Annotated in this window: 52 protein-coding genes and 1 tRNA gene (1 of these 53 running past the window's edge); 17 read left to right on the plus strand and 36 right to left on the minus strand. The window is 72.3% G+C overall.

Going from position 1 to position 57,671, the window contains the following annotated elements:
• Positions 1–477: 477 nt before the first annotated feature.
• The 13 genes from M3677_RS00005 to otsA form a co-directional block, all read right to left on the minus strand.
• Positions 478–1,248, minus strand: coding sequence for a fumarylacetoacetate hydrolase family protein (locus M3677_RS00005; protein ID WP_066654901.1), 771 nt, complete (start codon positions 1,246–1,248; stop codon positions 478–480).
• A gap of 24 nt (positions 1,249–1,272) precedes the next feature.
• Positions 1,273–2,397, minus strand: coding sequence for a branched-chain amino acid aminotransferase (locus M3677_RS00010; protein ID WP_251159486.1), 1,125 nt, complete (start codon positions 2,395–2,397; stop codon positions 1,273–1,275).
• A 14-nt stretch (positions 2,398–2,411) separates the two neighbouring features.
• Positions 2,412–3,479 (minus strand): 3-isopropylmalate dehydrogenase, encoded by a 1,068-nt coding sequence (locus M3677_RS00015; protein ID WP_251155580.1) that lies wholly within the window; start codon positions 3,477–3,479, stop codon positions 2,412–2,414.
• An 11-nt stretch (positions 3,480–3,490) separates the two neighbouring features.
• Positions 3,491–5,080, minus strand: coding sequence for a phosphoglycerate dehydrogenase (gene serA, locus M3677_RS00020; protein ID WP_251155579.1), 1,590 nt, complete (start codon positions 5,078–5,080; stop codon positions 3,491–3,493).
• A gap of 163 nt (positions 5,081–5,243) precedes the next feature.
• Positions 5,244–5,624, minus strand: a complete 381-nt coding sequence (locus M3677_RS00025; protein WP_066654913.1) for a hypothetical protein — start codon at positions 5,622–5,624, stop codon at positions 5,244–5,246.
• Entirely contained in the window at positions 5,621–6,061 is a 441-nt protein-coding gene (locus M3677_RS00030; RefSeq protein WP_066654915.1) for a hypothetical protein, read from the minus strand. Before M3677_RS00030 ends, M3677_RS00025 begins: the two co-directional genes overlap by 4 nt.
• A 50-nt stretch (positions 6,062–6,111) precedes the next feature.
• Entirely contained in the window at positions 6,112–7,302 is a 1,191-nt protein-coding gene (locus M3677_RS00035) for a mannitol-1-phosphate 5-dehydrogenase (RefSeq protein WP_066654917.1), read from the minus strand.
• A gap of 240 nt (positions 7,303–7,542) precedes the next feature.
• Positions 7,543–8,568 carry a ketol-acid reductoisomerase gene (gene ilvC / locus M3677_RS00040; protein WP_111226977.1) on the minus strand — a complete coding sequence of 342 codons (1,026 nt, stop codon included), beginning with the start codon at positions 8,566–8,568 and terminating at the stop codon, positions 7,543–7,545.
• A gap of 96 nt (positions 8,569–8,664) precedes the next feature.
• Positions 8,665–9,165: an acetolactate synthase small subunit gene (gene ilvN, locus M3677_RS00045; RefSeq protein WP_066654921.1), complete on the minus strand. Its 501-nt coding sequence runs from the start codon at positions 9,163–9,165 to the stop codon at positions 8,665–8,667.
• Entirely contained in the window at positions 9,162–10,982 is a 1,821-nt protein-coding gene (locus tag M3677_RS00050; RefSeq protein WP_251159487.1) for an acetolactate synthase large subunit, read from the minus strand. Before M3677_RS00050 ends, ilvN begins: the two co-directional genes overlap by 4 nt.
• 45 nt (positions 10,983–11,027) lie before the next feature.
• A complete protein-coding gene (ilvD, locus tag M3677_RS00055; protein ID WP_066654925.1) occupies positions 11,028–12,722 on the minus strand; it encodes a dihydroxy-acid dehydratase in 1,695 nt (564 codons plus the stop codon).
• A 72-nt stretch (positions 12,723–12,794) separates the two neighbouring features.
• Positions 12,795–13,577, minus strand: coding sequence for a trehalose-phosphatase (gene otsB / locus M3677_RS00060; protein ID WP_066654927.1), 783 nt, complete (start codon positions 13,575–13,577; stop codon positions 12,795–12,797).
• Positions 13,570–15,156, minus strand: a complete 1,587-nt coding sequence (otsA, locus tag M3677_RS00065) for an alpha,alpha-trehalose-phosphate synthase (UDP-forming) (RefSeq protein ID WP_066654929.1) — start codon at positions 15,154–15,156, stop codon at positions 13,570–13,572. The genes otsB and otsA overlap by 8 nt, the downstream gene beginning before the upstream one ends.
• A 107-nt stretch (positions 15,157–15,263) precedes the next feature.
• Between otsA and M3677_RS00070 the strand changes: the two genes are divergently transcribed.
• Entirely contained in the window at positions 15,264–16,238 is a 975-nt protein-coding gene (locus tag M3677_RS00070) for a magnesium transporter CorA family protein (RefSeq protein WP_066654931.1), read from the plus strand.
• A gap of 9 nt (positions 16,239–16,247) precedes the next feature.
• Here M3677_RS00070 and M3677_RS00075 read toward each other — a convergent pair whose 3' ends face one another.
• Positions 16,248–17,399 carry an SLC13 family permease gene (locus tag M3677_RS00075; protein WP_251159488.1) on the minus strand — a complete coding sequence of 384 codons (1,152 nt, stop codon included), beginning with the start codon at positions 17,397–17,399 and terminating at the stop codon, positions 16,248–16,250.
• A 93-nt stretch (positions 17,400–17,492) separates the two neighbouring features.
• Between M3677_RS00075 and M3677_RS00080 the strand changes: the two genes are divergently transcribed.
• Positions 17,493–17,684, plus strand: a complete 192-nt coding sequence (locus M3677_RS00080) for a hypothetical protein (RefSeq protein WP_058728987.1) — start codon at positions 17,493–17,495, stop codon at positions 17,682–17,684.
• A 142-nt stretch (positions 17,685–17,826) separates the two neighbouring features.
• Here the strand turns inward: M3677_RS00080 and M3677_RS00085 are convergent, their stop codons facing one another.
• Complete coding sequence (locus M3677_RS00085) at positions 17,827–19,005, minus strand: mechanosensitive ion channel family protein (RefSeq protein WP_066654941.1); 1,179 nt, start codon at positions 19,003–19,005, stop codon at positions 17,827–17,829.
• Between the two features lie 115 nt (positions 19,006–19,120).
• Here M3677_RS00085 and M3677_RS00090 point away from each other — a divergent pair, with 115 nt between their 5' ends.
• Both M3677_RS00090 and M3677_RS00095 read left to right on the plus strand, forming a co-directional pair.
• Positions 19,121–20,668, plus strand: coding sequence for an amino acid permease (locus M3677_RS00090; protein WP_066654943.1), 1,548 nt, complete (start codon positions 19,121–19,123; stop codon positions 20,666–20,668).
• A 46-nt stretch (positions 20,669–20,714) separates the two neighbouring features.
• Positions 20,715–21,020, plus strand: a complete 306-nt coding sequence (locus M3677_RS00095) for a hypothetical protein (RefSeq protein ID WP_251155576.1) — start codon at positions 20,715–20,717, stop codon at positions 21,018–21,020.
• 369 nt (positions 21,021–21,389) lie between these two features.
• On the opposite strand, the gene M3677_RS00100 is transcribed toward M3677_RS00095, so the two are convergent.
• The 4 genes from M3677_RS00100 to M3677_RS00115 form a co-directional block, all read right to left on the minus strand.
• Positions 21,390–21,602, minus strand: coding sequence for an SCO4848 family membrane protein (locus M3677_RS00100; RefSeq protein ID WP_066654946.1), 213 nt, complete (start codon positions 21,600–21,602; stop codon positions 21,390–21,392).
• 212 nt (positions 21,603–21,814) lie between these two features.
• The gene (locus M3677_RS00105) at positions 21,815–22,765 is read right to left on the minus strand and encodes a hypothetical protein (RefSeq protein ID WP_066654950.1); all 951 of its coding nucleotides are present in this window, start codon (positions 22,763–22,765) and stop codon (positions 21,815–21,817) included.
• The gene (locus M3677_RS00110) at positions 22,762–23,223 is read right to left on the minus strand and encodes an ImmA/IrrE family metallo-endopeptidase (protein WP_066654952.1); all 462 of its coding nucleotides are present in this window, start codon (positions 23,221–23,223) and stop codon (positions 22,762–22,764) included. The genes M3677_RS00105 and M3677_RS00110 overlap by 4 nt, the downstream gene beginning before the upstream one ends.
• The gene (locus M3677_RS00115; protein ID WP_066654954.1) at positions 23,220–23,660 is read right to left on the minus strand and encodes a hypothetical protein; all 441 of its coding nucleotides are present in this window, start codon (positions 23,658–23,660) and stop codon (positions 23,220–23,222) included. The genes M3677_RS00110 and M3677_RS00115 overlap by 4 nt, the downstream gene beginning before the upstream one ends.
• Positions 23,661–23,743: 83 nt before the next feature.
• Between M3677_RS00115 and M3677_RS00120 the strand changes: the two genes are divergently transcribed.
• Entirely contained in the window at positions 23,744–24,394 is a 651-nt protein-coding gene (locus tag M3677_RS00120; RefSeq protein ID WP_209685232.1) for a YigZ family protein, read from the plus strand.
• A 156-nt stretch (positions 24,395–24,550) separates the two neighbouring features.
• Here M3677_RS00120 and M3677_RS00125 read toward each other — a convergent pair.
• Positions 24,551–24,623: transfer RNA gene (locus M3677_RS00125), tRNA-Lys, on the minus strand.
• Between the two features lie 113 nt (positions 24,624–24,736).
• Between M3677_RS00125 and bcp the strand changes: the two genes are divergently transcribed.
• Entirely contained in the window at positions 24,737–25,207 is a 471-nt protein-coding gene (gene bcp / locus M3677_RS00130; RefSeq protein ID WP_251159489.1) for a thioredoxin-dependent thiol peroxidase, read from the plus strand.
• 110 nt (positions 25,208–25,317) lie between these two features.
• Here bcp and M3677_RS00135 read toward each other — a convergent pair whose 3' ends face one another.
• A complete protein-coding gene (locus M3677_RS00135) occupies positions 25,318–25,749 on the minus strand; it encodes a hypothetical protein (protein WP_251159490.1) in 432 nt (143 codons plus the stop codon).
• 258 nt (positions 25,750–26,007) lie between these two features.
• On the opposite strand from M3677_RS00135, the gene M3677_RS00140 reads away from it, so the two are divergent.
• A complete protein-coding gene (locus M3677_RS00140; RefSeq protein ID WP_022904217.1) occupies positions 26,008–26,256 on the plus strand; it encodes a WhiB family transcriptional regulator in 249 nt (82 codons plus the stop codon).
• Between the two features lie 245 nt (positions 26,257–26,501).
• Here M3677_RS00140 and M3677_RS00145 read toward each other — a convergent pair whose 3' ends face one another.
• A complete protein-coding gene (locus M3677_RS00145; protein ID WP_209685230.1) occupies positions 26,502–28,007 on the minus strand; it encodes a sensor histidine kinase in 1,506 nt (501 codons plus the stop codon).
• A 182-nt stretch (positions 28,008–28,189) separates the two neighbouring features.
• Here M3677_RS00145 and M3677_RS00150 point away from each other — a divergent pair, with 182 nt between their 5' ends.
• The gene (locus M3677_RS00150; RefSeq protein ID WP_251159491.1) at positions 28,190–28,654 is read left to right on the plus strand and encodes an Rv3235 family protein; all 465 of its coding nucleotides are present in this window, start codon (positions 28,190–28,192) and stop codon (positions 28,652–28,654) included.
• Between the two features lie 22 nt (positions 28,655–28,676).
• On the opposite strand, the gene secA is transcribed toward M3677_RS00150, so the two are convergent.
• The 6 genes from secA to mtrA all read right to left on the minus strand — a co-directional run bounded on the left by secA (position 28,677) and on the right by mtrA (position 37,616).
• Complete coding sequence (secA, locus tag M3677_RS00155) at positions 28,677–31,460, minus strand: preprotein translocase subunit SecA (RefSeq protein WP_209685226.1); 2,784 nt, start codon at positions 31,458–31,460, stop codon at positions 28,677–28,679.
• 182 nt (positions 31,461–31,642) lie between these two features.
• Positions 31,643–32,344: a ribosome-associated translation inhibitor RaiA gene (gene raiA / locus M3677_RS00160; protein WP_209685224.1), complete on the minus strand. Its 702-nt coding sequence runs from the start codon at positions 32,342–32,344 to the stop codon at positions 31,643–31,645.
• Positions 32,345–32,574: 230 nt separating this feature from the next.
• Positions 32,575–33,336: a phosphoribosyltransferase family protein gene (locus M3677_RS18260; protein WP_251159492.1), complete on the minus strand. Its 762-nt coding sequence runs from the start codon at positions 33,334–33,336 to the stop codon at positions 32,575–32,577.
• Between the two features lie 211 nt (positions 33,337–33,547).
• Positions 33,548–35,227, minus strand: coding sequence for an LpqB family beta-propeller domain-containing protein (locus tag M3677_RS00170; protein WP_066654971.1), 1,680 nt, complete (start codon positions 35,225–35,227; stop codon positions 33,548–33,550).
• On the minus strand, positions 35,227–36,936 hold the full coding sequence (gene mtrB / locus M3677_RS00175) for an MtrAB system histidine kinase MtrB (protein ID WP_251159493.1): 1,710 nt from the start codon (positions 36,934–36,936) through the stop codon (positions 35,227–35,229). Before mtrB ends, M3677_RS00170 begins: the two co-directional genes overlap by 1 nt.
• Before the next feature lie 5 nt (positions 36,937–36,941).
• Positions 36,942–37,616 (minus strand): MtrAB system response regulator MtrA, encoded by a 675-nt coding sequence (mtrA, locus tag M3677_RS00180; protein ID WP_066658387.1) that lies wholly within the window; start codon positions 37,614–37,616, stop codon positions 36,942–36,944.
• A 150-nt stretch (positions 37,617–37,766) separates the two neighbouring features.
• Between mtrA and M3677_RS00185 the strand changes: the two genes are divergently transcribed.
• The 5 genes from M3677_RS00185 (at position 37,767) to M3677_RS00205 (ending at position 43,435) form a co-directional block, all read left to right on the plus strand.
• Complete coding sequence (locus tag M3677_RS00185) at positions 37,767–39,143, plus strand: glycerophosphoryl diester phosphodiesterase membrane domain-containing protein (protein ID WP_251159494.1); 1,377 nt, start codon at positions 37,767–37,769, stop codon at positions 39,141–39,143.
• Complete coding sequence (locus M3677_RS00190; RefSeq protein WP_144411323.1) at positions 39,140–39,775, plus strand: DUF4129 domain-containing protein; 636 nt, start codon at positions 39,140–39,142, stop codon at positions 39,773–39,775. Before M3677_RS00185 ends, M3677_RS00190 begins: the two co-directional genes overlap by 4 nt.
• Positions 39,772–41,013 carry a DUF4350 domain-containing protein gene (locus M3677_RS00195; protein ID WP_251159495.1) on the plus strand — a complete coding sequence of 414 codons (1,242 nt, stop codon included), beginning with the start codon at positions 39,772–39,774 and terminating at the stop codon, positions 41,011–41,013. The genes M3677_RS00190 and M3677_RS00195 overlap by 4 nt, the downstream gene beginning before the upstream one ends.
• Positions 41,014–41,168: 155 nt before the next feature.
• Positions 41,169–42,077 (plus strand): MoxR family ATPase, encoded by a 909-nt coding sequence (locus tag M3677_RS00200; protein ID WP_066658390.1) that lies wholly within the window; start codon positions 41,169–41,171, stop codon positions 42,075–42,077.
• The gene (locus M3677_RS00205) at positions 42,077–43,435 is read left to right on the plus strand and encodes a DUF58 domain-containing protein (RefSeq protein ID WP_251155567.1); all 1,359 of its coding nucleotides are present in this window, start codon (positions 42,077–42,079) and stop codon (positions 43,433–43,435) included. The genes M3677_RS00200 and M3677_RS00205 overlap by 1 nt, the downstream gene beginning before the upstream one ends.
• Before the next feature lie 49 nt (positions 43,436–43,484).
• Here M3677_RS00205 and M3677_RS00210 read toward each other — a convergent pair whose 3' ends face one another.
• Entirely contained in the window at positions 43,485–44,480 is a 996-nt protein-coding gene (locus M3677_RS00210) for a stage II sporulation protein M (RefSeq protein WP_251159496.1), read from the minus strand.
• Between the two features lie 62 nt (positions 44,481–44,542).
• Between M3677_RS00210 and M3677_RS00215 the strand changes: the two genes are divergently transcribed.
• The gene (locus M3677_RS00215; protein WP_251155565.1) at positions 44,543–45,412 is read left to right on the plus strand and encodes an RDD family protein; all 870 of its coding nucleotides are present in this window, start codon (positions 44,543–44,545) and stop codon (positions 45,410–45,412) included.
• Between the two features lie 59 nt (positions 45,413–45,471).
• Here M3677_RS00215 and ahcY read toward each other — a convergent pair whose 3' ends face one another.
• Together ahcY and M3677_RS00225 are read right to left on the minus strand one after the other, a co-directional pair.
• Positions 45,472–46,950, minus strand: coding sequence for an adenosylhomocysteinase (ahcY, locus tag M3677_RS00220; protein WP_209685210.1), 1,479 nt, complete (start codon positions 46,948–46,950; stop codon positions 45,472–45,474).
• 186 nt (positions 46,951–47,136) lie between these two features.
• On the minus strand, positions 47,137–47,361 hold the full coding sequence (locus M3677_RS00225; protein ID WP_066654995.1) for a DUF3499 family protein: 225 nt from the start codon (positions 47,359–47,361) through the stop codon (positions 47,137–47,139).
• A 92-nt stretch (positions 47,362–47,453) separates the two neighbouring features.
• Between M3677_RS00225 and M3677_RS00230 the strand changes: the two genes are divergently transcribed.
• On the plus strand, positions 47,454–47,894 hold the full coding sequence (locus tag M3677_RS00230) for a metallopeptidase family protein (RefSeq protein ID WP_066654996.1): 441 nt from the start codon (positions 47,454–47,456) through the stop codon (positions 47,892–47,894).
• 116 nt (positions 47,895–48,010) lie between these two features.
• On the opposite strand, the gene M3677_RS00235 is transcribed toward M3677_RS00230, so the two are convergent.
• The 5 genes from M3677_RS00235 to manA all read right to left on the minus strand — a co-directional run bounded on the left by M3677_RS00235 (position 48,011) and on the right by manA (position 55,198).
• The gene (locus M3677_RS00235; protein WP_251159497.1) at positions 48,011–49,414 is read right to left on the minus strand and encodes a DUF5719 family protein; all 1,404 of its coding nucleotides are present in this window, start codon (positions 49,412–49,414) and stop codon (positions 48,011–48,013) included.
• Positions 49,411–52,290, minus strand: a complete 2,880-nt coding sequence (locus M3677_RS00240) for a glycosyltransferase family 2 protein (RefSeq protein ID WP_251159498.1) — start codon at positions 52,288–52,290, stop codon at positions 49,411–49,413. The genes M3677_RS00235 and M3677_RS00240 overlap by 4 nt, the downstream gene beginning before the upstream one ends.
• A 153-nt stretch (positions 52,291–52,443) precedes the next feature.
• Positions 52,444–52,764 (minus strand): WhiB family transcriptional regulator, encoded by a 321-nt coding sequence (locus tag M3677_RS00245; protein ID WP_144411444.1) that lies wholly within the window; start codon positions 52,762–52,764, stop codon positions 52,444–52,446.
• 208 nt (positions 52,765–52,972) lie between these two features.
• Positions 52,973–53,935: a UDP-glucose 4-epimerase GalE gene (galE, locus tag M3677_RS00250; protein WP_066658396.1), complete on the minus strand. Its 963-nt coding sequence runs from the start codon at positions 53,933–53,935 to the stop codon at positions 52,973–52,975.
• A gap of 54 nt (positions 53,936–53,989) precedes the next feature.
• Positions 53,990–55,198: a mannose-6-phosphate isomerase, class I gene (gene manA / locus M3677_RS00255; RefSeq protein WP_251159499.1), complete on the minus strand. Its 1,209-nt coding sequence runs from the start codon at positions 55,196–55,198 to the stop codon at positions 53,990–53,992.
• 102 nt (positions 55,199–55,300) lie between these two features.
• Between manA and M3677_RS00260 the strand changes: the two genes are divergently transcribed.
• Together M3677_RS00260 and M3677_RS18265 are read left to right on the plus strand one after the other, a co-directional pair.
• Complete coding sequence (locus tag M3677_RS00260; protein WP_251159500.1) at positions 55,301–57,385, plus strand: acyltransferase family protein; 2,085 nt, start codon at positions 55,301–55,303, stop codon at positions 57,383–57,385.
• A gap of 24 nt (positions 57,386–57,409) precedes the next feature.
• Positions 57,410–57,671: the start of an O-antigen ligase family protein gene (locus M3677_RS18265; protein ID WP_251159501.1), read on the plus strand. It continues 1,115 nt past the right edge of the window; only the first 262 of its 1,377 coding nucleotides appear in the window; its start codon is at positions 57,410–57,412; its stop codon lies off the right edge, out of view.

A 57,671-nucleotide genomic window follows, 5' to 3' on the forward strand; every position in this document is an offset into this window, starting at 1 on the left:
CTCTCCGTAAAAAATTACAGATCCGACACCCGAAAGCGCCGAACCGAGTTGATTCTGACTGTTGACTGTCTACTGACAATCTTCAATCCAAAAGGAATTGTCTCCGACGACCACAACCAAAGCTGCAATCGCACGGGGTCAAAATAATTGGCATTGACAATGTGCACGCTGTTGAGTTCTCAAGGACCAGACGCACCCCCCACTCAGCACCACCACAGTGGTACCTCATCAGAGGGGCTGGAAGTTCGTTGCCGGGGAAGAACCGTGGCGGACAAGATCCCCAGGTGAACCCGGTGACCGTCTCGGCCGTTCCGTTCTCCGCCTCAGCGGCAACGAGTGATTACTCTACGCACGGCCCGACCACACCACCAACACCACCCACATCCCGGGCGTGTCGCACCGTCGGCACCTCGTGGCCCCGGTACGGCGAACGGCCCGCTCCCCTGTGGGAACGGGCCGTTCGGGTGTCGCGAGCGCTCAGTGGCGAGCGATGACCGGGTTCTTCAGCGAACCGATCCCCTCGATGAGGACCTCCACCACCTCGCCGTCGCGGATGGCCCCGACCCCGGCCGGGGTACCGGTGAGTATGACGTCGCCGGGCAGGAGGGTCCAGATCGACGACACGAACTCGACCAGGGACGGGATGTCGTGCACCATCTCGCTGGTCGACGCCGCCTGGCGCAGCTCGCCGTCCACGCGGGTCTCGAGTCGGATGTCCGACGGGTCGATCTCGGTCTCGATGACCGGACCGAGCGGACAGAAGGTGTCGAAGCCCTTGGCTCGCGTCCACTGTCCGTCACGGGCCTGCAGGTCGCGCGCAGTCACGTCGTTCGCGATCGTGTACCCGAGCACGACGCTCGCGAAGTCCTCGCGCCGGACGTTCTTGGCGAGCGAGCCGATCACGATGGCGAGCTCGCCCTCGTGGTCGACACGGCCGACCTCGGCCGGCAGACGGATGGGGTCGTCCGGACCGATGACCGCGGTGTTCGGCTTGAGGAAGACCACGGGGTCGTCGCCCGAACGCTCGTCCATCTCCGACGCGTGCTCGGCGTAGTTCAGGCCGACGCCGATCACCTTCGACCGAGGGATCACCGGTGCGAGGAGCTTGGCGTCGGCGAGCGGCACCCGCTCCCCCGTCGTCTCGAACCCCTGGTACATCGGGTCCCCCGCAAGGACGACCAGGTCACGCTCGTCGAGGATGCCGTACCGCGGGTCTTCACCCGTGCTGCTGAACCGTGCGATCTTCACTGTTCGACCCTACCGATCCGCGGCTCAGGCCGGGTCCGCCAGGCGCGTCATCCACCCGTGGGGGTCGGGACGACGGCCGTACTGGATGTCGGTCAGCTCCTGGCGGAGCGACATCGTCAGCTCGCCGGCACCGACGGTGGGCGACCCGATCGTGAAGCCCTCGCCGCGGAGCTCCGCGATCGGCGTGACCACCGCGGCCGTCCCGCAGGCGAACGCCTCGGTGATCGAGCCGTCGGCCACCCCGTCCCGCCACTCGTCGAGCGTCACCCGACGACGCTCCACCCGGAGCCCGCGGTCCTCGGCGAGCTGCAGGATCGAGTCGCGGGTGATGCCCTCGAGGATCGACTCCGAGTCCGGCGTGACGAGCGTGCCGTCCGACCGCACGAGCACGACGTTCATGCCGCCGAGCTCCTCGAGGTACCTGCCCTCCTCCGAGTCGAGGAACATCACCTGCTGGCAGCCCTGCTCGTAGGCCTCCTGCTGCGGGAGCAGGGACGCGGCGTAGTTCCCGCCGGTCTTCGCAGCCCCGGTCCCGCCACGTGCGGCACGGGCGTACTTCGTCGACAGCCAGATGCTCACGGGCTTCGGTCCGGACGTGAAGTACGCCCCGGCCGGGCTGGCGATGCAGTGGTACGCGACCTCCTGCGCGGCACGGACCCCGAGGAAGGACTCGGTCGCGATCATGAACGGACGCAGGTACAGGCTGGTCTCCGGCGCCGACGGCACCCAGTCCACGTCGGCGCGGACGAGCTGCCGGACCGACTCGACGAAGACCTCGAGCGGCAGCTCCGGGAGCGCGAGCCGACGGGCCGAGCGCTGGAAGCGGCGCGCGTTCGCGTCCGGCCGGAAGGACCACACCGACCCGTCCGCGTGGCGATAGGCCTTCATGCCCTCGAAGATCTCCTGCGCGTAGTGGAACACGCTGGCGCTGGGGTCGAGGGTCAGCGGTCCGTACGGGTGGATCGATGCGCTGTGCCAGCCGGCTTCGAGCGACCACGCGACGGTGGCCATGTGGTCGGTGAAGTACTTGCCGAAGCCCGGGTCGGCGAGGATCTCCTCGCGCTCGGCCGCGGCCCGACGCTCGGGCGACGGCGTGTTCGCGAACTCGAGGGCGAAGTCGCCGTCGGTCTCGGTGTCGGTGCTGCTCATCGGGGTGACTCCTGTCAGGCGGTGGTGGTGCGTGCTGCGACCGCGGCGGCGATGGCGTCGCCGACCTCGGCCGTGCTGCGCGGCGTGGTGCCCCGGCTCGCGAGGTCGGCCTCGACCGCCTGTGTCACGGCCGCCGCCAGGTCTGCACGACCGAGGTGGTCGAGCAGCAGGGCGACGGACAGGACGGCGGCGGTCGGGTCGGCGACCTGCTGGCCTGCGATGTCCGGCGCGGAACCGTGGACCGGCTCGAACATGCTGGGGAAGGTGCCGTCCGGGTTGATGTTCCCCGAGGCCGCCAGACCGATGCCGCCGCTGATCGCGCCGGCCAGGTCGGTGATGATGTCCCCGAACAGGTTGTCGGTGACGATGACGTCGAACCGCCCGGGCTCGCGGACCATGTGGATCGTCACCGCGTCGACGTGCTGGTAGTCGACGGTCACGTCCGGGTGCTCCTCGGCGACCGCCGCGACCGTCCGCTGCCAGAGGGAACCCGCGTGCACGAGCACGTTGCTCTTGTGCACGAGGGTCAGGTGCTTCCGCGGGCGGCGGGAGGCGAGGTCGAAGGCGTACCGGACGACGCGCTCGACACCGTGTGCCGTGTTGAGGGACACCTCGGTGGCGATCTCGTGCGGCGTGCCGACGCGGATCGCGCCGCCGTTGCCGACGTACGGGCCCTCGGTGCCCTCGCGCACGACGACGAAGTCGACCGCACCCGGGTCGGCGAGCGGGCTCGCGACCGAGGAGTACACCGTCGTGGGGCGGAGGTTGACGTAGTGGTCGAACGCGAAGCGCAGCTTCAGCAGGAGTCCACGCTCGATGATCCCGCCCGCGAGTCGCGGGTCGCGCGGGTCACCGCCGACGGCGCCGAGCAGGATCGCGTCGTGCTCGGCGATGGCGGACATGTCGTCCTCGGTGAGGATGTCGCCCGTCTCGAGGTACCGGGCGGCACCGAGCGAGAAGGCGGTCTCCTGCACGTCGAGGTCGTCCGGCACCACCGCGTGCAGGACCTTCAGCGCTTCGTCCACCACCTCGGGCCCGATGCCGTCGCCGCGGACGACCGCCAGCTTGAGCGTCTGTGCCATGTCCCGGACCCCTACAGCGTGATGTCGATCTCGCGGAGCGAGGTCGCGTCGATGGTGGAGCGCACGTGCTCGAGGATCTCCGCGGGCACCGGCGAGTCGACCGTCAGGACGCTCAGCGCCTGCCCGCCGGCGGCCTCGCGCGAGATCTGCATCGCGGCGATGTTGATGCCGGCGTCGCCGAACTCCTTGCCGTAGACCGCGACGATGCCGGGGCGGTCGGTGTAGACCATCACGACGTGGTGCGCGTCGAGGGCGACCTCGACGTCGTGGCCGTTGATCTCCACGAGCTTCTCGACCTGCTTGGCACCGGTCAGCGTGCCGGACACGCTGATCGCGGGCCCGTCGGACTGGGCACCGCGGATGGTGAGGACGTTGCGGTACTCCGGGCTGTCGGCGTCGGTGATGAGCCGGACGCTCACGCCGCGCTGCTCCGCGATGAGCGGGGCGTTGACGTACGAGACCTGGTCGCTGACGACGTCGGTGAAGACGCCCTTGAGGGCTGCGAGCTTCAGCACGCTGACGTCGTACTGCGCGAGCTCGCCGTGCACCTCGACGTCGATGCTCGTCACCGGCGAGGTGGCCAGGCCGGTGAAGACCTGACCGAGCTTCTCCATGAGCGGGATCCCCGGGCGGACGTACGGGTCGATGACGCCGCCGGCGACGTTGACCGCGTCCGGCACGAGTTCGCCGCCGAGCGCGAGGCGCACGGACTTCGCGACGGAGACGCCGGCCTTCTCCTGGGCCTCGTCCGTCGAGGCGCCGAGGTGCGGCGTGACGACGACGTTCGGCAGCGCGAGCAGCGGCGAGTCCTTCGGCGGCTCGGACACGAAGACGTCGAGGCCGGCGCCGGCGATCTCCCCGGACGTGAGCGCCCGGTGCAGGGCGTCCTCGTCGATCAGGCCGCCGCGGGCGACGTTCACGACGAACGCGGTCGGCTTCATGAGCGCGAACTGCTCGTCCGAGATCATGCCCACCGTCTCCGGCGTCTTCGGCATGTGGATCGTGGTGAAGTCCGCACGACGGAGGAGGTCCTCGAGCGACACCAGCTCGACCCCGAGCTGCTGGGCCCTGGCCGTCGTGACGTAGGGGTCGTACGCGATGACCGAGACGCCGAACGCCTGCAGGCGCTGCGTGATGAGCGCGCCGATGCGGCCGAGGCCGATGATGCCGACGGTCTTCTCGTAGAGCTCGACGCCCGTGTACGACGAACGCTTCCACGCGCCGGCGGCGAGCGACGCGTGGGCCGCGGGGATGTGGCGCGCGAGCGACAGGATGTGGCCGACCGTGAGCTCGGCGGCCGAGATGATGTTCGACGTCGGCGCGTTGACGACCATCACGCCGGCGGTGGTCGCCGCCTTGATGTCGACGTTGTCCAGGCCGACGCCCGCGCGGGCGACCACCTTGAGCTGCGGCGCCGCGGCGATGGCCTCGGCGTCGATCTTCGTGGCGGACCGCACCAGCACGGCGTGCGCGTCGGCGAGGGAGGACAGGAGCGCGGCACGGTCGGTACCGTCCACGTTCCGGATCTCGAAGTCGGGCCCGAGGGCGTCGACGGTGGCGGGCGAGAGTTCTTCGGCGATCAGGACGACCGGCTTCGGCACAGCTGCAGTTCCTCACACGAGACGGGCGGTATCCCACCATCGTATCGACGCGGGGACCCGGTTACGACCGCACCGTCGGTCCCCGACGGAACCACGCGCCGGTCCGGAGGCGCGGAGCCAGCGGGCACCGTGCCTCCCGTCCGTGGGACGGTCGCGACGTGCGTCAGAAGTCGAGCAGGCGCGGCACGAACAGCTGGAGGTCGAGCCAGAGCGCGCCCGCCGCCGCGAACGCGACGACGAAGACACCGACCGTCACCGACAGCCGAGCCCGGCGCGTCGTCCAGAGGGCGACCACGAACGCGACGGGCGCGATCGCGATGTCGAGGACGAGCCAGCCCCAGGGGGTGCTGCGCTGCAGCGACGAACCACCGGAGGTCGTCTCGAGGAACGTGTTGAACGCGCGAACCGACTGCGAGACGGTGACGAGGTTCCCGACACTCTGGACGGTCATGTAGGCGAACAGCGCGCCGAAGACCACCCAGACGACGATGCGGCCGACGAGCGGGGACGAGGTCCGGCGGGCTGCCGGTGTCGTGGCGGTCACCCGAAGCTCCTGGTCATGAGGAACGGCCAGGGGAAGAGCACGGCGGCTCCGAGCAGCATCCACAGCAGCCGCGTGCGGGTCCGACGACCACGACCGGCCCAGAGCACCACGGTGAACCACAGCGCGGGCGCGACGATCGACAGGAAGCGGAGGACCTCGACGAAGACGGTCAGCAGCGTGTCGACGTTCGCGACGTACGCGGTCGAGGCGGTGAGCAGCCACGCCACCGTGTAGAGCAGGTAGAGCCCGCCGAAGACCCCGAAGCCGACCAGGGCGCCGGAGGTCTCCGGGCGCTCCGGGTCGCGTCCGCCGTGGCCCTTCACCGTGACCGGGTTGTGGGCCGCGTCGACGTGGGTCGCGTCGTCCGCGTCGCCCCAGCTGAGGGCGTCGTCGTCGTGGTCGACCGAGCCGTCGGGCGGGGATGCTGCCGTGGTCATGGGGACGATTCTACGAGGGACCCGCGACGGCGGACACCACGAGGGACCGCTCAGACGTCGGCGGGCTGGGTCGCGAGGACCCCGGCGACGACGTCGCGCACCGCGGGGAACAGCGGGTGGCTCTCCACGAGCCCGGTCAGGATCTCGGTGAGTGCGTGCGCCGTCGCGCCGGAGCGGAGCAGGGCGTGCAGCTCGATCGACTCGGGGTCGTTCTCGTCGTCGAACGCCAGGGCGACCCGGACCGCTCCGAGCAGGTGCTCGACCGGGAGCCCGCGTTCGGCCAGCTGCGACGCCGGGCCGATGAAGCGCTCACGTCGTCCGAGCTTCCGCAGCGGGTTGCGCCCCACACGCGCCGTGGTGTCCGGCAGGAGCGGGTTCGCGATGCGGGTGAGGTTCGCAGCGACGTAGCGGGCGTGCTCGGCCGGGTCGAACCCGTGCTTGGCGACCAGCAGCGCGGTCGTCTCGGCGAGGACCCCGTCGACCTCGGCGCGGACCTCGCGGTCCTCGAGGGCCTCGCGGATGAGTCGGATCCCGCGGACGAAGCCGTGGTACGCCGCGGTCGCGTGGGCGGTGTTCACCGTGTAGAGCTTCCGCTCGACGAACGGCTGCAGGTCGTCGACCCAGGTGACGCCGTCGATCTGCGGCGGCTCGGCGTCGGACGGAGCGAAGGGGGTGCGCTCGATGACCCACTCGTAGAACGGCTCGAGCACGACGTCGAGACCACCGGACTGTCCGAGCACCCCGGACTGGTCCGGGACGATGCGGTCGATCGCGCAGTTCGCGAAGACCGCCGCGACGTGACGGTCCTCGAGGATCGGGGCGCGTCGGATGCTGGCGTGCAGCGAGTCCGTCGCGTTGAAGGCGTTCTCGCAGGCCACGACCGTGACGTCGCCGCGCTCGGGCGCCCGTGCCGCGAGGCCCTCGGCGATGACGGGGGCGACGAGCGGCAGCGTGCGTGCACCGACGGCGGTCGTGACGACGTCGGCCTCGGCGATCGCCTGGACGACGCGCTCACGGTCGGTCTTGCTGCTGAGTGCACGGAAGCCGTACACGAGGTGTTCGACGGGCTGCTCGCCGACCTCGTGGACCACGAAGCGGCCGGCGTCGTTGAGCGCGGAGACCACGCGGTCGTCCACGTCGACGAAGGTGAGCTCGTAACCGCTCGCGACCAGGAACTGACCCACGAACCCGCGCCCGATCTTGCCGGCGCCGATGTGGACCGCTCGCTTCGTCACCGCCATCCGATGATCCTCCCACGTCGGAGGACCCGGTCGTGACCACTCCTCGCGACGCCGCGGAGCGGCATCGGCAGCACTGCAGGACGGGTCACGGAAGCGGAGCGCCCGGGTACGGGGACGCCACGGGGGCGCCAGGTGCTGGCGCTGGAGCTGGAGGGGTACAGGTGCATGTCGTTCGGGTCACGTCGCGAGGCGGCGGTGCGAACGCACCGCCGCCTCGGGAGTCGGGTGGTCGACCGCAGACTACCGCGCGGCCGAGCCGTCCACGTAGTCGGCGTCGTTCGACTTCCACGCGAACAGCGCGCGGAGCTCGCGGCCGGTGGCCTCGATCGGGTGGCCCTCGCCCTTCGCGCGGAGCTCCTTGAACTCCGGCGCGCCGGCGTCCTGGTCCTCGATGAAGCGCTTGGCGAAGGTGCCGTCCTGGATGTCGGAGAGCACGGCCTTCATGTTCTCCTTGACCTCGGGCGAGATCACGCGGGGGCCGGAGACGTAGTCACCGAACTCGGCGGTGTCGGAGATCGACCAGCGCTGCTTGGTGAGGCCGCCCTCCCAGATGAGGTCGACGATGAGCTTGAGCTCGTGCAGGACCTCGAAGTAGGCGATCTGCGGCTGGTAGCCCGCCTCGACCAGGGTCTCGAAGCCGTACTGGATGAGCTGCGACGTGCCACCGCAGAGGACGGCCTGCTCACCGAACAGGTCGGTCTCGGTCTCCTCGGTGAAGGTCGTCTTGATGCCGCCGGAACGCAGGCCGCCGATGGCCTTGGCGTACGACCAGGCGAGGTCCCAGGCGCTGCCGGAGGCGTCGACCTCGACCGCGACGATCACGGGCACGCCGCGGCCGGCCTCGTACTCGCGACGGACGGTGTGCCCCGGGCCCTTCGGCGCGACGAGCGCGACGTCGACGCCCTCGGGGGCCTCGATGTAGCCGTAGCGGATGTTGAAGCCGTGGCCGAAGACGAGCGTCGCGCCGTCCTTCAGGTTCGGCTCGATGTCCTCGGCGTAGACGATGCGCTGCACCTGGTCCGGCGCGAGGATCACGACGACGTCGGCGTTCTTCGTCGCCTCGGCCGGGGTGAGGACCTCGAAGCCCGCCTCGGTCGCCTTGTCGCGGCTCTTCGAGCCCTCCTTGAGGCCGATGACGACCTCGACGCCGGAGTCACGGAGGTTGAGCGCGTGGGCGTGGCCCTGCGAGCCGTAGCCGATGACGGCGACCTTCTTGCCCTGGATGAGCGTCAGGTCGGCGTCGGCGTCGTACACGATGTCAGTCACGAGGGTGTGTCTCCTTGGTTCTGGTGGCTTGTGGTGTGCGGACGGGAGGCGCGTGGCGGGACCGCCCCGCGCCTCCCGCCCGGAAGCGGGGTGTGCTCAGCGCACGCGGTCGGTGATGCTCTTCGGCCCACGGCCCATGCCGAGCAGACCGGCGCGGGCGAGTTCCTTGACGCCGTAGGGCTCGAGGACGCGGAGGATCGCCTGGATCTTGCCCGGGTCGCCGGTCACCTCGACGATGAGCGAGTCGGTCGCCACGTCGACGACCTGCGCGCGGAAGAGGTTCACGGCCTCGAGCACGGCCGAGCGGGTCTGGTTGTCGACGCGGACCTTCACGAGCATGTGCTCGCGCTGCACCGACTGCGAGAAGTCGAGCTCGACGATCTTGATGACGTTGACGAGCTTGTTGAGCTGCTTCGTCACCTGCTCCAGCGGCAGGTCCTCGACGTCGACGACGACCGTGATCCGGGACAGGCCCTCGACCTCGGTGCCGCCCACGGCGAGCGACTCGATGTTGAAGCCGCGCCGGGCGAACAGCCCCGCGACGCGCGTCAGCAGACCCGGCTTGTCCTCGACGAGGAGGGAGAGGACGTGGCTCATGCGGTTTCTCCCGTCATGTCGGCGTCCTCGTCGTCCCAGGTCGGGGCGAGGGCCTGGGCGTACTCGATGGACGAGTTGCTGACCCCCTGCGGGACCATGGGCCAGACCATCGAGTCGCGGCTGACCACGAAGTCGATCACCACGGGGCGGTCGTTCGTCTCGAGGGCGAGCTGGATGGCGGCGTCGACCTCGTCCGCCTTCTCGACGCGGATGCCGAGGGCACCGTAGGCGTCGGCGAGCTTCACGAAGTCCGGGACGCGGCGCGTGCCGTGACCGGTCTGCAGGTCGGTGAAGGAGTGTCGCCCGTCGTAGAACAGCGTCTGCCACTGCCGCACCATGCCGAGCGAGGAGTTGTTGATGACCGCGACCTTGATCGGGATGTCGTTGATGACGCAGGTCGCGAGCTCCTGGTTCGTCATCTGGAAGCACCCGTCGCCGTCGATCGCCCAGACCACGCGGTCCGGCTGGGCGACCTTCGCGCCCATCGCCGCGGGGACCGAGTAGCCCATGGTGCCGGCGCCACCCGAGTTCAGCCAGGCGTTCGGCCGCTCGTACCGGATGAACTGCGCGGACCACATCTGGTGCTGCCCGACCCCGGAGGCGAACACGCCCTCGGGGCCGGTGAGCTCACCGATGCGCTTGATGATCGCCTGCGGCGCGAGCAGCCCGTCGGTCGGCTCCGCGTACCCGAGCGGGAAGTCCTGCCGGAGCTGGTCGAGCTTCGCCCACCAGGCGCTCGTGTCCGCCCGGTCGGCGGAGACGTCGTCCCACGCGTCGAGGAGGTCGACGAGGACCTCGCGGGCGTCCCCGACGATCGGCACGTCGGCGAAGCGGATCTTCGAGATCTCCGCGGGGTCGATGTCGACGTGCACGACCTTGGCGTGCGGCGCGAACTCGTCCGCCTTGCCCGTCACACGGTCGTCGAAGCGCGCACCGAGGGCGACGATGAGGTCGCTCTCCTGCAGACCGAGCACCGCGGGCACCGTGCCGTGCATGCCCGGCATGCCGAGGTGCTGCTGGTGCGAGTCCGGGAAGGCGCCACGGGCCATGAGGGTCGTGACGACCGGCGCACCGGTGGCCTCGGCGAAGCGCAGGAGCTCGGCCGACGCACCGGAGCGGACGACGCCGCCGCCGACGTACAGCACCGGACGCTCGGCCTCGGCCAGCAGCTGGGCCGCGGCCGTGATCTGCTTGCCGTGCGCCTTCGTGACCGGACGGTAGCCGGGCAGGTCGATCCTCGGCGGCCAGACGTACGGCGCCGACTTCTGCTGGGCGTCCTTCGTGATGTCGACGAGCACCGGGCCCGGACGACCCGTCGTGGCGATCTGGTGGGCCGCCGCCAGCGTCGCCGGCACGTCGGCCGGGTCGGTCACGAGGAACGAGTGCTTCGTGATCGGCATCGTGATGCCGACGATGTCGGCCTCCTGGAAGGCGTCGGTGCCCATCAGGGTCGAGAACACCTGCCCGGTGATCGCGATGAACGGCACCGAGTCCATGTAGGCGTCGGCGATCGCCGTGACGAGGTTCGTCGCACCGGGACCGGACGTCGCGATGGCGACACCGACCTTGCCGGACGAGGAGGCGTACCCCTCGGCGGCGTGGCCGGCACCCTGCTCGTGGCGCACGAGGACGTGGCGGATGGTCGTCGACGCCATGAGCTCGTCGTAGAACGGGATGATCGCGCCGCCGGGCAGGCCGAAGACGTCGGTGATCCCGAGGTGCTCGAGCGTCCGCAGGACGGCTCCCGAGCCGGTCAGGATCTCGGGCGACCGCCGCGTACCGGCGGCCGCGGACAGCGGAGTGGCTTCCGTGGGCATGAGGTGGTCCTTGCCTGGAGGGATGGCGGTTCGAACGTGTCGACGCTAGCCCGTGACCGCGCCCTTGGCGGCGGACTGGACGAGCTTCGCGAACTTCGCGAGGACTCCGCGGGTGTAGCGCGGGGGCAGCGGGGCCCAGCCTTCTCGGCGGGCCTCCAGCTCGGCGTCGTCGACCAGTAGGTCGAGCGAGCGAGCCGCGATGTCGACACGGATGCGGTCGCCATCGCGCACGAATGCCACTGGACCTGCGTCCACGGCTTCCGGTGCGATGTGGCCGATGCACAGGCCGGTTGTGCCGCCTGAGAATCGTCCGTCCGTCAACAGTAGTACATCCTTGCCCAGGCCCGCGCCCTTGATGGCAGCGGTGATGGCGAGCATCTCGCGCATGCCGGGGCCGCCCTTCGGGCCCTCGTAGCGGATGACCACCACGTCGCCCTTCTGGATCCGTCCCTCGGTCAGGGCGTCCATGGCGGCGCGCTCGCGGTCGAACACCCGCGCCGGGCCCTCGAACACGGCGGCGTCGAAGCCGGCGGTCTTCACGACGGCACCCTCGGGCGCGAACGAGCCCTTGAGGATCGTCAGGCCACCGGTGGTGTGGATCGGGTTGTCGAGCTTCCGGAAGACCTCGCCGTCGAGCTCCGGCGGGTCGATCTCGGCCAGGTTCTCGGCGAGGGTCTTGCCGGTGACGGTCATGACGTCGCCGTGCAGCAGACCGGCCTCGAGCAGCGCCTTCATGATCACCGGGATGCCGCCGTTGCGGTCGACGTCGACCATGACGTACTTGCCGAACGGCTTCATGTCCGCCAGGTGCGGCACCTTCGAGCCGATGCGGTTGAAGTCGTCGAGGCTCAGCTCGACCTCGGCCTCGTGCGCGATCGCGAGCAGGTGCAGCACGACGTTGGTCGAGCCTCCCAGCGCCATCGCGACGGCGATGGCGTTCTCGAACGCCTCCTTCGTCAGGATCTGGCGGGCGGTGAGCCCGAGGCGCAGCATGTTGACGACCGCCTCGCCGGAGCGGTGGGCGTAGTAGTCACGGCGACGGTCGGCGCTCGGCGGGGCCGCGGACCCGGGCAGCGACATGCCGAGGGCCTCGGCCACGCTCGCCATCGTGTTCGCGGTGTACATCCCGCCGCAGGCGCCCTCGCCCGGGACGATCGCGCACTCGATCTCCTTGAGCTCGGCCTCGGTCATGGTGCCGGCCTTGCACGCACCGACGCCCTCGAAGGAGTCGATGATCGTGACCTCCTTGAAGGAGCCGTCGGCCTGCTTCACGTAGCCCGGCATGACCGAACCCGCGTAGAGGAAGACGCTCGCGAGGTCCAGGCGCGCGGCGGCCATGAGCATGCCGGGGAGCGACTTGTCGCAGCCGGCGAGCAGCACGGTGCCGTCGAGGCGCTCGGCGTTGACGACCGTCTCGACGCTGTCGGCGATGACCTCGCGGGAGACGAGCGAGAAGTGCATGCCCTCGTGGCCCATCGAGATGCCGTCGGAGACGGAGATGGTGCCGAACTGCAGCGGGTACCCGCCGCCGGAGTGCACGCCCTCCTTCGCGCCCTGGGCGAGGCGGTCGAGCGAGAGGTTGCAGGGGGTGATCTCGTTCCAGGACGAGGCGATCCCGATCTGCGGCTTGTCCCAGTCGGCGTCGCCCATGCCGACGGCGCGGAGCATGCCACGCGAGGTGGTCGCTTCGATCCCGTCGGTGACGACCCGGCTGCGCGGCTTCACGTCGATGTCAGGCATGGAGGCAGTCTAGGACCAGTTGGGATACCACCCGGACACCGTTGCGCGGACGGGAGGCGCGGGGCCGGGTCGTCAGCGCGTCGCGCGCAGGCGTCCGAGCTGCTTCAGGACGTCGGTGAGCGCCGCGGGGTCGGCCACGCGGTGGGCGGCGAGCGTGTCGCCCTCCCCCACCTTCACGCCGACGTCGCCGTCGCGGAGCACCCGGAAGGCGTCCTCGTCGGTGACGTCGTCGCCGGCGAAGAACACCGCGTCGGCGCCGCGGAGCCCGCGCAGTCGATCGATCGCGTCGCCCTTCGTGACGTGCCGGACGGCGAACTCGACGATGTCCTTGCCGCCGCGCTCCAGCACGTCCGGGTCTGCTGCGTGCGCCGCCTCGTGCGCCGCCGCGTTCGCCGCGGCCGCGTCCTCGACGCTCGCCCGCCGGGTGTGCACGCCGTGGCCTGCCGGCTTGTGCTCGATCACGACGTCGGGGAACCGTGCACCGACCTCGTCGAGGGCAGCGCCGACCCGTTCGACCCGCGCGAGCTCGTCGTCGCTCAGCGCGGCCTCGTCGTGGCCGTCCACGCGCCACTCGACGCCGTGCGACCCGACGAGCGCCATGCCGTCGGGTGCGTGCGACACCCGGGCGAGCCCCTCGAGCGGACGCCCGGAGACGAGCACGACCTCGGTGTCGCGGGCGCGCTGCAGGGTGAGCACCGCGGCCCAGGAGCCGGGGAGCGCCCCGACCCGTGCGGGGTCGTCGGCGAAGGGTGCGAGCGTGCCGTCGAAGTCGAGGGCGACGAGCAGTCGCGGCGCAGCCGCGAGCGTCTCGAGGGCCGCCGCCAGGACGGCCGGGTCGGTGGAGACCTCAGGCACCGCGTGCCTCCCGGGTGTCCTCGGCGGCACGCGCCTTCTGCGCGTCCTGGTCGAAGATCGACATCCCGTCGTCCTCCGCCTCGCGGTGCCGCTCGCCGCCGTCGTCGGACGGGTCGATCCGCGACCCGCGCGGGGCGTGCCGGTCGAGCGCCTCGAGGAACGAGCGGGACCACCGGGCCACGTCGTTGTCGCGGACGCGCTTGCGGAGCGCGCGCATGCGCGTGGAGCGCTCGCGGCGGGGCATCTCGATGGCGCGCTGGATCGAGTCCTTCAGCGCGCCGATGTCGTGCGGGTTGACGATGACGGCCTGCTTGAGCTCGTCGGCGGCACCCGCGAACTCGGACAGGATGAGCACGCCGTCGTTGTCGAACCGGGCGGCCACGTACTCCTTCGCGACCAGGTTCATGCCGTCGCGCAGGGCCGTGACGAGCATGATGTCGGCCGCCAGGTAGAGCGCCACCATCTCCTCGCGCGGGTACCCGTGGTGCAGGTACGCGATGGGCTGGTGACCGATGACCCCGAGGTCGCCGTTGATGCGGCCGACGGTGAGCTCGATCTCGTCGCGCAGCGTCGCGTAGGTGTCGACCCGCTCGCGGCTCGGGCTCGCGACCTGCACGAGGGTGGCGTCCTCGACCGCGATCCGGCCGTCCTCGACGAGCTCGCCGAACGCCTTGATCCGGTGCCGGATGCCCTTCGTGTAGTCGAGCCGGTCGACGCCGAGCAGCACGGTCTTCGGGTTGCCGAGGCTCTCGCGGATCTCCCGCGCGCGCTCCTGCACCTCGGGCCGGTGGGCGATCTCCTCGAAGCTCTCGGCATCGATGGAGATCGGGAAGTGCCGTGCCTCGACGTGCCGCACGGTGATGCCCTTGCGGCTCCGCGGGGCCGCCGGGTCGTCCACGGGGACGTCGATGGTCGACCCCTTGGTGGTGTAGCCCTTGATGTGCCGGACCGCGCGGAGGAAGTCGCTCGCGTCGTCCTGGCGCTGGAAGCCGATCACGTCGGCACCGAGCAGCCCGTCGAGGATCTGCGCGCGCCAGGGCAGCTGCGCGTAGATGCCGACCGGCGGGAACGGGATGTGGTTGAAGAAGCCGATCGTCAGGTCGGGGCGGCGCTCCCGCAGCAGCGCCGGCAGGAGCTGCAGCTGGTAGTCCTGCACCCACACGATGCCGTCCTGCTCGACGATCTCGGCGATCTGGTCGGCGAAGCGCTCGTTGACGCGTCGGTACGCGATCCACCAGTCGCGGTGGTAGCTCGGGTGCTCGATGACGTCGTGGTAGAGCGGCCACAGCGTGTCGTTGCTGAACCCCTCGTAGTACTCCTCGACGTCGGCGGCGCTGAGCGGCACCGGCACGATGTGGATGCCCTCGTTGTCGAACGGTGCGACCTCGACGTCCGGCTGGCCGACCCACCCGACCCAGGCGCCGTCGTTGGCGCGCATGACCGGTTCGAGCGCCGTCACCAGCCCGCCGGGCGAGTGCCGCCACCCCTCGTTGCCGTCCTCGTCGACGACGCGGTCCACCGGGAGGCGGTTCGAGGCGACGACGAAGGCGTAGCGGTCCGGGTCGGTGTCTGCTGCCATGGGGTGCTGGTGTCTCCGTTCCCTCCGGCCGGTGCGCCGGGATCGAGGCCGACGGTACCAGCGGAGGGGCGGCCGGCTCTCGGTGCGCCGTCACTAGGCTCGTCGCCATGGTCATGACACGGGCGTGGCGGGACGGCACCGCGGTGGAGCGGGACTTCCCCGTCGAACGGGTGTCGGACCTGCTGGAGCGCGACGACGGCACCTTCGTGTGGGTGGACCACGTCGACCCGGACCCCGGTGACCTGGACCAGCTCGAGGACGAGCTCGGGGTGCACGCGCTCGCGGTCGAGGACGCCCTCGAGCACGGGCAGCGGCCGAAGCTCGACCGCTACCGGGACAGCCTGTTCCTGGTCGTCTACGACGTCGACGGCCTCGACGCCGAGGGCGAGCTCGTCACGCACGAGGTGAAGGCCTTCGTCACGCACCGGGCGCTCGTGACCATCCACGGCCCCGACGTCGACCTCGGCGCCGTCGAACGGCGGCTGGAGGCGAACGCCGACCTGGCCGACCGCGGGGTGCCCTGGCTCGTCTGGGGACTCCTCGACGCCGTCGTCGACCACGCCACGAAGGCCGTCGAGGACATCGAGGCACGCATCGACGACCTCGAGGACGACCTGTTCGAGCACGGGGACCCGCGCGAGCAGCAGGTCCAGCGCCGGTCCTTCCGGCTGCGGAAGGCGCTCGGCGTGCTCCGGCGGCAGGTCGTGCCCACGCGCGACAGCGTCGGGTCCCTGCTGCACGGCGACGCCGAGACGATCGCCGACGGCATCCGCCCGTACCTCCGTGACGTCGAGGACCACCTCGTGACGATCGCGGACTCGGTCGAGCAGCTCCGCGACGCGGTGTCGAGCGTCCTCGACACGAACCTGAACCTGGCGTCGAACCGGCAGAACACCGTGATGAAGAAGGTGACGAGCTGGGCGGCGATCATCGCGATCCCGACCGCCATCACCGGGTTCTTCGGGCAGAACGTGACGTTCCCCGGGGAGGGGCACTGGAGCGGGTTGGCCGCATCGGTGTCGCTGATCGTCGCGACGTCGCTCGTGCTCTACCGCGTGTTCAAGAGCAAGGACTGGCTGTAGCCGGCCGCCTCAGAGCTGCAGCGCGAGCACACCGGCGACGACGGTGAGCGGCGCGACCACGCACCCCAGCGCCATGTAGCGTCCCCACGACAGGTGCACGCCCTCGGCCGACAGCCGTGCGTGCCACAGCAGCGTCGCGAGCGAGGCCCACGGCGTGATGAGGCACCCCGCGTTCACGCCGACCAGGAGCGCCGCGTAGCGCAGCGCCTCGTGTCCGGCGGCCGGCTCGAGCACCAGGTACGCGGGCAGGTTGTCGATCGCGTTCGCCGCGACCCCGCCGGCACCGCCGAGCAGCAGGAGCGACCCGGTGTCGGTGCCACCGGACAGCGCCTGCACGATCGGGTCGGTGAGCCCCGTGGCGTGCAGGGTCTCGACGACGACGAACAGCCCGGCCGCGAAGACGAGCGTCGCCCAGGGGACGCGGGACGGCCGGAGCTCGGACGGTGCGCGGAACGCGGCGACGACGACGAGCAGCGCCGCCGCGACGAGCGCCGCGACCCAGACCGTCACGCCGGCGGTCAGCGCGACCACGAGCAGGACGAGCACCGCCGAGGCCGCCCAGAAGAACAGCGGGTCGCGCGGCCGTCGCACGTCGACCGGCGTGTACCGGCCGAAGAGCTTCCCGCGGAACACCACGAGGAGCACCGCGCACGGCACGACGACCCCGGCGAGCGCCGCCCACACCATGAGGCCGGCGAACGGGATCGGGCCGTCGAGGCCGATCCCGTCGACGGCGAGCAGGTTCGTCAGGTTCGACACCGGCAGCAGGAGCGACGCCGTGTTGGCGAGCCACACGGTCGTGAGCGCGAAGGGCATCGGCGGCAGCCCGACGCGACGCGCGAGCGTGATGACGATCGGGGTGAGGAGCACCGCCGTGGTGTCGATGCTCAGGAAGACCGTGCAGACCACCGCGAGCACGACGACGGCCGCCCAGAGGCCGATCGTGCGCCCGCCGCCGACCCGGGCCGCCAGGTCGGCGAGCCGGTCGAAGACACCGGCGTCGGCCGCGAGCTCCGACACGATCGTCAGCCCGAGCACGAACGCGAGCACCGGGACGACCCGGTCGGCCAGCGCGCCGAGGTCCGAGAGGGGCAGCAGCCCGAGCGCGACGCAGACGGCGCCCACGACGAGCAGCACTCCCCCGATGACGGCCTGGCGCACGGTGTCTCCTCGCTCTGCGGACCGGCAGGGCGACCGGCGGCGCTCCAATGTAGCGGCCGGTAGCGTGGCTGGGACGACCAGGAGGAGGAACCCGTGCGGAAGTTCATGTTCAGCGGTGCGGTGTGGAGTTCGATCATCAGCGGCTACAGCGTCGTGCAGACCACCCGGCAGGGGCCGCGCGACTGGCGCCTGGCCCTCACGTGGATCGCGTGGCTCGCGACGACGATCGTCGCGCTCGGCACGGTCGTCGAGGACGACCGAGCCGTCAAGGCGCGCCAGCGCTAGGACGCACGTCGCGGTCACGACGGTGACCGGACGACGGACGGGAGGCGCGGTACCCACCGGTACCGCGCCTCCCGTCCGTCGTCCCGTGGCGTCGCGACCTGCGGACGCCCGTGTGGTCAGCGCAGGCTGTCAGGGCGTGCGGTCAGCGCTCGGGCGGGACCTCGTCCGGACGGATGTCGGACGTCTGGATCGGACCGGTGAACAGCGCGGTGCGCTCGTCGCCCTCGCGGAAGAGCGCAGCGTCCTGCTCCTCGGTGCGGGCGCGGCGCTCGCCGACGCGCTCGGTGCCCTGCGTGACCTGCACCCGCTGACGGGGCAGGGCGTCGGGGTGCTCGCGCTGCACCCACTCGACCATCTCCTCGCGGACGTAGCAGCGCAGGTCGAACAGGCCGCCGGCGTCCGGAGCGGACACCAGGATGCGGACCCGCACGAGCCCGCTCACCGCGTCGGTGACCTGGAGCACCTTGGTCCGACCGTCCCAGATCGTCGAGGTCGACAGGATGCGGTCGAGCTCCCCGCGCATCTCGGTCGGACTGATCCGCCAGTCGAGGTCGAACTCGACCGCGCCCAGCAGCTCGCTGCCGGTGCGGGTCCAGTTCTCGAACGGCGTGGACGTGAAGTAGGTCGACGGGAGCACGAACCGGCGGTCGTCCCACAGGTGCACGACGACGTAGGTCAGGGTGATCTCCTCGATGCGCCCCCACTGCTGCTCGACCACGACGACGTCGTCGACGCGGATCGACCCGGAGAACGCGAGCTGCATGCCGGCGAACACGTTGCCGAGGGTGGACTGCGCCGCGAGACCCGCGACGACGGAGATGAGTCCGGCCGAGGCCAGGACGCTCGCGCCCGCGGCCTCGACCCCGGGGAAGGTCAGCAGGATCGCGCCGACCGCGATGATGACGAGCACGGCGACCGTGAGTCGGCGGATGATGAGGACCTGGGTGCGGATGCGCCGTGCCACCCGGTTGTCGGGGACGTCGACGCGGTAGCGGTGCAGGCCGAGGTCCTCGAGGAAGATGGCGATCTGGCACGCCAGCCAGCAGCCGACGGCGATGGTGGCGATGAGGAAGGCGTGCGAGACCTCGTCGCGCCACGGGTAGGTGTCCTCGTCGTGCGGGATGCTCGTCGTGAAGGCCGTCCAGAGCAGCGCGATGAGCAGGATCGACCGCGCGGGGTGCTTGGTGCGCCGGGACAGGACCGCGGCCCAGCGTTCCCGGCGGGCGATGGTCCGGAGCACGAGGTGCAGGACGAGCGCTGCGGCGGCCGTCACGAGCAGGGCGATCCCGATCGCGACGAGGAGTCGGAGGAGGGTGTCCATCCGTCCATGCTGTCGGACCGGCGTCGGTGGGCGTTCAGCGTCGGCACACCTGTGGTGTCGTTCAGGGTGGGCTCCCGTTCCACCCCGGGCCGTCCACGCATGTAGGTTGGCGCGCATGACAGCGCAGAACGACACGGGTGTTGCGAAGCCCGCGAACGACTTCTCGCACGAGCAGGAGGGCTACCAGCACGGTCTGAAGCCCCGGCAACTGCAGATGATCGCGATCGGTGGAGCCATCGGCACCGGGCTCTTCCTCGGCGCGGGTGGACGCCTGAACACCGCCGGCCCCGCGCTGGCGGTCACCTACCTGATCGCCGGCGTCTTCGCGTTCTTCATCCTGCGCGCGCTCGGCGAGCTCGTCCTGCACCGCCCGTCCTCCGGGTCGTTCATCTCCTACGCCCGCGAGTTCTACGGCGAGAAGTTCGCCTACGCAGCCGGGTGGATGTACTTCCTGAACTGGGCGATGACCTCGATCGTGGACACGACCGCCGTCGCGCTGTACCTCCACTACTGGAGTGCGTTCACCGCGGCACCGCAGTGGCTCCTCGCACTCATCGCCCTCGTCGTCGTGCTCGCCGCCAACATGGTCGCCGTCAAGGTGTTCGGCGAGCTCGAGTTCTGGTTCGCGCTCATCAAGGTCGCCGCACTCGTCGCGTTCCTCGTGATCGCCCTCGTCTGGCTGATCTTCGCCTTCCCGGTGGAGACCGGCGGCGAGGCGGTCCGCACGGGCTTCTCGATCTGGGCCGACAACGGCGGACTCATCCCGAACGGCGTGCTGCCGGCGGTGCTCGTCGTCCAGGGCGTCGTGTTCGCCTACGCCGCCATCGAGCTCGTCGGCACCGCGTCCGGCGAGACCCAGGACACCGAGAAGGTCATCCCCCGCGCCATCAACTCCGTCGTCTTCCGCATCGCGGTCTTCTACGTCGGGTCGGTCGTCCTGCTCTCCCTCCTCCTGCCGTACACGTCGTACAAGGACGGGCAGAGCCCCTTCGTGACGTTCTTCTCGTCGCTCGGCAACCCGCAGGTCGGCGTCGTCGCTGGGTCGATCATGAACTTCGTGGTGCTCACCGCGGCGCTCTCGTCGCTGAACGCGGGGCTGTACTCCACCGGCCGCGCGCTGCACTCGATGGGCATGAACGGCTCCGCGCCGAAGTGGACCACGAAGATGTCGAAGGGCGGTGTGCCGTACGCCGGCATCCTGCTCACCGCGGCGTTCACCGTCGCGGGCGTCGCCCTCAACTACTTCGTGCCGGCGCAGGCGTTCGAGATCGCGCTGAACGTCGCGAGCCTGGGCATCATCACCGCGTGGGGCACGATCATCCTCTGCCAGATGAAGCTGCGGCAGTGGGCGAAGCAGGGGCTCGCGAAGGAGCCGTCGTTCAAGCTGCCCGGCGCCCCGGTCACCTCGTGGTTGACGCTCGCGTTCCTGGCGTCGGTGGTCGTGCTCATGGCGATCGACTACCCCGTCGGCACGTACACGATCGCCTCGCTCGTGGTCATCATCCCGCTGCTGATCGTCGGCTGGTTCCTGCAGCGCGACCGCATCCTCCGCATCGCCGCGCTCCGCGAGGGTGTGACCGGGCCGTTCCCGATCGGTGTCCGCGACCCCGCGAACCAGGTCCGCCGCGACGGACAGGACGGGTCGGGCAGCTCCCGCGGCTGATCGCGCCTCCCGGACAGGGTCCGGTGCGCGCCGGTACGATCGGCGCGTGCCGGACCCTTCTGTCTCCCCCACGCTCGACCTCCAGCTCACCTGGCGCGGCACCTTCGGGCGGATCCGGGTCTACGACGACACCGTCCGCGCGGAGACGAGCTTCGAGCGCGACGCACTGACGCAGGTGCCGACTGACCAGGTCACCGGGTGGCGCATCGAGCCGTGCGACTTCGACGCGGTGTGCGTGGAGTTCGTCTGCGAGGACGAGACGTTCCGCGTGCTGCTCGACACCGGCGACGAGCGGGTGGCGCGGCTCGGGCTCGAGCGGGCGCTCGGGGCGCCGCTGCCGCCGGCTTCCTGAGCCGTCCGGGTCGCTCGCCGCGCGCGAAACGCCGGCGTCAGTGCGAGACGCCGGCATCAGTGCGAGACGCTTGCATCAGTTCGAGACGCCTGCGTTCGTGCGAGACACCGCAGGCGCCGCGAGACGCCGCCGGATACAGCGGCGTCTCGCCGGCACGGCGGCGTCTCGCCGGCACGGCGGCGTCTCGCCGGGACGGCGGCGTCTCGCCGGCACAGCGGCGGCTCGGCGGGACGGCGGCGGCTCGCCGGCACAGCGGCGGCTCGGCGGGACGGCGGCGTCTCACGGGCGCGTGGTGACCACGGACGGACGGGAGGCGCGGTACCAGCCGGCACCGCGCCTCCCGTCCGTCAGGTGGCCACTCGGACCGCGTCAGACCAGCAGCAGGATCCCCGCGACCACGGCGGCGAGGGCGATCGCGAAGGCGATGAGCAGCAGCACCAGGTGCACCGTGTAGAACGTCGTCGGCTTGCCGGCCGCGTCGCGCGCCCGGCTGTCCTTCGCGACCCGCTGGAAGAAGCGCGGCCAGGTCACGAGGTTGAACACGGCGGCGAGGAACAGGACGATGGCGGCGAAGACGGTCACCCGACGAGTCTAGACAGCGACACGATCCCGGCTCGTGACCGGAGCGTGAGCCCGGGGGTGCTCGGCCGCCCCCAACGCGGCCGAGACCTCCCCGGCGTGCCGACGACGAGAGACCCCGCCGTGTAGCACGTGCTACAGACCCTACACGGAAGCACGCGGCAACGTCGAGCGCTGCTCGGGAACGTGATCCGACCGATGCAGACGAGCAGGACTCAGACGGAGTCGCGAGCAGGCGCGAGCGCTTCGTCGAGCGCGGACTCCGCCTCGGCGAGCACGATGCGCTCGTCGGCGTCCAGCGGTCGGCGCGAGCGGCGGGCACCGTCGTTGATCTCCACGATGGTCCGGCTGAGCCGCGTCGCGGTGTCCTCGGTCGCCGGGTAGGCGTTGTCGGTACCGATGCGGGCGTGCAGCGGCTCGAGGGCGGCCAGGGCGGCGTCCAGGCGGCGCGCACGGCGTCGACGGGAGAGCTGGTGGCCGATGACCAGCAGCAGCATCCCCGAGGCCATGCAGAGCACCGCGCCGGGCGTCGTGACGTCGTACGGCGGGGTGAGCGCGCGGGTGACGTCGAGGCGACCGACCACGTGTGCGACGTCCATCACGGCGACGACGACCATCCGCACGACACCGAGGACCCCGCCGAGCACGATCACCCACAGCCCGACCAGGTCCGCCGCCGTCCGGGCCTCCCGCAGGCGCATGATGCAGATCACACCGGTGGCGCCGACCGCGGTGCCGAGGTAGGTCGTCTGCGCGATCGAGTAGACGGCCGCGGCGGGCTGGTGCCCCGCGACGAGCATGAACGTCGTCGTGGTCGGCGGCTGGTCGAGCGCGAGGAACGCCGCCACGACCACCACCACGACGACCACGAACGCGACGATGATGGCGGTCCGCAGCCACCGCCACGCTGCGCCGACGGCCTTCGCGACGCCCCAGAGGAGCGTGCTCGTCCCGGCGATCATCAGGCAGTCGCTGACGACCGTGACGACGTTGCGGCCACCGACGAGCGGGTCGAGCCAGCGGTACAGCGGATCGACGTTCGTGACGATCGTCGCGGTGAACAGCAGGAACGTCACCGCGAGCGTCCGGTCCTGCCCCCGCTGCAGTCGGAACAGCACCACCGTCCCGACGACGAGGACCACCGCCATCGTGACGGAGACGATCACCCGAAGACCCCGCGGAAGGCGCTCGGACGACCTCGGTTCGACCGGATGAGGGCGGCGAGGCGGTCGGCGAAGAGCTCGGCCTCGTGCTCGTAGGTGTTCGAGAACAGCCCGCGCGCGAGTGCTCGCTCCACCTTGTACTCGGGGACGTCCGGGATCACGTCGCGCACGTAGGCCGACTGTGCCGCGTGCTCCGAGTGCCGGTGCAGCACGTGCCCGAGCTCGTGGCCGATGACGAACGACCGGAACGTCGCCGAGTTCGTCGGCGAGATCATCACGAGGTGCTGGTGCTCGAGCGTCGCCACGAACCCGCAGACCGGCTCGGCGCTGAGGAACGACTCCTCGCGCACGACGACCGGCTTGCCGACGTGGTCGGCGGCAGCGGCGACGGCCTGGTCGATGTCCGACCAGCCCTCGGCTGCCCCGCGGGCCCAGAAGGCCTCGACCGAGGGGTCCGTCACGCCACACCCCCTCGTGCCGACTCCTCCTCGAGCACCTGGGCGATGCGCCGCAGGGCCTCGGGTGAGAGCTCCCCCGGGAACGTCCGCGCGGCGAAGCCGCTCACCCGTGCCGACCGCAGGGCACGGACGAGCGCGATCTGGGCGCCGATCCGTTCGGGCACGGCACTGTCCTCGAGCAGGAAGCGTTCGTCGACCTCGAAGAACCCGGCGAGCAGGCGCAGGAGGTCGGTGTCCCGGTTGCGTCGGCCGTCGCCGGAGAGCATGTACGTCCACTTGGCGCGGGAGAGCGAACCGCCCTGCGCCGCGACGTACTCCTCGATCGCCGCGAAGGGCACGGGAGCGCCGCGCTGCGACTCCTCGAAGTCGAGCAACAGGTTGAGTCGACGAGCGAGCTCGGCAGCGTCGAGCGCGCCGCCCCTGGGATCCACGGTCGTCATGTCGATCGGACTCCTCCCCAGTCGTCGGCTGTGCACGCCATGGTAGCGCGGGCTGCCGACGGCGCGCGGCTACCCTCGAGCACGTGCCCCGCCACTTCCCGTCGACCATCGCCGGCACCGTCGAGCACGAGATCGTCGTCACGAGGTCGCGGTTCGTCACCACGGTCGTCCCCGTCAGCGGGGTCGAGGACGCGGAGCGCGCCGTCGCCGAGGTCCGCCGCCGGTACTGGGACGCCCGGCACAACTGCTCCGCGATGGTCACGGGGGTGCTCGGCGACCAGGCACGGTCCTCCGACGACGGGGAGCCGTCCGGGACCGCCGGGGTCCCCATGCTCGAGGTCCTGCGTCGCCGCGACCTGACCGACGTGGTCGCCGTCGTGACCCGGTACTTCGGTGGGGTGAAGCTCGGTGCGGGCGGACTCGTCCGCGCGTACTCGACCTCGGTGTCCGAGACGCTGGACCGCGCCACGACGCTGCAGCGCGTCGAGCTGACCCGCGTCGACGTCACCGCGCCCCACGCGGACGCCGGCCGCATCGACAACGTGCTGCGGCAGTGGGTGCAGCAGCACGGAGCGACCTTCGACCCACCGACCTACGGCAGCACCGTCGGGTTCACGCTCTGGGTCCCCGAGGACGCGCTCGACGTCCTGCGAGCCGAGCTCGCGGCGGCGACGGGCGGTGCCCTCGCACCCCTCGTCGGCGGGACGCGCGTGGTCGACCTCCCGACCACCTGAGGCCGCCCCGGGGCGGACTCGAGAGCACGTCCGAGATCCTGGTCGCGGATCTGCGCCCCGACTGCAGTCCGCGCGTGTCGCCCTCCGGGGCCACCGACCGGACCGTCCCGGGGAACGAAGAAGGCCCGGTCGGAGTGATCCGACCGGGCCTTGCGGTGCGCCCCCTCGGACTTGAACCGAGAACCCACTGATTAAGAGTCAGTTGCTCTGCCAATTGAGCTAGAGGCGCATGGTGTTCAGTTGTCTGTCGCTCTCGCACTTCCGTGCTGCAACGGGAAACAACATTAGCATGACTTTCGCGTGCCCACGACCACTCGGGCGCCGCGACCGAACAGGAGCACCATGACCGACCGTCTTGCAGCCGGCGACACCGCCCCCGACTTCACCCTCCCGGACCAGGACGGCGCGCAGCACGGCCTCGCGGACCTGCGGGGTCGCAAGGTGATCGTGTACTTCTACCCGGCGGCGTCGACCCCCGGGTGCACGACCGAGGCCTGCGACTTCCGCGACAACATGTCGTCGCTCCAGGCAGCCGGCTACGAGGTCCTGGGCATCTCGAAGGACGAGCCCGCGAAGCTCAAGACCTTCCAGCACGAGCAGGCGCTGACCTTCCCGCTCCTCAGCGACCCGGACCTGGCGGTGCACCGGGCGTACGCCGCGTGGGGCGAGAAGAACAACTACGGGAAGATCGTCACCGGCACGATCCGGTCGACGGTCGTCGTCGACGAGGACGGCGTCGTGCAGCTGCCGCTCTACAACGTGAAGGCGACCGGGCACGTGGCGAGCCTGCGGAAGAAGCTCGGCCTGGTCTGAGACCCGGCCACGTCACGGACGGGAGGCGCGCTGCCAGCTGGCAGCGCGCCTCCCGTGCGTCGGCACGTCCCGTTGAGCGGGGCGCGCTCTCGTCCGTCCCGGGGTCGCGGCTACTCGTCGCGAGCGTCGCGCGGGACGAGCCACCCCGTCACGGCACGCGAGAGCACCAGGGTGAGCCCGAGCAGCGCGGGGATCAGGAGGGCCCAGCCGACCCAGGCGACCCGGAACACGCCCTGGAACGCACCGATGGCCAGGGCGCCCTGCATCACCTGCCACACGAGGATGCCGGCGCGGGCCCACGCCCGACGGTTGCGCAGCCCGACGACCAGCGAGACCAGCCACAGCGCGGCGACCGCGCAGAGCAGGGTGAGCGCGACGGCCGAGGCGATGCTCGACGACGGGGCGACGATCGACTCCACGAGCAGCACGACGGTCGTGACGACGAGCGCGAGGGCCTCGAGCCCCACCACGACGAGCAGGGTCGTGACGGCCGGCGGGCGGCCCGGGACGTGGTCCGGAGCGGTCGGGGTGGTGTCGGGCACAGCAAGCCTCCAGCATCGGGACCCTTGATTTGGTCATCCCAGTATGGAACGATATTCGAGGTCGTTTGGACGGCACGATGTGGTGTGCGTCTCCCGCGGTTCGACGCTTCTCCCCCGAGCGTCCAGCGGGCGTCAGACTCGCTCCCAGCGGAAGCCTCCCCCACAGGTTCCCCTCGTGCCCTGTGCATGCCAGCGTTCCGATCCCCGAGCCGCGGCCCCGGCCTGCCGTTCGAGCATCGACATCAAGGAGCACCACACATGGACTGGCGTGACCAGGCAGCCTGCCTCACCGCGGACCCCGAGCTCTTCTTCCCCGTTGGGAACACCGGACCGGCCGTCGACCAGATCGAGAAGGCGAAGTCGGTGTGCGCGCGGTGCACCGTGACCGAGATGTGCCTGCAGTACGCGCTCGAGAACAACCAGGACTCCGGTGTCTGGGGCGGCCTGAGCGAGGACGAGCGTCGTGCGCTGAAGCGCCGCGCTGCCCGCGCCCGCCGCGCCTCCTGACGCAGCGCTCCTGACACGACGACGCCCGTCGCTCCCCCGGGAGCGACGGGCGTCGTCGTGCGCGCGGGCGTCGCAGGCGTGCGGTGCCGCCCGCGATCGCCGTGGGACCGCCGCCGTCGCCCGCCTCCGCCGTGGGACGGCCGCACAACCGGAAGCACCTCGCACCACGGATACCCGCGGCGCGAGGTGCTTCCGGTTGTGCACGGGCAACGGACACCACACGAACACGCCCGCGACGCGTCGGCCTAGGCGGCGCCGGCGGCCGTCAGCCAGCGGAACGGGATCGTGATCGTGACCTCGGTCCCGCTGCCGGTGAGCGTGTGCCAGTCGATCGTGCCGCCGAGCTCGCCCTGGATGAGCGTGCGGACGATCTGCGTGCCGAGACCCGAGCCGACCTTGCCCTCGGGCAGGCCCACACCGTTGTCACGGACCTCGATGTCGAGGTGGTCGTCGGCGCGGTTCGCGACGATCTCGACCTCGCCGTCGCGCCCGTCGAGCCCGTGCTCCACGGCGTTCGTGACGAGCTCGGTGAGCCCGAGCGCGAGAGGCGTCGCGGCCTCGGAGGGCAGCACGCCGAACTCGCCGGTCTTCTTCGGGCGGACGGTGGTGTTGTGCGACGCGGCGACCTCGGTCACGAGCTTGAGCACCGAGTCGAACACCTCGTCGAAGTCGACGTTCTGGCTGAGACCGGTCGACAGGGTGTCGTGCACGACGGCGATCGCGGCGACACGGCGCATCGCGTTCTGCAGTGACGTGCGGGCCTCGTCGGAGTGGGTCCGTCGGGCCTGGATCCGCAGCAGCGACGCGACCGTCTGCAGGTTGTTCTTCACCCGGTGGTGGATCTCGCGGATCGTCGCGTCCTTGGTGATGAGCTCACGCTCCTGGTGCCGCAGCTCGGTGACGTCGCGGCAGAGCACGATGGCGCCGATGCGCTCCCCGTGGTCACGCAGCGGGATCGACCGGAGCGACACCGTCACGCCCTTCGCCTCGACGTCGGCGCGCCACGGCGCACGACCGGTCACGACGAGCGGGAGGGACTCGTCCACGTCGAGCTTCGAGCCGATGAGCTCGGTGGTCACCTCGGCGAGGGACTTCCGCTCGAGCTCCCCCTCGAAGCCCATGCGGTTGAAGGCACTGAGGCCGTTCGGGCTCGCGAAGGTCACGGTGCCGTTCGTGTCGAGGCGGAGCAGACCGTCGCTCGCGCGGGGCGCACCGCGGCGCGGACCAGCCGGCGCCCCGAGGTCCGGGAAGTCACCGGTCGCGATCATGCCGAACAGGTCGTTCGCGCTCGCGGTGAAGTTCAGCTCCTGGCGGCTCGGCGTCCGCATCTCGTCCTGGTTCGAGTGCCGGGTGACCACGGCGATCGGACGGTCGGTCGTCTCGGTGCTGTTCGTGGTCAGCCGGCGGAGCACGGGGATCGCACGGACCCGGGTCGGCGTGTCCTCGTACCAGTCCGGCTCGGCCGAGTCGACGACCGTCGCACTCGCGAAGCACTGGGTGACCTGGTCGCGCCACTCCTCACGCATCTCCTGCCCGACGATGTCGCGGTAGAACAGGGTCGCCGCCGAGCTCGGACGCGCGTGCGCCACGGCCATGAACGAGCCGTCCACGGCCGTCGGCACCCACAGCACCATGTCCGCGAAGGAGAGGTCGGCGAGGAGCTGCCAGTCCCCCACGAGCAGGTGGAGCCACTCCACGTCCGCTTCCGAGGACCGGCCTTGCGCGAGGACGAGATCACTGAGGGTCGACACCCGGCAAGTCTAGGTGCGCCCGTCTGTGGAGAACGACGCCCCTCCACAAGCACGATGACGTCGGTATTTCACATGCGCCATTCGTCCGTACGCTCGGGACCGGAGGGGACATGGCGGCAGGAGAAGCGCGTCCGATCACGGCGGACGACCAGAGCGGACCGGTACCGCGGACGCTCGCCCCGGTGACCGGGACGACACCGAGGAGCGAGTCCGAGCACCGGGAGCTCGTGGCGGCGGGCAGGGGCCACCCCGAGGTCGCGGACGGCGCCGAGGCCGGGACGTCGTCCGAGACCACGACCACGACGGCGACACCGGACGTCGCCGACACGGCGCGGGCACTCGGGCTGTGCGTCGTCGAGGTCCTGACCGGTGGGCGCGAGGTCGACAGCATCGCGCGCTGGATCACCGAGGACGTGCAGCGGCACCTGCTGCAGCGTGCCGCCCTCGGCGCTCGAGCGCGGTCGATCGGGAGACGGTCCCGCGCCCGCCCGATCCTGCAGGTCGGGAGCGTCCGGGTCTGCGAGCCGGCGCCCGGCGTCGCGGAGGCAGCCGTGGTGGTGCACACGCGCAGCCACGCGCGTGCCGTCGCGCTCCGGCTCGAGCTGCGGCAGGGGCGTTGGCGAGCGACCGCGATCGGGGTGCTCTGATCCCGTCCGTCGTCGTGGGGCGTCAGCCCTTCTTGGCGGCCTGACGACGCTCCGCGCGGTTCCCCGCGGCGGCCTGACCGGAGGCGGTCGCCGCGTTGCCGAACGCCGACCCCTGCTCCGGGCCGGCGGCCTCTGCCTCGGCCTCGGCCTGCGCGCGCTGCGCGCGAGCGGTGGCGGCCTGCTCCAGGCGTCCGCGCTCGTCGCGCACCTCGACCTCGCCGTCGATCGACGGCGCCGAGTACTCGAGCCCGGTGGCCTCGGACTCCCCGAGCCCCTTCGCCTCGATGACCGCGTTGTCGCCGTCCGACTGCACCTGGACCTCGAGGTTGAACAGGTACCCGACCGACTCCTCGCGGATCTGGCCCATCATGCTCTGGAAGAGCGCGTAGCCCTCGCGCTGGTACTCGACCAGCGGGTCGCGCTGTGCCATCGCGCGGAGGCCGATGCCGTCCTTGAGGTAGTCCATCTCGTACAGGTGGTCACGCCAACGACGGTCGATCACCGAGAGGACGACGCGGCGCTCGAGCTCGCGCATGGCCTCGTCACCGAGGAGCTCCTCACGCTGCTGGTACGCGAGCTTGGCGTCGGACAGGATCTCGCGTGCCAGGAACTCGCGCGTCGCCTTGCCCTTCGAACCGGCCTCGGTGATGACCTCGTCGATGGAGATCGAGATCGGGTACAGCGTGCCGAGCTCGGTCCACATCGCGTCGAGGTCCCAGTCGTCCGGGGAGCCCTCGCCGGTGTGCGTGTCGATGACGTCGTCGATCACGGCCTTGAGGAACGACTGCGCACGGTCGTTGATGTCGTCGCCCTCGAGGATGTGACGACGGTCGCTGTAGATCGCCTCGCGCTGGCGGTTCAGGACGTCGTCGTACTTCAGGACGTTCTTGCGGATCTCCGCGTTGCGGCCCTCGACCTGCGCCTGGGCGGACCGGATCGCCCGGCTGACCAGCTTGTTCTCGATCGCCATGTCGTCCGGCACGTTCGAGCGGCCCATCAGGCTCTCGGCCGCACCGGAGTTGAACAGGCGCATCAGGTCGTCGGTCAGCGACAGGTAGAAGCGGCTCTCGCCCGGGTCGCCCTGACGACCGGAACGACCTCGGAGCTGGTTGTCGATGCGGCGCGACTCGTGGCGCTCCGTACCGAGGACGTACAGCCCGCCGGCGTCGCGGACCTTGTCGGCCTCTTCCTTGATCTCGGCCTTGACGCGGGCGAAGACGTCGTCCCAGGCGGCCTCGTACTCCTCCGGCGTCTCCGTCGGGGACAGGCCCTTGGCGTGCATCTCCTGCACGGCCAGGAACTCGGAGTTGCCGCCGAGCATGATGTCGGTACCGCGGCCGGCCATGTTCGTGGCGACCGTGACGGCCCCGAGTCGACCGGCCTGCGCGACGATCGCGGCCTCGCGGGCGTGGTTCTTCGCGTTGAGGACCTCGTGCTTGACGCCCTTCTTCGCGAGGAGCTTCGACAGGTACTCGGACTTCTCGACGCTCGTGGTGCCCACGAGGACCGGCTGGCCCTTCTCGTGGCGCTCGGCGATGTCGACGGCGACCTGCTCGAACTTCGCCTTCTCGTTCTTGTAGACGAGGTCGGTCTGGTCGATGCGCTGCATCGGCTTGTTCGTCGGGATGGGGACCACGCCGAGCTTGTAGGTCGACATGAACTCGGCCGCCTCGGTCTCGGCGGTACCGGTCATGCCGGAGAGCTTCTGGTACAGGCGGAAGTAGTTCTGCAGCGTGACGGTCGCGAGGGTCTGGTTCTCGGCCTTGACCTCGACGCCCTCCTTCGCCTCGATCGCCTGGTGGATGCCCTCGTTGTAGCGCCGGCCCATGAGGATGCGACCGGTGTGCTCGTCGACGATGAGCACCTCGCCGTTCATCACGACGTAGTCCTTGTCCTTCTTGAACAGGGCCACGGCCTTGATCGAGTTGTTCAGGAAGGAGATGAGCGGGGTGTTCGCCGACTCGTAGAGGTTGTCGATGCCGAGGTAGTCCTCGACCTTCTCGATGCCGGGCTCGAGCACGCCGACCGTGCGCTTCTTCTCGTCGACCTCGTAGTCCTCGCCCGGGATCAGGCGGGTGGCGATCGACGCGAACTCGGTGAACCAGCGGTTCGCCTCGCCCGAGGACGGCCCCGAGATGATGAGCGGCGTGCGGGCCTCGTCGATGAGGATCGAGTCGACCTCGTCCACGATCGCGAAGTAGTGGCCGCGCTGCACCATGTCGGAGGCCTGCCACGCCATGTTGTCGCGCAGGTAGTCGAAGCCGAACTCGTTGTTCGTGCCGTAGGTGATGTCGGCCGCGTACTGCTCGCGGCGCTCGGCCGGCGACTGGTTCGCGATGATGCAGCCGGTGCTCATGCCGAGCGCACGGAAGACGCGCCCCATGATCTCGGACTGGTACGACGCGAGGAAGTCGTTGACCGTGATGACGTGCACGCCGCGCGACGGGATCGCGTTGAGGTAGGCGGCGGTCGTCGCGACGAGGGTCTTGCCCTCACCGGTCTTCATCTCGGCGATGTTGCCGAGGTGCAGGGCCGCGCCGCCCATGAGCTGCACGTCGAAGTGCCGCATGCCGAGGGTGCGCTTGGCTGCCTCGCGCACGGCGGCGAACGCCTCCGGCAGGAGGTCGTCGAGGGACTCCCCGTTGGCGTACCGCTCGCGGAGCTCCTTCGTCTCGTCCTGGAGCTCCTCGTCGGTGAGGCTCGCGAAGTCGTCCTCGAGGTCGTTGATGGCCGAGGCGTACGCCTTCAGCCGTCGGAGGGTCCGTCCTTCGCCGATGCGGAGGACCTTCTCCAGCACGTTTGCCACGTGAGCTCCTTACGGGGTCGTCGCGCGCGACCTGCGCGATCCGAACAGCCAGTCATGCTAGCAACCCGCCGGAGCGCTGCGCTGGGAGACGGGCGGTGCACCGAGCAGGGACGGCCGACGAGGGCAGCGGGTGCGCACGGTCCGACGAGGACCGCACGCACCCGCTGGACGGCGACGGTGCGCTACGCGACGGCCGCTGATCCGACGGCGTCGGCGTCGGCGGTGCTGCCGTCCGCGCTCCCGTCGTCGATGCCGATCACGCCGTAGTCCCAGCCCTTGCGGCGGTAGACGACGCTCGGGCGCCGGGTCTCGGCGTCGACGAAGAGGTAGAAGTCGTGCCCGACCAGCTCCATGCGGTAGAGCGCGTCGTCGAGGGTCATCGGGGCCTCGGTGAAGACCTTCTGCCGGATGACCACGGGCGAGTACGGCTCGACGTCCTCGTCGTGCGACTCCTCGACCACGGGGACGGCACCGGTCGCGACGGTCTCGATGAGCCGTCCGTCGGCCGGCGTCACATCCATGTGCTCGAACCCGGTGCCGGCGGCCTCGGCCACGGAGGTCGGGCGGTGGCGACCGCGGTGCACCTTGCGGCGGTCACGTGCCCGACGCAGGCGCTCGGTGATGCGGGCGAAGGCGAGGTCGAACGCCGCGTACTTGTCCGAGGCGGCGGACTCGGCCCGCACCAGGGGCCCGGGTCCGATCAGGGTGAGTTCGACGCGGTCCTCGCCCTGGGCGCCGCCGGCCTTCTCGTTGTGGCGGCTGAGGCGCACCTCGAAGGCGAGGGCGCGGTCGGCGAGCACGTCGATCTTCTCGGACTTCTGTTCCACGTAGGTGCGGAATCGATCGGTGACCCCGACGTTCCGGCCCGTGATCGTCACGTCCATGTGGCGGCTCCCATCCGTACTTCGGCGCGTCGCCTCCATCCGGCGATCCCGAACGCCTTGCCGCGAGGCTAGACCCCCGGCCCGAGCGGCGTCACCGCCCACCGGCGGGTCGCGCCGGACACCCACCCGACGCTCAGGCGTCGCCGGGCGTCCACCCGGCGTCCACCCGGCCGACCAGCCGCCGCACCCGCGGGGCCGGCGTACGACCCGTCCTGGTGCGGCCCGAGCGGTCACTCCTCGACCTCGGCGAGCGCGACGCACCGCACCACGCGACCCCCGGCCGCACGGACCGCGCGGACCGCCTCGGCCATGGTGACGCCGGTCGTGACCACGTCGTCGACCACCACGACGTCCCGACCCGCGACGTGCGCCGCACGGAGCGTGCCCACCGTCGCCTCGACCCGTTCGAGTGCCGTCCGCTCCTTCTGGCCGTGCGCGACGCGCGTCGTGGCCCGGGAGCCGGGCCGGTCCGCGGGGACCCGCCCCCGGACTCGCCGGAGTGCCCGGCGCGGCGCGCGACGGGCCCGCCCACGCGCAGCACCCGCGCGGCGGAGCAGCAGGACGACCGGGTCGAACCCCCGTCGCCGCGCCCCGGCAGGCGACGGCGGCACGCGGACGAGCAGCGCTCCCGGGACGTCGGCCAGTGCCCGGTCGACGAGCGCGCCGAACCGTGGCGCGAGCACCGGCACGAGGTCCGTCCGGCCACGGAGCTTCAGCTCGAGGACGAGGGCCCGCACGGTGTCCCGGTAGGCGAAGGCCGCGTCGAGTCGGACACCCGCGACCAGCCGGCGTCGCTGCGGCTCGGCGTCGAGTGCGTCACGGCAGGGCCGGCAGACCGCGCGGTCCGGCGCACCGCACCCGACGCAGGCCACGGGGAGCACGAGTCCGAGCACCGCGGCGACGGCGTCCGACCAGGCAGACGGTGCGGTGGCAGGGGCGGTGGGAGGGGCGCCGGCAGCGCGGGTGCGGCGGCGCGGGTCGGTCCGGGACACGGGTCGATCGTGGCGCCGGCACACCGCCGAGGTGGGCCGTCGCGGCGGACGGTGGACGGGCCTCCAGGCCGCGCCGCGTGTGCAGGAACGGCCGCGCCGCGTGTGCAGGGACGGTCGCGCCGCGCGTGCAGGAACGGCCGTGCCGCGCGTGCAGGGACGACCCTGCTACCCGCGCAGGGGCGGCCGCGCCGCAGGAGCGGCGCGTGCCGCGTCAGCGCTGGGTACCGAGCACGTCCGCGGTGACCCCCGTGGTGTCCCAGCGGCCGCCGGTGGACTGCAGGACCGTGCCGTCCGCCATGCGCAGCAGGACCGATCCGCCGCTGCCGCCCGCCACCGAGGACGCCGTCCCGTCCGGCTTCGGCAACGTCGTCGACTGGCCGCCGACCGTCGACCGGACGACCTCGGGGCCGGCCTCCGTCTGCCCGACCGACACGACGTCGCTGTCGTTCACCCAGGCCGCACCGACGGCGTCACCCGTGGTCGCCTGCACGCGCACCGGCGAGCCGAGGCCCGTCGGCGTGCGGTCGCTGCCGCGGACGATCGCCATCACGTACAGGGCGGGCCCGTCGCCCGTCTCGATGAGGGCGAGCGCCCGTGTGGAGTCGCGGGAGACCTGGAACGAGACGAGCCGACCGCGTGGCAGCGTCGTGGCGACCTCGTGCGGGTCGCCACCCAGCCCGTACGCCGTCACCCGGCTCGTGTCGTCACCGCTGCCGACCCAGACGAAGCCGAGGTCGTCGAGCGTCGGCGGGACCAGTCCGTCGGTCGCGTCGATGCGGAGCGCGTCCCGACCGCGGACCACGACCACGCCGCTGGCGTTGCCCACCGCGGCGACCGTGCCGGACGTGGAGAGCGAGAACGACTCCGGGTCGAGGGAGGCGATCGTCGTGCTCGCGTCGCCGCCGAGGGCCGCGACCCGACCGTTGCCCGTCGCGTACCCGACCTCGTCGTCGCGGTCGACGAGCGGTCGCGGGTCGACGTCGGGGTTGAGACGCGCCGTCGCGTCCTGCTGCTCCGGCTCGGCGAAGGTCGCCCCCTCGATGGTGATCGAGACGGACGACACCGAGGCGACCGACGCGAGCGAGCGGGTCAGCTGCTCGCGCATGCGCGCCTTGTCCTCGCCGCTCGAACCGAGGGCGTCGCGCGACAGGTCGACGAGCGCGGAGCCGTTCTCGATCGTGACCGCGTTGAGCGAGAGCTGCGTCCCCTCCGGGAAGGCCGACACGACGGCGCCCTTGAGCCAGTCGGACGGCCCGGCCAGCAGCGCACTGGCGATGCGGGTGCTCGTGGACGACCGGGCGAGGAACCACCGTTCGTCGGGCACCAGGTAGCGGTACGTCGGGTCGAAGAAGTAGAGCGCGTGCTGCTGGAACTGCGACTCGAAGCTCACCGGCGTGAGGATGATCCCGTCCGGGGCGTAGGCAATCCGCCACTCCCCGTCCTCGCGGACGAACTGGAACGTCAGGGTCGACGTCGTCGGCCGGACCGCCTGGGTGTACTCGCCGTCGGCGTCGACGGTCGCACTGGCGGTCAGCGTGTAGGTGAGCTCGCGGTCGGCGACCCGCTCGATCGCGCCGCTGCCCTGCAGGACGGTGACGCCGCGGCGCGGGTTCCACTTCTCGGCGAACCCCGTGGCGAGGAACTCGCGGGCGGTGCCGTAGTCGTCCTGCGCGCCGGTGCCGGCGGCGACGAAGCCGCGCAGGATCGCGGTCTGGTCCATGCCGGCGACCGGTCGGTCCGGGCGGAGCTCGAAGCCGGAGATCGCCTCGTCCTTCACCGACTGCCCGGTACGCACGCCGCCACCCGTCGGGATCGCCGCGCACGCCGAGAGGGCGACCACGGAGAGCGCCGCGAGCGTCACCACCACCAGGGTCCGGAGTCGTGCGCGCATCAGTCCTCCCCCCGGACGGCGCGGGGGCCGTCGTAGGTCTCGTCGAGTTCGGGCAGCGGGATGGCGGAGGTCGCGGTGCCGAGCGACTCGCCACGCGGCAGGGTCAGCACGAACGTCGAGCCCTCGCCGGGGCGCGACCACACGTCGATCCGACCGCCGTGCAGGTTCGCGTCCCCGAGGGAGATCGCGAGACCGAGGCCGGTGCCGCCGATGGTGCGCTTGCGGCTCGGGTCGGCGCGCCAGAAGCGGTCGAACACCCGCGCTGCGTCCTCCGGTGGCATCCCGACGCCCTGGTCACGGACCGCGATCGCCACGGACCGGGAGTCGCTGTCGACGACGACCTGGACGGGCTTCGCGTCACCGTGCTCGACCGCGTTGCCGACCAGGTTCCGCAGGATCCGCCGGATGCGCTTCGCGTCGAGCTGCATCGTGGTGTGGCCGCCGGGGGTGACGAGCTGCAGGTCGACGCCGGCACGGTCGGCGAGCGGGCGGAACTCCTCGACGATGTCGGCGGCGAGCGCGGCGGGCACGACGGGTTCGGTGTCGAGCTGCACCGCCTGGGCGTCGTAGCGGGAGATCTCGAGCAGGTCGGCCAGCAGCAGCTCGAAGCGCTCGACCTGTGCGTGCAGGAGCTCGGCGGACCGGCTCACCGACGGCTCGAAGGCGTGCCGCGAGTCGTAGAGCATGTCGCCCGCGAGCCGGATCGTGGTCAACGGCGTGCGGAGCTCGTGGGAGACGTCGGACACGAAGCGCTGCTGCACGCGGGAGAGCTCGGCGAGCTGGGTGATCTGCCGGCTGACCGCGTCGGCCATGTCGTTGAAGCTGCGCGCGAGGATCGCGATGTCGTCGTGACCCCGGACCGGGATGCGCTCGTCGAGCCGGCCGGCGGCGATCTTGCGACTCGTCTCGGCGGCACCGCGGATCGGCACGACGACGAGCCGCACCACGAGCGAGGTGACGAGCGCGATGAGGACGATGAGTGCGACGCCGCCGACCGACAGCGTCTGTGACACGAAGTCGAGGGTCTGCTGCGCGTCGGACAGGTCGTACACGATGTAGAGCTCGTACTGTCCGGCGCTCGGGACCTGCAGGACGGACCCGACGGCCAGGCCCGGCTCGCGGCGGCCGCCGTCGTCGAGCTGCACGGGCTGCAGGCTCAGTCGCCCGGTGTCCTTCCCGACCTCGCGCCGGAGCTCGTCGGTGATCACGGCGTCCGGGAAGCCCTGGCTCGCGAGGTTCTGCAGCGTCTGGGGCGTCGACTGGCCGGGCGTCCGCTCGATGGCGATGCTCGTGCCGCCCGGGCTCGTCGTGTTCGAGAGGATCGCCTGCTGCGCCTCGCTCTGCAGGGTCTCCAGCTCGGTCTGGTTGTTGTCCTCGGCCGCGGTCGCCGCGTCGAAGATGCCCTGCGCGACGATCGTCGCCCGGGCCGACTCGGACTCGATCTGGTCGCGGCGCTGCGCGTAGACGTTGTTCGAGATGCTGATCATGACCGCGGTACCGATGACGGCGACCGCGAGGCCGGTCGTCGCGACGGTGATCGCGACGCTGCGCACCATGAGCGACCGGCGCCACAGCCAGGCGACCGCGTACCACCCGCGACGGAGCCAGCGGCGGAGCCGACGCCGCACACGGGCGGCGCGACCGGGGAACCCGCGGCCGGCCCGCGGTGCGCCCCCGCCCGCCGCGGTACCGGACGACGCCGACGGCACGGTGCTCAGGCTCCTCCGGCCCGGTAGCCGACACCGCGGACGGTGGTGACGATCTTCGGGTTGTCCGGGTCGTGCTCGATCTTCGCGCGGAGCCGCTGCACGTGGACGTTCACGAGCCGGGTGTCCGCCTTGTAGTGGTAGCCCCAGACCTGGTCGAGGAGCATCTCGCGGGTGAAGACCTGGTTCGGCTTCTCGGCGAGCGCGCGGAGCAGGTCGAACTCGAGCGGGGTGAGCGCGATCACCGTGTCGCCGCGACGGACCTCGTGCGCGGCGACGTCGACGGTCAGGTCGCCCGCGTGCAGCACCGACGCGTCCCCCGCCGTCGGCCGCAGCCGCGTCTTGATGCGCGCGACGAGCTCCTTCGGGTTGAACGGCTTGACGACGTAGTCGTCGGCACCGTTCTCGAGGCCGGCGACGACGTCGGCGGTGTCGCCCTTCGCCGTCAGCATGATGATCGGGGTGCCGCTGTCCGCGCGGATCCGCTTGCAGACCTCGATGCCGTCGATCCCCGGCAGCATGACGTCGAGCAGCACGAGGTCGGGCTTCGTGCTGTGGAACGTCTCGACGGCGTCGTTGCCGTCGGCGCTGAACTCCGGGTCGTACCCCTCGGAACGGAGGACGATGCCGATCATCTCGGCGAGGGCCTGGTCGTCGTCGACGACGAGGATGCGCGGTGTCATGTGCATGGACTCCGTGGGACGGGCGGCGGTGCCGAGAGCCGGCACCCACAGTCACGATAGCCGAGCACCCGTCGCACCGGGATCTTGCGACAGTATGGGTGCACGGTCGCGCGTTCCGCTGCGCGACACGAGCACGACGAGGGGGCGGCGATGGCCGACTGGCAGGTTCCGGGATCCGGTGGGGGCGAGGACCGGACGGGAGGCCCGTCCCACCCCGCAGGGCAGCCGTCGTCCGCAGGGTGGTCGGGGCAGCAGCCGTGGCCGGCCCAGCAGGGCTGGCAGCAGCACGCCGGCCCCGGGCGTCCCGGTCCCGGTCCGCAGCGACCGCCGGCGCAGCGCCCGGTCGTCCCGCTCCGTCCGCTCGGTCTGGGCGACGTGCTCGCGGGGGCGTTCACGGTGTTCCGGCGGAACCCGCGCGTCCTGCTCCTCTGGAGCCTGCTGCTCAGCGGTGTGCTCGGGCTCCTCGCGACGCTGGCGAGCACCTTCGGGCAGCAGTCGCTGCAGGCGCGCATGTCGTCGGCGGTCGAGGCCGGCGGGAGCGGCGCGGGGGACGTCGTCGCCGGGTCCGTGACCCTCTTCCTCGTGCTCTCGGTCGGGCTGCCCTTCCTGGCCTACCTGGGCCGGGCCTTCCTCGTCGCGCCGGTCGCGGCGGACACCGGGCAGCGCGTGCTCGGGCGCCGCGCGAGCTTCCGCGGCCTCTGGGCGCTCCTCGCCGGTCGGCGGTGGCCGGTCCTCGCGTGGATCCTGCTGCAGCTCGCCGCGGGCCTGGTCCTCGGCGCGGTGTTCGGCGGACTCGTGGTCGGCATCGCGGCCGGTCTGGTCGCGGGTCGCTCCGGCATCGGCGGCTTCATCGGCGCGTTCTTCCTGCTCGCCCTCGGCGCACTCGTCGTGGTCGCCTGGCTGGCGACGAGGTTCGCGTTCACCGTCCCCACGATCGCCCTCGAGGGCCGGGGCGTCTTCTCGGCAGCGGCGCAGTCGTGGCGACTCACCCGCGGGGCGTTCTGGCGCACCTTCGGCATCGTCCTGCTCGTCCAGGTCGCATTCGGGATCGCGGGGTCGATCGCGTCGATCCCGCTCACGTTCGGCACGGTCCTGGCCATCGGCGCCTTCGACCCGCTCGGGCAGACGGGCGCGGCCGCCGGTGTGGGCGTCGGGGCCGTCGTGGCCATCGTGCTCGGTGCGCTGCTGTCCATCGCCGTGCAGTGCGTCACCGACGTGCTCAGCGCCTCGGTCCTGACCTTCCTCGCCCTCGACCGCCGCATCCGCACCGAGGCGCTCGACCAGCGGATCGCCGCGCACCTGGACACCGGGGACCCGTCGGACCCGTTCGCACCGGCGCCCGCCGTCGCCCGCCCGCCGTGGCCCGGTCAGCAGGGGCCCGGACAGCAGGGCCCCGGACAGCCCTGGCCCGGACAGCAGGGGCCCGGACAGCCCTGGCCCGGCCCGCAGCAGCCCACGCAGCAGTGGCCCGGCCCACAGCAGCCGTCGCAGCAGTGGCCGGGGCAACCGTGGCCGGGCGGCTCGTGACGCTCGGTCCGGACGAGGCACGTCGACTGCTCGAACGCGAGCTCGAGCGAGCCGACTACGACGGTGCGCGCGCGACCTGGTGGGACCGGGCCTCGCGCCACGTGCTCGAGTGGCTCGGGTCCTTCCGCCCGGGCGGCGGGCTGGACTCCCCCGTCCTCGGGCAGTCCGTGCTCTGGATCGCGGTCGTCGTGCTCGTGGCGGTCGTCGTGCTCGTGGTCGTCGCCCGCGGTCTCCCCCGTCGGCGGGCCCGCACCGCGCGGTCCGACGACGGGAGCGTCTTCGACGCCGACGACGTCCGGTCCGCCCGCGAGCTCGGCGACGCCGCCCGCTCCGCCCTGCGCGCGGGCGACTGGTCCGCCGCGGTCCTCGACGGGTACCGCGCCGTCGCGCGCGGACTCGCCGAACGCGACCTCGTGCGCGAGGTCCCCGGCGCCACGGCACGGGCCGTCGCCGGCCGCGCGGCACCGTGGTTCCCCGACCACGCGGACCGGATCGACCGGGCAGCGCGCGCCTTCGACGACGTCCGGTACCTCGGCACCGAGGCCGACGAGGCCACGGCACGCTCGGTCATCGACACCGAGGCGACGGTCCGCGGTGCCCGACCCGCGGTCGCACCGGCGGTGTCGACGTGAGCGCCGCCGCGACCGCGACCCGCGTCGTCCGCGCCCCGGGCAGGCTCGGTCGCGTCGCCTTCTGGGTCGTCATCGTGCTCGTCGGCCTGCTGCTCGCCGGGCTCACCGCGGCGGTGCAGTCCTCCACCGACCCGTCCCGCGAGCCGCTCGACCCGACCTCGACGACGGCGAGCGGTGCGCGGGCGCTCGTCCGGGTGCTCGAACAGCAGGGCACCCGGGTCGACGTGGTCGACCGCGTGGACGGCCTCGACGGCGACGCACTCCGCGGTGCGACGGTCCTGGTCGACGACTCCGCCGGCGCCCTCGACGCCGGGGTCGCCCGCCGACTCGGTCGCTCGGCCGAGCACGTCGTCCTGGTCACCACGGACCAGGCCGCACTCGACGCCCTGGGCCTCGACGTGGTCGCCGCCGGCCCCGTGCTCGGGGACGACACCGTCGCGACCACCGGGTGCGCCGTCCCGGCCGTCGCCGCCGCCGAGCGCATCACCACGAGCGGCCAGGGCTACCGCCCGCCGTCGGACGGCCCCGTCCCGTCCGGCACCGACCTCTGCGCCACGACCGGCAGCGGGGACGACCGCGTCGCCGGCATCGTCCGGACCGCCACGCCCGGCGGCGACGTCACCCTGGTCGGCACGACGGGGGCGCTGCGGAACGACACGATCACGACCGCGGGCAACGCCGCCTTCGCACTCGACCTGCTCGGTTCCGGTGACCGGCTCGTCTGGTACACGCCGACCCGGACGTCGGCCGACGCCGCGCCGACGATCGGCTCGCTCGCGCCGCCGTGGGTGCCCGGCGCCCTGCTGCTGCTCGGCCTCGTCGCGGTCGCGGCCGGCGTCTGGCGCGGTCGCCGGCTCGGGCCCCTCGTCGTGGAACGGATGCCCGTGGTCGTCCGCGCCTCCGAGACCACCGAAGGGCGCGCACGCCTCTACGCCAGGACCCGGGACCGCACGCACGCGCTGGACACCCTGCGGCTCGCAGCGCTCCGACGGGTCGGGCACCGCCTCGGGCTCCCCCGCGGTGCGCACGTCGACGAGGTCGTCCGTGCCGCGGCCCGCGCGACCGGTCGTCCCGACCCCGCCGTCGGTGCCGTCCTGGTGGGCGGCCGGACGACCGACGACCGTGCGCTCCGCGACGGCGCAGCGGCCCTCGACGAGCTCGAGCGTGCCGTCCGCGCGGCCCCGCAGACCTCCACCCCCCGAACGCCCCACCGCAACCGACGAGGAGCACGACCGTGACCGATCCGTCACCCGCCCAGGAACCGAACGGCACGACCCGGACCGACGCTGCGCCCACCACCAGGACGCCGCCCGCCACGGAACCGGACGCCACGGCACGCCCGACCGGCGGCACCGACGCGCTCCGGGACGCCTTCGGCCGGCTCCGCGCCGAGGTGGGCAAGGCCGTCGTCGGCCAGGAGGGCGCCGTGTCCGGGATGATCGTCGGCATCCTCGCGCAGGGCCACGTCCTGCTCGAGGGCGTCCCCGGCGTCGCGAAGACGCTGCTGGTGCGCAGCCTCGCAGCGGCCATGTCGCTCGACACGAAGCGCATCCAGTTCACCCCGGACCTGATGCCCGGGGACGTCACGGGCTCGCTCGTGTTCGACGCGTCGACCGGCACCTTCCCGTTCCGCGAGGGCCCGGTCTTCACGAACGTGCTGCTCGCCGACGAGGTGAACCGCACGCCGCCGAAGACGCAGTCCGCACTGCTCGAGGCGATGGAGGAACGCCAGGTCAGCGTGGACGGCGCCGCGCGGCCGCTGCCCGACCCGTTCTTCGTCGCCGCGACGATGAACCCCATCGAGTTCGAGGGGACCTACACGCTGCCGGAGGCGCAGCTCGACCGCTTCCTGATGAAGCTCACGCTCGACGTGCCGCCCCGGGACGTCGAGTGGCAGGTGCTCCGTCGGCACGCGGACGGCTTCGTCCCGCGGGACGTCCGGTCGGCCGGGGTCCGGCCGGTCCTCGGCGTCGACGAGGTCCTCGCGGCGCAGCGGGCCGTCCGCGCGGTGGGGGCGCGCGACGACGTCCTGGCGTACGTGGTCGACCTCGCCCGCGCCACCCGGCAGGCGCCGTCCGTCCGCATCGGCGTGAGCCCCCGCGGTGCGACGGCGCTCCTCGCCGCCGCGAAGGCGTGGGCGTGGCTCACCGGCTACGACGCGATCACGCCGGACCACGTGCAGGCGATGCTCCTGCCGGTCTGGCGGCACCGGCTGCGCGTGGCCGCGGACGCCGAGCTCGAGGGCGTCGGGGCGGACGGGGTGCTGCAGCAGGTCGTCGAGCAGGTCCGGGTGCCCTTCTAGTGGCCGTCTCCGGTCGCTTCGTCGCGCTCCTGGCGGTCGCGATCGTCCCCACGGTGCTGCTCGGCAGTGCCTGGGGCGGCGTGGCGTGGGCGGCCGTCGTGGTGCTCGCCGCCGGGCTCGACGTCCTGCTCGCCGCCGATCCGGGCTCGGTCCGCGTCGAGCGACGGATGCCGCAGCTGGTCCGACGCGGCAGCACCGCCGACGGCACGCTCGTCCTGGCGAACGACGGACGTCGGCCGCTGCGCGCGGTCGTCCGGGACATGTGGGAGCCCTCCGCCGGCCACGCGCCGCACCGGATCCGCTCGACGGTGCCCGCCGGGGAACGCCGGACCGCCCGGGTGCGCTTCACGCCCTTCCGTCGCGGCCGTCGCACCAGCGCCGGGGTCGCCGTCCGGTCCTTCGGCCCGCTCGGCCTCGCCGCCCGGCAGGCCGTCCTGGACGCGCCCGGTTCGCTGGTGGTCACGCCGCCCTTCCGATCGCGTCGGCACCTGCCCTCCCGGCTCGCCCGGCTCCGCGAACTCGACGGTGAGACCACCCTGCAACTGCGGGGTCACGGGACGGAGTTCGACTCCCTGCGCGACTACGTGCGCGGCGACGACGTGCGGTCGATCGACTGGCGCGCGACCGCCCGGCGGCAGGACCTGGTCGTCCGGACGTGGCGACCGGAGCGTGACCGCCGCGTCGTCATCGTCGTCGATGCCGGTCGTGCCGGCGCCGGACGCGTCGACGACGAGCCGCGGCTCGACACGTTCATCGAGTCCGCGCTGCTGCTCGGCGCGCTCGCGACGGCTGCCGGCGACCGGGTCGAGCTGGTCGTGCTCGACGACACCGTCCGCGACCGGGTCCACGGTGCGACGCGGACCGACGTGGTGCGACGCTTCGGCGAACGGCTCGCACTCGCCGAGCCGGGCCTCGCGGCGACGGCCTGGTCGGCGGTCCCGGCAGCCGTCGACGCCGTGACGACCTCACGGTCGTTCGTCGTGCTCCTGTCGAGCCTGGACTCCGTCGGCGCCTCGGCCGACCTGCTCGCGGTGCTCCCCCGGCTCACGCGACGGCACGCCGTCGTCGTCACGAGCATCGCGGACCCGGCCGTCGAGCGGATGGCGAGCGGGGTCGCCGAAGCCGGTCACGGGACACCGGAGCAGCGGGACGGACGGATGTCGCGCCTCCTGGCCGGGTCCGGTGCCGAGCGCGACGTCTACCGACGAGCGGCCGCGGAACGGACCCTGCTCGACGCGGACGGCGTCGGGGACGTCGCACGCCGGGCCGGCGCCGAGGTCGTGCGCGGTGGGCCCGGGGCCGTGCCACCGGCCGTCGCCGACGCGTACATCCGCGCGAAGGCGGCCGGCCGGCTCTGAGCTGCGGCCGGCGGGCGGCGGGCGCACGACCGACGGTTCAGCCCACGGCTCAGCCCGCGGTGAGCGCCGTCGCGCCACGCTCGAACTCCTCGACGTCACCGCGCTCACCCGCGCGGAACGCACGGCCGCCGAGCACCCACTGGTACCAGAGCACCGCGGCCAGTGCGACCGTGCCGATGCCGATCTTCACCGGCCACGGCCAGTCCTGGCGGGTCACCACGCCCTCGACCAGCCCGGAGAGGAGCAGGGTGAGCGCGAGACCGACCGCGACCGTGAGGAGGGCTCGACCGTCCTCCGCCAGGGCCTGCGCCCGCGTGCGCGCACCGGGGGCGATCCACGACCAGCAGATCATCAGGCCGGCGGCACCGGCGAGGAAGACCGAGTACAGCTCGAGCTGACCGTGCGGAGCGATCCAGAGGAAGAAGTCGCCGAGCCGCCCCTGCGAGTGCATGATCGCCGCGGAGACGCCGAGGCTCACCGCGTTCTGCACGATCGACACCGGGACGTAGAGCCCCGTGATGCCGAAGGCCACCATGCGTGCCGCGATGAAGGCGTTGTTCGACCACACCTGCGCGGTGAACGCCCCCAGGCCGTGGTCGGAGTAGTACGCCTGGAAGTCCTCCGTCGCGTACTGCCGCAGGGCCTCCGGCGTGCCGAACGTCGTCACCGCTCCCGGGGTCGACGCGATCCACACGGCCACGATCGCCGTGATCGCGATGGTCGCCGCCGCGACCCAGACCGTGACCCAGCGGATGCGGTACAGCGCCGCCGGGAGGTGCCGCGCGAAGAACGTCGTGACGGCGGTCAGGGGGTCGACCGGCGTGCCCGTGAAGCGCAGTCGTGCGCGGAACACGGTGCGGGACAGGCGGTCCCCCACCGCGGAGCCGGGCGCGACGCCGCGGACCCGCGCGAGGTCGGTCGCGACCTCCTGGTAGCCGCTGACCAGCCGGTCCGCGTCCGCGCCGGACCCGTGTCGGGCGCGGGCGAGCCGGTCGACCTCGTCCCAGCGGTCGCCGTGCACCGCGCTGTAGGCCTCCAGGTCCACGTGCCTCCCCCGATCGCACACACCGGGCCCCCGAGGGGACCCGCTCACGACAGAATGATCCCATGGGGAAGACGCGCGTGCCACGCGACCTGTCCGACGCCCGCTTCGGCGGGACGCTCGACGAGGCCGCCGACGAGCTCGTCGTCGGCGAGGCCGTCGCGCTCGACGTGCAGCCGGCCGGCATCGTGCTGCGACTCGCGGCGGCGCTGCTCGACGGGGTCTGCCTCGTGGCGCTGCTCGCCATGCTGCTGTTCGGGCTCGCGAGGGTGTGGCCGCCCGGCGCCGACACCGTGTGGCTGTTCCCCCTCGGCATCGGGGCCGCGGTGACGGTGCTCGTGCTCGTCCCGGCCGGGGTCGAGACCGTCACGCGGGGCAAGAGCGTCGGACGGTACGCCGCCGGGACCCGGGTGGTGCGGGTCGACGGAGGCGCGATCGGGTTCCGGCACGCCTTCACCCGCGCACTGGTCGGGCTGCTCGAGCTCTGGTCCACCCTGGGCTCCGTCGCGTTCGTCGTGGCGCTGTTCGGCTCGCGCCCCAGACGCCTCGGCGACCTGCTCGCCGGCACCTTCGTGCAGCACGAACGCGGCGCACGTCGGCGCGACGTGGAGGTCCTGCTGCCGGTCGAACTCGTGCCGTGGGCAGCGGTGGCGGACGTGTCGGCGCTGCCGCAGCGGCTCGAGGACCGCCTCGGGGCCTTCTTCCGGTCGGCGGCCGACCTGCGGCCGGAAGCGCGCGAGACCGCCGCGCGGATGCTCGCGGCGGCGGTCTCGGAGCACGCCTCCCCGGTGCCGGACGTCCACCCCGAGGTGTTCCTCGCGGGCGTCGTCGCCGTGCGGCGGGAGCGCGACGTGCGGGCGCTGCGGGCGCGGGCAGCACTGCTCGACGGTGCGGCGGCCGTCGCCGGGGCGCGGCCGCCGGGCTTCCCGCGCTGAGGCGCTGGCGCCGCCCCGCGCGGCGACGGGAGCCGCGCAGCAGCGCGGCGCCGGCGCGGTCAGTACCGGTAGTGGTCCGGCTTGTAGGGGCCCTCGACGGGCACACCGATGTAGGCGGCCTGCTCCGGCCGGAGCTCGGTGAGCCGGACCCCGAGGGCGTCCAGGTGCAGGCGCGCGACCTTCTCGTCCAGGTGCTTCGGCAGCACGGAGACCCCCGTCGGGTACTCCTCGCGCCTCGTGTGCAGTTCGATCTGCGCCAGGACCTGGTTCGTGAACGAGTTGCTCATCACGAACGAGGGGTGCCCCGTCGCGTTGCCGAGGTTCATCAGCCGTCCCTCGCTCAGCACCAGGACCGAGCGGCCGTTCGGCAGCCGCCACTCGTGCACCTGCGGCTTGATCTCGACCTTCTCGACCCCCGGCAGCGCCTCGAGCCCCGCCATGTCGATCTCGTTGTCGAAGTGTCCGACGTTCGCGACGACCGCCAGGTGCTTCAGCGCGAGCACCTCGTCGACCCCGACGACGCCGAGGTTGCCGGTGCAGGTCACCACGATGTCGACCTCGCCGGCGACGTCCGCCAGCCGGGCGACCTGGTAGCCGTCCATCGCCGCCTGCAGTGCGCAGATCGGGTCGACCTCGGACACGACGACCCGGGCGCCCTGGCCGCGGAGCGCCTCGGCGGCGCCCTTGCCGACGTCTCCGTAGCCCACGACGAAGGCGACCTTGCCGCCGATGAGCACGTCGGTGGCTCGGTTGAGCCCGTCGGGCAGCGAGTGCCGGATGCCGTACTTGTTGTCGAACTTGGACTTCGTCACCGAGTCGTTGACGTTGATCGCCGGGAAGCGCAGCTCGCCCTTCCGAGCGAGCTCGTACAACCGGTGCACGCCCGTGGTGGTCTCCTCGGTGACGCCCTGCACCTCGGCCGCGATGCGGGTCCAGCGGTCGGTGGAGCGCTCGAGCGACGCGGCGACGGTCGCGAGCACGATCCGCCACTCGGCGCTCGCGTCGGCCCCCGGCTCCGGAGCACGTCCGGCGGCCTCGGCGTCCGCACCGGTGTGCAGGAGCATCGTCGCGTCCCCGCCGTCGTCGAGGATGAGGTTCGGCCCCGTCCACGACTCCCCCGCGGCAGCGGCCTCGACGCTCCAGTCGAAGATGCGGTCGGTGCACCACCAGTACTCGTCGAGCGTCTCGCCCTTCCACGCGAACACCGGGACGCCCGCGGGTGACGCCGGGGTCCCCGTCGGCCCCACAGCGACCGCCGCGGCGGCCTCGTCCTGCGTGGAGAAGATGTTGCAGCTCGCCCAACGGACCTGCGCGCCGAGGGCCACGAGGGTCTCGATGAGGACCGCGGTCTGCACGGTCATGTGCAGGGACCCGGCGATCCGCGCACCGGCGAGCGGCTGCGACGGCCCGAACTCCTGACGCAGGGCCATCAGGCCCGGCATCTCGTTCTCGGCCAGGCGGATCTGGTGGCGACCCGCCTCGGCGAGGGCGAGGTCGGCGACGCGGAACGGGGCGGCGGTGCGGGTCTCGGTCGACATGGCGTCAGTCTGGCACGCCGGGAGGCGCGGACCGTCAGACGACGTCACGGACGTCGGGCGGGCCTCCAGGCCGCACCGGGAGACGCTGGACGGACCGGCTCACCTCCGGTGGGCGGGCCACCGGAACCGACGCACGCGGCGGCCGTCGGTCGGCGGCGTGGGCCACCGGGACCGCGGTGCGCGGCCTCAGTCGGCGGGCGCTGCGTCCCGCCGGATCGGTTCGCGCCGCACGACGTCCCAGCCGCGGGGCACGCGCAGGCGGGCCGCGTGGCGGGCGCAGAGGTCGTACCCGTGCGGCTCGACACGGGTGGAGAGGGGCCCGACGACGACCATGGAGTCGCCGTAGTCGTACGTCAGGGTCGCCGAGGCGCTCGCGCCACAGGCGACCTTGCTGCAGATCCGTACGTCCATACCGGCACCGACCCTACCGGGCGGACCACCGCGACGGCCTGCCGAGGGCCGTCGCCGGGGTCGGCCACGCCCTCGCCGCGTACGATGGCGGGATGCGTCGGAAGCACCCCACCGTCACCCCCGTCGACCGCGCCCGTGGTCGGTCACGGCACGGACGCGGTGGCCGGTCGAGTGTCACCGGACCGGAGCTCGCGCCCGTCATCACGCGCGCCGAGACGTTCGACCGCATCGTCGGCGACACCGCCCACTACCTGGTGGGGCTCTGGCCGGACGAGCTCGCCGGGGTGGTGTTCCAGGTGGCCGACATGCCGACCGACCAGACGCTGCCGGACCGCCTCCCCCGCTGGCGGGTCGACCGCGGCGACCGGCGCGTGACGCTGTTCCGGATCCCCGTCGAGCGGGTCACCCGGAGTCCGGAGAAGGACGACACGGACCGCCGCGTGATCATCGAGACCGCGGTGTTCCGTGCGGTCGGCGAGCTCATCGACAAGGACCCGTGGGACCTGGCGCCCGACCGGTACCGCCACTGGTGACCGACAGGGAACAGCACCCACGGCCGGACCCGGCACCCGACCGGTACCGCCACTGGTGACCGACAGGGACGACGCGCCGGACGGGCACCGCCACCGCTGACCGACGGGCCCCGGCGTCAGGGGTAGACGCGCACCGGGGTCGAGACCTCCGTCGCCGGCCGCACCGGGAAGCCGGCGATGCCGTCGTCCGCGTCGTAGCTGACGCCCGCGACGAGCCCCTCGGCGCCGGTGAGCTCGAGCTGCGTGGACACCGGGACCTGAACGGTGGCCGTGCTGCCCGAGGCGACGTCCACCTCCTGCTCACGGTCCCCCGAGGTGATCGTCACCGTCGCGTCCGACCGCGTCGGGTTGACGAGGTTCATCCGCGACCCGCCGCCGGGCGCGACCGCGGTCACGACACGGTCGCCGAGTGGCTCCGCGGACGCGAACCAGCCGAGGTCGGTCCGACCGTCGTCGGTCGGCTTCGTGGTGCGCGCCCCCGCGACGAGCGGCTCCGTCGACGTCACCGTGAGCGAGTACCGCCCGTCCGGGAAGTCGTCGAGGGCGACGTCGGTGACGACCCCGGGCTCGGCGGTCGCGTTCACCGTCGAACCGCCGCCGTCCGCCGTCGTGATGCCGACGGTCACGCGTGCAGCGCGGTCGCCGGGGACGAACAGGCGGAGCACCGGGGTGGCGTCCTCGGTGTCGTCACCGCGCTGCGCCTCCTCGGCGCCGCTCAGCACGACCGCGGGGATCACCTGCGTCCGCGCCGGTGCGGCGCCGCCGGAGACGACGTCGTAGCCGCCCGGGGTCAGCGTCCGCACGATGCTCTCCTGCATGTGCGCGACGATCTGCCCGCCGGTCGAGGTCACGTGCACGACCGTCGACCCCTGGTCGGCGACGAAACCGGACAGCGGCACGACCTTCTGCGTGTTCGGTGCGACCACGATGCCGGTGGTCCCGGGCGCTTGCACGGTGCCGGAGGCGTCGAACACGTCGAGGTCCACGGTGGCGTTGACGTCCGTCGGGTTCGACAGCGTGATGAGGCTGGTCCGGCCGGTCTCGGTGGAGCCGCCGACCAGCCAGGTCGACTGGCCGGGGTCGTCGCAGGACGCCGCGCCGAAGCCGACGAGGTCCCCCGACGACACGCTCTGCGAGGTGCTGCCGGCGACCTGCGGCGTGCTGTCACCGGCGGGCGCGGTGAGGAGCTGGGGGTCGCTGCCGCCGGTGGTCGACGAGCCGAGGGTCGACCGGTCGACGGTGCTGCCGGTGGTGCCGGTCGCGACCTCCGACGACCCGACGGTGCTGGCCGTCGTCGCGTCGTTCCCGGACTCGTCCGAGAGCCGCAGCGCGCTGCCGGCGCACACGCGCTCGGCGTCGGCGGGCACCGGCGTGACGAGTCGACCCGCCGGGCGGAGCGCGGTGCTCTCGGTGCCGATCGCGTGCGCGGCCGTCACGGCGCCGGCGGCGACGACCACGGCGACCGCGGTCGCGGTCCCGCGGACGACCCACCGTCGGACGGACCGGTGCTCGGTGCTCATTCGTCGCGCTCCTCGTCGAAGGTGGTGGCTGGTTCCTCGGCCTCGATGACGTTCGAGGTGGCACGGCGGCGACGCGGTGCGGTCGGGACGGCGAGCAGGGCCGCTGCGCCGAAGACCACGCCGAGCACGATCAGGTACAGCACGTGCGTCGCCTGGGTCGCGGCCGAACCGGTGGACACCCGGTCGACGTCGCCCTCGTAGTGGAAGAGCCGGCCGGAGGTGGTCTCGCCGATGCTCGTGAACCGGGCGTCCTGGCCGATCGCTCCGGCCGCACGGTCGTGCACCTGCTGCGCCGCGTCGGCGTCCGGTGCGTCGTCGAGCAGCACGAACGAGATGCCGAGCTCGCGGAGCGCGGGTTCGGGGTCGTACCCGCTGCGGCTGGCGAGGTTCCCGGCGAGTGTGGCCAGCTGCGCGCCCGACCTGCTGAGGCGGAGCGCGGTGGAGTCGAGCGTCGTCTGGTCGTCGAGCGTCGAGCCCTGGCCGCGTTCGAGCGACACCGCGAGGGAGCCGTCGGTCTGCGGGTCGACCACGAGCGTGCCGACGTCCGGGTTGGCCTGGGCCTCGGCGTTCACGTAGGCGCTCAGGACCCGTCCGGTGGTCGGCTGCAGGAGCGTGTCACCGAGGGTGGACGCGGCGAAGGCGGGGGTGACCGCGACCCCGGCGAACACCGCCGCGACGAGTGCGGTGACCGGAGCGGTCCGCGGCAGCACGTCGATGCCGATCGACGCCGCGAGCACGATGCCGAGCGCCGTCACGGACAGGGCGCTGCCGGGCCAGACGATCGTCGTGGTCGAACCGACCCCGGTGACGGTGAGGTGGGTCGCACCGAAGGCCGTCGCGTAGCCGAGGAGCGCCAGGACGAGCGCTGCACCGGCGACGGCCCAGCGGTGTCCGAGGAGCGCCCCGACCGCGAGCATGACGACCGGCAGCGCGAGGACGGCCATCGCGACGGGCAGGACCGACGCCGCGAGCCCGAGGGGCGTCGTCGCGGGGAGCCACCCGCTCCAGTCCGGCAGCGGCTGCCCGACCGCGAGCTGGAGCGCCGAGGGGGCGCGCGTGGCGGAGGGGACGCCCGGGTCCGCGAACACGGCGAGCGGGTTGCCGCGGGCGACCTGCGCCAGGACGAGCGGCAGGAAGAGCACGGCGGCGGGGACCGGGATGAAGACCCGACGGTGCGCACGCCGCCAGCCGACGACGAGGGACACGACCCACCCGACCAGCAGGACCGGCAGCAGCGACGGCGCCGAGGCCGCGACGACCGCGAAGAGCAGCGACGCGCCGGACGCCCATGCCCACGAGCGGTGCGCTTCGAGCACCGCCAGCAGCAGCCACGGGAGCAGCACGTGCGCGATGACGGCCCCGAGGTGTCCGGTCGTGACGGCGCCGACGAGCGTCGGGGTGATCGTGTACAGCGCGGCACCGACGACGGGCACCCAGGTGCGGGTGGTGACCTTGCGGACCACGAACCAGGCGCCGAGCGCGGCGAGCGGGAACGAGAGCAGGAGCACGACCACGACCGAGGCCGACGGCGACCAGGCGGTGATCGAGCCGAGCACGGCGAGCACGGCGGCGAACGGGTCGCTCGGGCCGGTGGAGCCGGTCCCGACCGAGTGCCAGCCGTAGCCGACGTTCTGCCACAGCCGCCCGATCGAGGTGCTGAGCGGCAGGAGTCCGCCGCCCGTGACCGCGGGGGTGCCGAGCAGCGGGTACAGCGTCACCACGCTGAGTGCGGCCGCCGCGAGCACGACCCACACGCCGCCGTCGCTGAGGAACGATGCCCGCGCGATCGGGGCGTCCTCGACCCGGGCGAGTTCGACGTCGCGCGAGGTGGTCCGTCGCTCGTGCACCCGGCGCCAGCTGACACGGAGGGGCTCGACGGCAGCCCACCCGACCCGACGGGTCCGCGCGGCGTTCGCCCGCGCCCGTCGGACGCCGCCACCGAAGGCCACGGCGAGGGCGGCGGCGAGTTCACCGGAGACCGCGGCGGGGTGCTTCGCGACGAGGTGGCCGACGGCCCGGACGAGCGCGGTCGGCACGAGCAGCAGCCAGTGCAACCAGAGCAGCCCGGCGGGGGCGTACGTCAGCCGGCGGTGCAGTTGCGCCTGGCGGTGCAGGCGCACGCGCCGCCCCTCGGAGACGCGCTTGCGGCCGAACTCCTCGATCGGTCCGGCACTCGTCACGCGGGCCTCGGGCACCACGGCGACGCGGTGTCCGGCGAGGCGCGCACGGATGCAGAGGTCGAGCGCGGCGTCGACGTCCGGCAGCGCCGGGTCGAAGCCGCGGAGTTCGCGCCAGACCGAGCGGCGCACGAGCATGCCGGCGGCGGACACGCCCATCACGTCGGTGTGCCGGTCGTGCTGGCCCTGGTCGAGCTCGTCCTGCACGAGGGCCAGCGATCGGCCGGCGCGCGTCGTGCTCTCCCCGAACGCACGGATCCGTGCGGGGTCGTCCGTGTCGACGAGCTTCGGCCCGGCGACCACGACGGACGGCGCGATCTCGACCGCGGAGAGCATCTCGGCGAGTGCGGTCGGTGCCGGAGCGTTGTCGTGTCCGAGCAGCCACAGCCACTCGTCGGGCGCTGCGTCGGTCCCGTCGTCGCCGTCGGCGGTCGGCGCTTCGCGCTCCCCCGCCGCGACGGCCTCGCCGAAGGGGCGCCCGGCGTGCAGGCGCACGAGCCCGGCGGACCCGCCCAGGGCGAGCTCGGCCGTCGACCCGTCGGTGGAACCGACGTCGACGACGACCAGGTTGTCGGGGTGCCGGGTCTGGGCGACGAGGGCGTCCAGGGTCCGGTCGAGGTGCTCGCCGCCGTTCGCGGTCACGAGGACCGCGGTGACGCGGGGCTGGGCGGACCGGGGCTGCGCGGGACTGGGCTGCATGACGCGCGTCACTCTACGGTCTGGAGGCGCGGGACCGGTCTGCGGGAACGGCGCGCCGTCAACCTGTGCGCACCATCAACGGACGGTGGGTGGCGGAGGCGGGAGGCGCCTCCAGGCCGACCGACGCCCGTCGCGCTGCGCGCGGTGGGTGCGTCAGGCGCGGCGGCGGAGCTTCCGGCGCTCGCGTTCGGAGAGGCCGCCCCAGATGCCGAAGCGCTCGTCGTTCTCGAGCGCGTACTCGAGGCACTGCGACCGGACCTCGCACGACCCGCAGATCTTCTTCGCCTCGCGGGTGGAGCCGCCCTTCTCGGGGAAGAACGCCTCGGGGTCGGTCTGGGCGCAGAGCGAGTCGACCTGCCACGACAGCGGGTTCTCCTCGTCGCCCTCGGCACGGCGGACACCGGGGACACCGAGCGACACCGGGTCGACGTGCCAGTCCTCCGGCACGCCGGCGTGGAAGTCGGAACCGTTCACCCTGATCACCCCTGACATGTCGACGACGGCCTGCAACGACCGAAGCCGCTGCCTGTAATTACAGCGGTGTGATTCCGTTCCGTCAAGTCGCGGATCATAGAAGGTGCTGACCGCTGCGGCGTGTCATGTCCCCCGTACGGGCGTGTCGCAGGCCGTCTGTCCGGCGATCGGGGGACACACTGCGCACTCCGACCGCCGTGCCCGGGCCTCAGCCGACGCGGCGACGGGCCTCCCAGGCGCTGGACACCATCTCGTCGAGCGAGTGCCGCATCGCCCAGTCGAGGTCGCGCGCGGCGGCCTCGCCGGTCGCGACGATCCGGGCGGGGTCACCCGGACGCCGGGGCGCGACCTCGGGCTCGAACGCGATCCCGGTGCCCGACGCCATGGCGTCCATGATCTGCCGGACGCTCACGCCGTCCCCGCTGCCGAGGTTGTAGGCGCGCTCGAGCTGCTCGCCCGCCTCGAGCTTCTGCGCCGCGACGGCGTGCGAGTGCGCGAGGTCGGCGACGTGGATGTAGTCGCGGACGCAGGTGCCGTCCGGGGTGTCGTAGTCGTCGCCGTTGATGCGCGGCACCCGGCCGGCGAGCAGCGCCTCGAACACGAGCGGGAACAGGTTGTGGGGGCTGGCGTCGTACAGGTCCGGCTCCCCCGACCCGACGACGTTGAAGTAGCGGAGCGAGGTGGTGGCGAACCCGGCGGCGACCTCCATGTCCCGGAGCAGCCACTCGCCGATGAGCTTGGACTCGCCGTACGGCGACTCCGGTGCCTTCGGGGTGTCCTCGACGACGACGTCGACGTCGGGTGTGCCGTAGACCGCGGCGCTCGACGAGAACACGGCCTTGGTGACGCCGTTCTCCGCCATCGCCCGGAGCAGGGTCGCGGTACCGGTGACGTTCTGCTCGTAGGTGTGCAGCGGCCGCTCGACCGAGACGCCGGCGTACTTGAAGCCGGCGACGTGCACGACGCCGGTCACCGCGTGCGCACGGAGGGTGCTGGCCAGCAGGTCGCCGTCCAGGATCGTCCCCTCGACGAACGGCACGTCCTCCGGCACGAAGGCACGGAACCCGCTCGACAGGTCGTCGAACGCGACGGTGTCGATCCCTGCGGCGCGCAGCGCGCGGACGACGTGGGACCCGATGTACCCGGCACCGCCGGTGACCAGCCAACTCATGCTCGTCACGCTAGCGGACGGCACCGTCCCCCCGGGCCGCAGGCCGCTGCGTGTTCACGCACCGGTCGCGATGAAGACCGTGGACGTCAGACCGGTCGCGGCGTCGGCCTCGACCGTCACGTCGCCCTCGTCCGGCGTGACGTAGCAGGACTCCCCCTGGCGGAGCAGGGTCGCGGACCGCGCGCCGACGAGGGTCACGGCGCCCGTGGTGCAGACCGCGATGCTCGGGCCGGAGAGCGGTGCCACACCGCCGGTGCCGAGGCCGACCGGACGACCGCCGCCGGTGACGCGGACCAGCGCGAACCCGACCCCGTCCGGAGCGAACCGGTCGACGCCCTGGTCGAGGCGTTCCGGGGTCAGCACCGGTGCCGGGTACGCGGTGAAGTCGAGCACCCGCAGGAGTTCCGGGACGTCGACGTGCTTCGCCGTCAGGCCACCACGGAGCACGTTGTCCGACGGCGCCATGAGCTCGATGCCGAGCCCGTCGAGGTAGGCGTGCACGTTGCCCGCGGGCAGGTACATCGCCTCGCCGGTCCGGAGCGTGACGCGGTGCATGAGCATCGACACGACCACGCCGGGATCGCCCGGGTACGCGGCGGCCAGGTCGACCACCGTCTGCACGTTCGGGGTGCGGTCGTCCTCCGGCAGGGCGGTGGCGAGGTCGGACGCCGCCTGCACCACGGCGAGCGCCGACGCATCGGCGGTCTCGAGCCAGCGCACGGTGTCCTCGAGCCCCTGCGCGAGGTGCGCGAGCAGCGGTCCGAGCCGTCCGCTCCCGCCGTCGAGCGACTCGACCTCGGCCACGGAGTCACCGACCGGGCGGAAGCCGCTGAGCGCCTCGAACCGGTCGCTGAGGGCGACGACGAGCTCGGGCTTGGGGAACGGGTCCTTGTAGTTGCGCGCCGGGTCGTCCAGCGGGATCCCCGCGGCCTCCTCGCGCGCGAAGCCCTCGCGGGCCTGCTCGGGCGTGGGGTGCGCCTGGAGCGACAGGGGTGCCGCCGCCGCGAGGAGCTTCAGCAGGAACGGCAGGCCGCTGCGGTCCGGGCCGAGCGCGGCCTCGGGCTCGGCGTCGATCCAGTCGCGCAGGGTGTCGGCACCGCCCACCATCGCCGGGTTCACGACGACGCTGGGGCTCCCCGCGTGCGCGCCGAGCCAGAGCTCCGCCTGCGGTGCACCGGTGACGGTGCGGCCGAGGAGTTCGGGGATCGCGCTGGTGGAACCCCAGGCGTAGTCGCGTGGCGTGTTGGTGATGCCGAGGAACATGCCGCGAGCGTACCGGGCGGGGACCGGCGTCCGCTCGGCGCCGCCCGTGGTGCCGGAGCCGACCGGGGCATCGACGAACCGCTCTCGCATAGACTCCCCGCGATGTCCGAGCCGCGCCGCCCCGAGTCGACCCGATGGGACGTGCAGGCCCTGCGCGCCTTCGCCGTGCTGGCCGTCGTGCTGTACCACCTGTGGCCGAACCGGCTGCCCGGCGGCTTCGTCGGGGTCGACGTCTTCTTCGTCGTCTCCGGCTTCCTCATCACCGGCCACCTCGTGCGCGAACAGGCCGCGACGGGGCGCATCCGCCTCGGCGCCTTCTGGGCACGACGTGCCGGGCGGTTGCTGCCCGGCGCGTTCCTGACGCTCCTGGCCACGGGCGCCGCGGTGCTGCTGCTCGTCCCGAGCTCGCTGTGGGGGCAGTACGGGCGCGAGCTGATCGCGTCGACGGTGTACCTGCAGAACTGGCAGCTCGCCTCCGACGCGGTCGACTACCTGGCGAGCGACAACCGGCCGTCGCCGTTCCAGCACTTCTGGTCGCTCTCGGTCGAGGAGCAGTTCTACATCGCACTCCCGGTGCTCCTCGTGCTGCTCGGCGCCGTGCTCGCCCGCGCGCGGCGTCGGGACCCCGTCCTCACGGCACGCCTCCTGCTCGGCACGGTCGCGGTCCTCTCCCTCGCGTGGTCGATAGTGCAGACGCAGACCGCGCCCGGCATCGCCTACTTCTCGACCGCCACGCGCGCGTGGGAGTTCGCGCTCGGCGGGTTGGTCGCGACGGTCCCGCTCGCCGTCGCCCGTTCGCGTCGGTCGCGTGCGGTCCGGACGGGAGGCACGTGGCTGGGCGTCGCGGGCCTGGTCGCGTCGGTCCTCGTGATCACGCCGACGACCCCCTACCCCGGCACCGCGGCGCTCCTGCCCGTCGTGTCGGCCGCGCTCGTGGTCGCCCTCGGTGCCCGCAGCGGCCTCGACGTCGTCGGCCGGACCCCGCCGGTCGCGTTCGTCGGCCGGACGTCGTACGCGGTCTACCTGTGGCACTGGCCCGCCGTCGTCCTGCTGCCGATCGTGCTCGGCCACCCGCTCGGCACCACGAGCAAGGTGGCGGTCCTGGTCGGGGCACTGGTCCTCGCCGCGGCGTCCACGCTGCTCGTCGAGGAGCCGCTGCGCGCTCGGGTCCGTTCCGCACGTGTCCGTCCGCGACGCGTCGCCGTGCTCGGCGTGGTCGCGTCGGTGGCGGTCGTCGCGCTCGGCGTCGGCACGCTGGCCGCGGTGCAGGTCCAGCAGGTGCAGGCGGCCGCGTTCGCCGAGCGCCTGACGCGCGGGGACGTCGACTGCTTCGGCGCGGCCGCGCGCATCGGCTCGGACGACCCGTGCGTCAACCCGCGCCTCGCCGACGTCCGGGTGCCCGCCCCGGCCGCCGCCCAGCACGACGACGCGAACTCGGGCGACTGCTGGTCGAACACGACGGCCGACTTCAACGTCTGCGCGCTGGGACCGAGGACCGGGTACCGGAAGCACCTGCTCGCCGTCGGTGACTCGCACAACAACGCCCTGATGACGGCCTACCGCGCGATCGCCGAGCGGGAACACTGGCGCATCGACGTCGCCGGGCACATCGGCTGCTACTTCACGACGGCCGTGCAGCAGGCCCCCACGCAGGGCTACACCGACAGCTGCCAGGGCTGGAAGCAGAACGCCGTGGACTGGGTCCGGCAGCACGACGACGAGCTCGACGCCGTCGTGGTGACGCACGCGGCGACCAAGAGCCCGGTCATCGTCCCCGACGGCAGCAGCAACGACGCGACCGTGGTCGACGGTCTCGTCGGCGCGTGGCGGGCGGCGACGGACGCGGGCGTCCCGGTGATCGCGATCCGCGACAACCCGACCGCGCGCGACGACGTCATCGCGTGCCTCGCGCAGATGCAGGGCCCGACCGCCGGGGCCTGCGACCTCCCGCGCGACCAGGCCCTGGCGGCCTTCGACGGCAGCGAGCAGGCCGTTGCGGCGATCGGGGACCGTGCCCGGTACGTCGACATGACGGACTGGTACTGCGACCGGACCACGTGCCCCGCGGTGATCGGCGGGGTCGTGACGCACCGCGACCCGACGCACCTGACGGCGACGTTCGCGACGACGCTCGCCCCGGCACTCGGCGACCGGCTCAGCTCGACGCTCGCGTCGCTCGAGCGCTGAACCGGGGGCGCTAGCCTGTCTCCCGTGACGAACACCTGGCCGATCGCCCGCGGGACCGTGTCCGAGCGTGAGGCGTTCGCCCTCGCCGTGACCGTCCTGTTGACGATGTTCGCCGGTGACGCGGTCCCGAACACGACGACGTGGTACGGCGCCGCGACGATCTGGGCGATCGAGGCCGCCTGGGGCATCAGCGTCGTGGTGCGTGCGCGACCGCCGCTGACCCGGACGCCCCGCGCGCTCTGGTTCTTCCTCGCCTGGTGCCTGGTGTCGGTCGCGTGGTCGCACT

The sequence above is a fragment of the Curtobacterium sp. P97 genome (assembly GCF_023712445.1).
Taxonomy (GTDB): Bacteria; Actinomycetota; Actinomycetes; order Actinomycetales; family Microbacteriaceae; genus Curtobacterium.

What these genes read in the sequence shown, in the direction of transcription:
- M3677_RS00215 (WP_251155565.1), top strand. Translation starts at nt 44,543, where the DNA reads ATGGGGAAGACGCGCGTGCCACGCGACCTGTCCGACGCCCGCTTCGGC.
- manA (WP_251159499.1), bottom strand. Translation starts at nt 55,198, where the DNA reads ATGTTCCTCGGCATCACCAACACGCCACGCGACTACGCCTGGGGTTCC.
- M3677_RS00230 (WP_066654996.1), top strand. Translation starts at nt 47,454, where the DNA reads ATGCGTCGGAAGCACCCCACCGTCACCCCCGTCGACCGCGCCCGTGGT.
- M3677_RS00085 (WP_066654941.1), bottom strand. Translation starts at nt 19,005, where the DNA reads ATGGACACCCTCCTCCGACTCCTCGTCGCGATCGGGATCGCCCTGCTC.
- M3677_RS00170 (WP_066654971.1), bottom strand. Translation starts at nt 35,227, where the DNA reads ATGCGCGCACGACTCCGGACCCTGGTGGTGGTGACGCTCGCGGCGCTC.
- bcp (WP_251159489.1), top strand. Translation starts at nt 24,737, where the DNA reads ATGACCGACCGTCTTGCAGCCGGCGACACCGCCCCCGACTTCACCCTC.
- M3677_RS00115 (WP_066654954.1), bottom strand. Translation starts at nt 23,660, where the DNA reads ATGACGACCGTGGATCCCAGGGGCGGCGCGCTCGACGCTGCCGAGCTC.
- galE (WP_066658396.1), bottom strand. Translation starts at nt 53,935, where the DNA reads ATGAGTTGGCTGGTCACCGGCGGTGCCGGGTACATCGGGTCCCACGTC.
- M3677_RS00010 (WP_251159486.1), bottom strand. Translation starts at nt 2,397, where the DNA reads ATGAGCAGCACCGACACCGAGACCGACGGCGACTTCGCCCTCGAGTTC.
- raiA (WP_209685224.1), bottom strand. Translation starts at nt 32,344, where the DNA reads ATGGACGTGACGATCACGGGCCGGAACGTCGGGGTCACCGATCGATTC.
- ilvN (WP_066654921.1), bottom strand. Translation starts at nt 9,165, where the DNA reads ATGAGCCACGTCCTCTCCCTCCTCGTCGAGGACAAGCCGGGTCTGCTG.
- ahcY (WP_209685210.1), bottom strand. Translation starts at nt 46,950, where the DNA reads ATGTCGACCGAGACCCGCACCGCCGCCCCGTTCCGCGTCGCCGACCTC.
- mtrA (WP_066658387.1), bottom strand. Translation starts at nt 37,616, where the DNA reads ATGACACCGCGCATCCTCGTCGTCGACGACGACCAGGCCCTCGCCGAG.
- M3677_RS00185 (WP_251159494.1), top strand. Translation starts at nt 37,767, where the DNA reads ATGGCCGACTGGCAGGTTCCGGGATCCGGTGGGGGCGAGGACCGGACG.
- M3677_RS00035 (WP_066654917.1), bottom strand. Translation starts at nt 7,302, where the DNA reads ATGGCGGTGACGAAGCGAGCGGTCCACATCGGCGCCGGCAAGATCGGG.
- M3677_RS00030 (WP_066654915.1), bottom strand. Translation starts at nt 6,061, where the DNA reads ATGACCACGGCAGCATCCCCGCCCGACGGCTCGGTCGACCACGACGAC.
- M3677_RS00050 (WP_251159487.1), bottom strand. Translation starts at nt 10,982, where the DNA reads ATGCCCACGGAAGCCACTCCGCTGTCCGCGGCCGCCGGTACGCGGCGG.
- otsA (WP_066654929.1), bottom strand. Translation starts at nt 15,156, where the DNA reads ATGGCAGCAGACACCGACCCGGACCGCTACGCCTTCGTCGTCGCCTCG.
- M3677_RS00070 (WP_066654931.1), top strand. Translation starts at nt 15,264, where the DNA reads ATGGTCATGACACGGGCGTGGCGGGACGGCACCGCGGTGGAGCGGGAC.
- M3677_RS00260 (WP_251159500.1), top strand. Translation starts at nt 55,301, where the DNA reads ATGTCCGAGCCGCGCCGCCCCGAGTCGACCCGATGGGACGTGCAGGCC.
- M3677_RS00240 (WP_251159498.1), bottom strand. Translation starts at nt 52,290, where the DNA reads ATGCAGCCCAGTCCCGCGCAGCCCCGGTCCGCCCAGCCCCGCGTCACC.
- M3677_RS00015 (WP_251155580.1), bottom strand. Translation starts at nt 3,479, where the DNA reads ATGGCACAGACGCTCAAGCTGGCGGTCGTCCGCGGCGACGGCATCGGG.
- ilvD (WP_066654925.1), bottom strand. Translation starts at nt 12,722, where the DNA reads ATGCCTGACATCGACGTGAAGCCGCGCAGCCGGGTCGTCACCGACGGG.
- M3677_RS00090 (WP_066654943.1), top strand. Translation starts at nt 19,121, where the DNA reads ATGACAGCGCAGAACGACACGGGTGTTGCGAAGCCCGCGAACGACTTC.
- M3677_RS00235 (WP_251159497.1), bottom strand. Translation starts at nt 49,414, where the DNA reads ATGAGCACCGAGCACCGGTCCGTCCGACGGTGGGTCGTCCGCGGGACC.
- M3677_RS00225 (WP_066654995.1), bottom strand. Translation starts at nt 47,361, where the DNA reads ATGGACGTACGGATCTGCAGCAAGGTCGCCTGTGGCGCGAGCGCCTCG.
- M3677_RS00140 (WP_022904217.1), top strand. Translation starts at nt 26,008, where the DNA reads ATGGACTGGCGTGACCAGGCAGCCTGCCTCACCGCGGACCCCGAGCTC.